Annotated in this window: 37 protein-coding genes (1 of these 37 running past the window's edge); 24 read left to right on the top strand and 13 right to left on the bottom strand. The window is 58.8% G+C overall.

Translation table 11 applies throughout. The annotated features are described in order from the left end of the window. Positions 1-395 precede the first annotated feature (395 nt). From HDE72_RS13660 to HDE72_RS13645, 4 genes are all read right to left on the bottom strand, one after another. The gene (locus tag HDE72_RS13660) at positions 396-1,784 is read right to left on the bottom strand and encodes a cytochrome-c peroxidase (protein WP_183741671.1); all 1,389 of its coding nucleotides are present in this window, start codon (positions 1,782-1,784) and stop codon (positions 396-398) included. A 119-nt stretch (positions 1,785-1,903) separates the two neighbouring features. Next, entirely contained in the window at positions 1,904-3,643 is a 1,740-nt protein-coding gene (locus HDE72_RS13655; protein ID WP_183741668.1) for a phospholipase C, read from the bottom strand. A 483-nt stretch (positions 3,644-4,126) separates the two neighbouring features. Beyond that, a complete protein-coding gene (dacB, locus tag HDE72_RS13650) occupies positions 4,127-5,638 on the bottom strand; it encodes a D-alanyl-D-alanine carboxypeptidase/D-alanyl-D-alanine endopeptidase (protein ID WP_183741666.1) in 1,512 nt (503 codons plus the stop codon). Between the two features lie 8 nt (positions 5,639-5,646). Continuing rightward, positions 5,647-6,885, bottom strand: coding sequence for a nucleoside recognition domain-containing protein (locus HDE72_RS13645; RefSeq protein ID WP_183741664.1), 1,239 nt, complete (start codon positions 6,883-6,885; stop codon positions 5,647-5,649). Between the two features lie 202 nt (positions 6,886-7,087). On the opposite strand from HDE72_RS13645, the gene HDE72_RS13640 reads away from it, so the two are divergent. The 4 genes from HDE72_RS13640 (at position 7,088) to HDE72_RS13625 (ending at position 13,956) form a co-directional block, all read left to right on the top strand. Then, positions 7,088-8,911 (top strand): ABC transporter substrate-binding protein, encoded by a 1,824-nt coding sequence (locus HDE72_RS13640; protein WP_409254966.1) that lies wholly within the window; start codon positions 7,088-7,090, stop codon positions 8,909-8,911. A 243-nt stretch (positions 8,912-9,154) separates the two neighbouring features. Further along, a complete protein-coding gene (locus tag HDE72_RS13635) occupies positions 9,155-11,908 on the top strand; it encodes a TonB-dependent receptor (protein ID WP_183741660.1) in 2,754 nt (917 codons plus the stop codon). A 23-nt stretch (positions 11,909-11,931) separates the two neighbouring features. Beyond that, the gene (locus HDE72_RS13630; protein WP_183741658.1) at positions 11,932-13,008 is read left to right on the top strand and encodes a S66 peptidase family protein; all 1,077 of its coding nucleotides are present in this window, start codon (positions 11,932-11,934) and stop codon (positions 13,006-13,008) included. Between the two features lie 48 nt (positions 13,009-13,056). Further along, positions 13,057-13,956, top strand: a complete 900-nt coding sequence (locus HDE72_RS13625) for a YihY/virulence factor BrkB family protein (protein ID WP_183741655.1) — start codon at positions 13,057-13,059, stop codon at positions 13,954-13,956. 476 nt (positions 13,957-14,432) lie between these two features. Here the strand turns inward: HDE72_RS13625 and HDE72_RS13620 are convergent, their stop codons facing one another. The 5 genes from HDE72_RS13620 to HDE72_RS13600 all read right to left on the bottom strand — a co-directional run bounded on the left by HDE72_RS13620 (position 14,433) and on the right by HDE72_RS13600 (position 19,314). Beyond that, on the bottom strand, positions 14,433-15,560 hold the full coding sequence (locus tag HDE72_RS13620) for an acyl-CoA dehydrogenase family protein (RefSeq protein WP_183741653.1): 1,128 nt from the start codon (positions 15,558-15,560) through the stop codon (positions 14,433-14,435). Between the two features lie 54 nt (positions 15,561-15,614). Further along, on the bottom strand, positions 15,615-16,283 hold the full coding sequence (locus HDE72_RS13615; RefSeq protein ID WP_183741651.1) for an SDR family oxidoreductase: 669 nt from the start codon (positions 16,281-16,283) through the stop codon (positions 15,615-15,617). 82 nt (positions 16,284-16,365) lie between these two features. After that, positions 16,366-17,562, bottom strand: a complete 1,197-nt coding sequence (locus HDE72_RS13610) for an acetyl-CoA C-acyltransferase (protein ID WP_183741649.1) — start codon at positions 17,560-17,562, stop codon at positions 16,366-16,368. A 25-nt stretch (positions 17,563-17,587) separates the two neighbouring features. Next, a complete protein-coding gene (locus HDE72_RS13605) occupies positions 17,588-18,772 on the bottom strand; it encodes an isovaleryl-CoA dehydrogenase (protein ID WP_183741647.1) in 1,185 nt (394 codons plus the stop codon). Positions 18,773-18,909: 137 nt separating this feature from the next. Further along, positions 18,910-19,314, bottom strand: coding sequence for a MerR family transcriptional regulator (locus HDE72_RS13600; RefSeq protein WP_183741714.1), 405 nt, complete (start codon positions 19,312-19,314; stop codon positions 18,910-18,912). Between the two features lie 690 nt (positions 19,315-20,004). Here HDE72_RS13600 and HDE72_RS13595 point away from each other — a divergent pair. Continuing rightward, complete coding sequence (locus HDE72_RS13595; RefSeq protein ID WP_183741645.1) at positions 20,005-20,412, top strand: hypothetical protein; 408 nt, start codon at positions 20,005-20,007, stop codon at positions 20,410-20,412. 247 nt (positions 20,413-20,659) lie between these two features. Continuing rightward, positions 20,660-20,830, top strand: a complete 171-nt coding sequence (locus tag HDE72_RS13590) for a hypothetical protein (protein WP_183741643.1) — start codon at positions 20,660-20,662, stop codon at positions 20,828-20,830. A 10-nt stretch (positions 20,831-20,840) separates the two neighbouring features. Here HDE72_RS13590 and HDE72_RS13585 read toward each other — a convergent pair whose 3' ends face one another. The 4 genes from HDE72_RS13585 to HDE72_RS13570 all read right to left on the bottom strand — a co-directional run bounded on the left by HDE72_RS13585 (position 20,841) and on the right by HDE72_RS13570 (position 24,697). Next, the gene (locus tag HDE72_RS13585; protein ID WP_183741641.1) at positions 20,841-21,455 is read right to left on the bottom strand and encodes a UbiX family flavin prenyltransferase; all 615 of its coding nucleotides are present in this window, start codon (positions 21,453-21,455) and stop codon (positions 20,841-20,843) included. Then, a complete protein-coding gene (grxD, locus tag HDE72_RS13580) occupies positions 21,448-21,759 on the bottom strand; it encodes a Grx4 family monothiol glutaredoxin (protein ID WP_183682494.1) in 312 nt (103 codons plus the stop codon). The genes HDE72_RS13585 and grxD overlap by 8 nt, the downstream gene beginning before the upstream one ends. A gap of 108 nt (positions 21,760-21,867) precedes the next feature. After that, a complete protein-coding gene (locus HDE72_RS13575) occupies positions 21,868-22,344 on the bottom strand; it encodes a GNAT family N-acetyltransferase (protein WP_183741639.1) in 477 nt (158 codons plus the stop codon). 4 nt (positions 22,345-22,348) lie between these two features. Then, positions 22,349-24,697 carry a Tex family protein gene (locus HDE72_RS13570; RefSeq protein WP_183741637.1) on the bottom strand — a complete coding sequence of 783 codons (2,349 nt, stop codon included), beginning with the start codon at positions 24,695-24,697 and terminating at the stop codon, positions 22,349-22,351. A gap of 382 nt (positions 24,698-25,079) precedes the next feature. On the opposite strand from HDE72_RS13570, the gene HDE72_RS13565 reads away from it, so the two are divergent. The 18 genes from HDE72_RS13565 to hisD all read left to right on the top strand — a co-directional run. After that, positions 25,080-28,181, top strand: a complete 3,102-nt coding sequence (locus tag HDE72_RS13565; protein ID WP_183741635.1) for a DEAD/DEAH box helicase — start codon at positions 25,080-25,082, stop codon at positions 28,179-28,181. A gap of 51 nt (positions 28,182-28,232) precedes the next feature. Then, the gene (locus tag HDE72_RS13560; RefSeq protein ID WP_183741633.1) at positions 28,233-29,423 is read left to right on the top strand and encodes a PAS domain-containing sensor histidine kinase; all 1,191 of its coding nucleotides are present in this window, start codon (positions 28,233-28,235) and stop codon (positions 29,421-29,423) included. 84 nt (positions 29,424-29,507) lie between these two features. Continuing rightward, positions 29,508-30,188, top strand: coding sequence for a response regulator transcription factor (locus HDE72_RS13555; RefSeq protein WP_183741631.1), 681 nt, complete (start codon positions 29,508-29,510; stop codon positions 30,186-30,188). A 144-nt stretch (positions 30,189-30,332) separates the two neighbouring features. Beyond that, positions 30,333-31,040, top strand: coding sequence for a transposase (locus tag HDE72_RS13550; RefSeq protein WP_183741629.1), 708 nt, complete (start codon positions 30,333-30,335; stop codon positions 31,038-31,040). Positions 31,041-31,223: 183 nt separating this feature from the next. Then, positions 31,224-35,924 (top strand): glutamate synthase-related protein, encoded by a 4,701-nt coding sequence (locus HDE72_RS13545; protein WP_183741627.1) that lies wholly within the window; start codon positions 31,224-31,226, stop codon positions 35,922-35,924. Positions 35,925-35,991: 67 nt separating this feature from the next. After that, positions 35,992-37,455, top strand: coding sequence for a glutamate synthase subunit beta (locus tag HDE72_RS13540; protein ID WP_183741625.1), 1,464 nt, complete (start codon positions 35,992-35,994; stop codon positions 37,453-37,455). Between the two features lie 242 nt (positions 37,456-37,697). Beyond that, positions 37,698-38,507, top strand: coding sequence for an ABC transporter ATP-binding protein (locus HDE72_RS13535; RefSeq protein WP_183741623.1), 810 nt, complete (start codon positions 37,698-37,700; stop codon positions 38,505-38,507). Continuing rightward, positions 38,504-39,286 (top strand): lipid asymmetry maintenance ABC transporter permease subunit MlaE, encoded by a 783-nt coding sequence (gene mlaE / locus HDE72_RS13530; protein WP_183741621.1) that lies wholly within the window; start codon positions 38,504-38,506, stop codon positions 39,284-39,286. Before HDE72_RS13535 ends, mlaE begins: the two co-directional genes overlap by 4 nt. A gap of 80 nt (positions 39,287-39,366) precedes the next feature. Continuing rightward, entirely contained in the window at positions 39,367-39,837 is a 471-nt protein-coding gene (gene mlaD / locus HDE72_RS13525) for an outer membrane lipid asymmetry maintenance protein MlaD (protein ID WP_183682528.1), read from the top strand. Then, complete coding sequence (locus HDE72_RS13520; protein WP_183741619.1) at positions 39,834-40,724, top strand: MlaA family lipoprotein; 891 nt, start codon at positions 39,834-39,836, stop codon at positions 40,722-40,724. The genes mlaD and HDE72_RS13520 overlap by 4 nt, the downstream gene beginning before the upstream one ends. A gap of 74 nt (positions 40,725-40,798) precedes the next feature. Continuing rightward, the gene (locus tag HDE72_RS13515; RefSeq protein ID WP_183741617.1) at positions 40,799-41,443 is read left to right on the top strand and encodes an MlaC/ttg2D family ABC transporter substrate-binding protein; all 645 of its coding nucleotides are present in this window, start codon (positions 40,799-40,801) and stop codon (positions 41,441-41,443) included. Positions 41,444-41,490: 47 nt separating this feature from the next. After that, entirely contained in the window at positions 41,491-41,838 is a 348-nt protein-coding gene (locus HDE72_RS13510; RefSeq protein ID WP_183741615.1) for an STAS domain-containing protein, read from the top strand. Between the two features lie 191 nt (positions 41,839-42,029). Further along, on the top strand, positions 42,030-42,947 hold the full coding sequence (locus HDE72_RS13505) for an ABC transporter ATP-binding protein (RefSeq protein ID WP_183682540.1): 918 nt from the start codon (positions 42,030-42,032) through the stop codon (positions 42,945-42,947). Next, positions 42,944-43,705, top strand: a complete 762-nt coding sequence (locus tag HDE72_RS13500) for an ABC transporter permease (protein ID WP_183741613.1) — start codon at positions 42,944-42,946, stop codon at positions 43,703-43,705. Before HDE72_RS13505 ends, HDE72_RS13500 begins: the two co-directional genes overlap by 4 nt. A gap of 46 nt (positions 43,706-43,751) precedes the next feature. Next, positions 43,752-43,988: a BolA family protein gene (locus HDE72_RS13495; protein ID WP_183741611.1), complete on the top strand. Its 237-nt coding sequence runs from the start codon at positions 43,752-43,754 to the stop codon at positions 43,986-43,988. Between the two features lie 3 nt (positions 43,989-43,991). Next, positions 43,992-45,242, top strand: a complete 1,251-nt coding sequence (gene murA, locus HDE72_RS13490; protein ID WP_183741608.1) for a UDP-N-acetylglucosamine 1-carboxyvinyltransferase — start codon at positions 43,992-43,994, stop codon at positions 45,240-45,242. 15 nt (positions 45,243-45,257) lie between these two features. Continuing rightward, positions 45,258-45,929, top strand: coding sequence for an ATP phosphoribosyltransferase (gene hisG, locus HDE72_RS13485; RefSeq protein ID WP_183741606.1), 672 nt, complete (start codon positions 45,258-45,260; stop codon positions 45,927-45,929). A 15-nt stretch (positions 45,930-45,944) separates the two neighbouring features. Continuing rightward, a protein-coding gene (gene hisD, locus HDE72_RS13480) for a histidinol dehydrogenase (protein WP_183741710.1) crosses the window boundary here: on the top strand, positions 45,945-46,780 show its 5' portion. The gene runs 490 nt beyond the window's last position; the window shows 836 of its 1,326 coding nt (coding positions 1-836); it begins with the start codon at positions 45,945-45,947; its stop codon lies off the right edge, out of view.

The raw sequence follows: 46,780 nt of genomic DNA, 5'->3' as shown, positions 1-46,780 counted from the left end.
CCCATCCCGAACAGGACCGTGAAACAACTTTGCGCCGATGATAGTGCTGCAACCAGTGTGAAAGTAGGTTATTGTCAGGCTTGTTATTCGTAGTAGAGAAAAACCCGTCAAGAAATTGGCGGGTTTTTTTTCGTCTGGTGGTGCCCATTTCACGCTCTGCAGATGAAAAAATGCCGGCGTTTAACGATTCTCTATGAATTGAAGTCGTTCAACTGAAACCGTCCGAGCTCCTCATTCGTACCCTCGATAATCAGCCGGCCCCATATATCGGACCGGCCCCAGATGGCAGTATCACACCCAAACAGCAGCTGCGCCTGGCCGCTTAAGCTCTGCTTTTAGCGCTTTAAAATAGAGGGATTACTTCCACTTCGGATATCTCTCTGCTCGATGAGTCATCATGGTTTATATCCATCGTTAAGTATCTTCAAGAAAGCGATAAGGTCAGCGATCTCTGCGTCGTTCAACGGCGGCTTATCGCCAGCTTTTTTGTCGAACGGTGCATCGAAGACGTCGATATTGGCGTGATCGCTTGCAGGTAGGTCATCGTATTGTTGAACATGTCCATTTTTATCGTGCGGATAAATTTTTTCGGGTTGCGTTGCCCGCAAATTATAAAAATCCAGGACTTGCTTCAGGTCGTGATAGACACCGTTATGGAAGAAGACTTTTCGCATTGCCGCATTGCGCAGGGTCGGGGTCAGGAACATGCCGCAGTACTGCGATTGTGTCGCCATATCTCGACGGAGAGGGCCGCAGATGCCCATGTCGTAGAACATTGCAGCACGATTTGCCGGTAAATCCCGGTTACGGGGAACTCCCAGCGCTTCGTATTGCGTATCGGTAAACAGCGGTGGCTGACCATCCTGGGACGGTTGACTCAAATGGCACGCGGCGCAATTTCCCTTGTTTTTATCGTTGAAAAGCACCATGCCACGTTGTTCCGACGACGTTAATCGTGCATGCCCTTCCAGCCAATAGTCGTACTTGCTGGAGAACGCATGAAACGAAGCATCTTCGAATTGGTAACGGCCGATTGCGAACATGGCCTCGGAAACGAACAAGTTCGGGTCCTTCGTCACCGCTGTACCGAAAATTTTAGCCAATTCGGCGCCATAACCAGCTTTCGCCAACTTACGCGCGACCTCGGCATTGTCCACGTTGGCCATCTCGGCCGGATTGGTCAAAGGACCGATTGCCTGGTCCTGAAGGGTGCTCGCACGGCCGTCCCAGAAGAACCCGCCCTGCGGCACCATTGCTGGTGCCGCCAGCTTGACGTCTGCGGCCTTTTGCTGGCGAGGCGTATTGAGGGCGGAGGAGGCGAGTTGATCGAGATTCGGCGGCGTGTCGGTCTCTCCGGCTTCAGGACCGATACCGAATACAGACTGGCGATACAGGTAGGCCAACGAGGGCACGGCCCGCAAGCCGGCTGTCGCCAGGTGCAGGCCGCCAAGTTGCACCGATTGTCCATTGGGCGGCCCATATCCGTTTTGCGCGTTATGGCAGGACGCACAAGATTGCCTGCCTGATGCCGAGAGCGTCGGGTCGTTAAATATGCGCTGGCCAATCAGGGCGACGGCGCTAAGCTGCATAACTGGAGGACGCACAAGCTTGACCGGGTGAGGGTTGATGCCGAACAGATTTCCGGCGAGCTGCGCTATCGGTTCCGGCAGAGCTTGGGGACGGTAATATTGCGCGATGGTCGCGGCGATACAGATCACCGCGGCGCTGAGGATTGCTATCGACCAGCCTCGGCGAACGAAGCGGCGAAAAGATGTCGTGGGCATGGTGGTATCGTTTAAACCCCAAAAAATTCGATATGCTGGATTTTTTGGGGTTGGCTGGAGAATTAGCAGCAGTGTCTGCTGTTAAGCCGTCTTCCGCTGGTGCGCAAGGCGGCCGATTATCAGCTCAGATTGGTGTTAACAACAGGAGGTGTTGAAACCTTCAGGCCGCTTGTCGTGTCGATATAGACTGGTGGCGCAGGGTTGGCGGGTTTGAAATTGAACAGGCTCATGATGCTGCCCGTTGTTGCATCGTGTGAACCGTTACCGAGACGCTTACCCCCCAGCCAGTTATCCTCGATGAACTGGACGATCGACGCCTGAGTGACTTGGGTATGGTCGATATAGTTGACCTTCGCATAAGGCGAAATGACCAATAACGGAACGCGGGTGCCAGGGCCGCAACGGCCGTTGACTGCACTGCCGGTGACGCCAACGCCTTGTTTTGCAGCGCTTGAAGTGCAGGAACCCACACCGTTCAACTGGTCATGCACGGGGTCGAATGAGGAGGTGGTCGGTGCCGTATAGGCATGGTCGTACCAGCCATCCGAGTCGTCGTATGTCACGACCACGGCGGTATTCTTCCAGTCTGGCTGCTGTTGCAGGAAGTTCACCACGTTGGCGATAAATGCCTGTTCATCGAGTGGATCGGAATTGCCAGGATGCGCATCGCCGACGGCGGGCGCCTTGATGTAGCTTACCGAGGGGAAGTTACCTGCAGACACAGCAGCGAAGAAGTCATTCACGTCATATTGATGATGCACTGGAGTCGCTGTGCTGTCGAGCGGATCGGTGGCGCCGATCACAGCAGTCGAGCTTGGACGGGTATGCGCTGGATTTTGCGTAGTCGGATAATACTGGAACCAGGCATGGTGAGGCACATAGTCCGTCGAGTTGGCGGCCAGTACACTCGAATACGTACTGCGCTTGCAGCCATTTGTTCCGTTGGCGTTGACGGTGGCGAGATTGAAGCCGCCCATGAAACCACCCCAGGTGATGTTTTGGGCATTCAACAGGTCGCCGATGTTCTTGTTGTTCGAACTCATTTGCACGAGGCTGCTGGCGGAGGTCGAAGAGCAAGCGTCACCGACCGGATCGGAGTCGCCGTTCATCGTGAAACCACCAGCCCCGTCGGCAATCACATTGTCACCTTGCGCCGCACCGTTTGCCGGGATGGCGCCATTGGTCTGACCAGACACCACTTCGAGTGCGCCCGGCGTCGAAGGGCCGTACGTATCAGTGTACATATTGTCGCTCATGGCGAAATTCTGGGCGTAGTTCCAGAGTGCCGTGACCGTATTGCCATCGTAGTAGCCCATGACGAGACCGGGTGTACCGAACTTGGTGCCGCTTCCGCCACCGTTGTTACCGGTTTTTGCAGGGAACAGGTCGGCCGCGCCATTGTTGTAGGCCAATTGCTCGTTCGCGTAGTCGTGCGATTGGCCATTGGTATTCGCCTGGCTGCGATCCAGACGGAATGGATTGATACCGCTACCGGGAGCAGTGGCATTATTTTGCGGATTGCGGAAATTCGGGTTATTCGTCAGCAGTGTGCCTTGCGTCAGGTTGTTCGGCACGGCAGTGCCGGGAGCCGCATTGAAGGCCGGCTCGTTGAGCGGGTTCGCTGCGTTGGGATAGGTGCCAAAATAATGATCAAACGAGCGGTTTTCACTGAAGATCACGACCAGGTGCTTGATCGGCGTTGTGGTTGTCAACGCGTCCTGTGCCGAAACAGGCGGCGTGGGAGATCCATTTCCGCTACTCGCCACAGGCGAGCTATCGCCTGAACTACAAGCGACGACGGTGAGCGCTAACGCAACACTTCCGCATAAAATCTTAAGAGAATTATTATTAATTAACATATCGACAGGCTCCTGGAATACATGTGATGCTGCCGTCAAGGCAACGCCACGATCATTCGAAATGAATATAGGTAATGCATAATTGACAACGTTTTGCGTTGCAACCATAAGTATGAGACGGATTTATGACCGTATTGTGACGTCGTGACTAAAGATGGCAAGTTTGCAAGCGCCGCCGATATGCATTCCTGATAATTATCGACAAACTATTACATTGATCTATGCAGGAGATGCAAGGTGTTACACGAGAAGCGATAGCAAATGTGGGAAAAACAGGGGACGCTGCGCCAGCAATTGGCAAGTCCGGCGCTGGAGCGTTATGCCGCCTCGGGCACGCTGCCGATACACAACAATCTGGTCGAGAAAGTCATCCGGTCTATGGCCATCGGCAAGTTCAAGCTGAATACCTTGCTTAGGTGGCGCGGCTTGCCGCTGACAAAAAAAGCACCGCTACGCGCTGCTTTTTGCTTTTATGGCTGTTCTTTATTGACCGGCTATCACTGGCATGGCGCTGCTTTTGGCGACCCAGTCTATCAGCGCATCGGTAATGGCGCGGCCATTGCCGTTGCCTGCCAGCTTGCTGTTGATCATGGCGACCACGATGCACAGTTGGTTGTCGGCGTCGGGAACGTAGCCGGCGATGGCCACCACATTATTCAAGCTACCGGTTTTGATGCGTGCCCGCGCTGCTGCCGGGCTGTTCAGCAGGCGTTTGCGCATGGTGCCGTCGAGGGCGGCGATGGGCAGGCTGGACTGGAACTCGGGCGCCCACACGCTTTGCTGCATCGCCTGCAGCACGCCCGCTATCAGGCGCGGTGAAACACGTTCCGTGCGCGACAGGCCAGAGCCGTTGTCAATCTGCAAGCTCTGGTCATCGATATTATGCTGAACCATCCATTCATGGATGACTTGCCGCGCGCGTGTTGCCGTGTCTTCTGGCGCTGCCATGGCGACGGGGCGGCTGCCCAGCCAGCCATCGCTTTGCAAGCTGCCCAGGCTGAAAAACAGGGTGCGGGCCAGGGTATTGTCCGAATTCTTGTTAGTGTCACGCAATACTTCCGGGAGGGCGCGCGCCACGTGATCGGCCAGCATACGTGTGCCGACCGGGTCGGCTGTGGGGGCAACTCCTGACGGTGCTGCTTCGCGCACGCTGCCCATCAGCGTGCCGCCCAGGCGTTTCCAGGTGGCACGGAACAAGCGGTCTGCATAATCCGTGCGGTCCAGCACATTGATGCTGGTGGCCTTCTTGCAGTTTTGCGGGAAGGTGCCGTGCAATATCACTTGCAGCTGGCCGTTCGGGCCACGCACATATTCGGGCGGGCGCCAGCCATCTTCCCACCTGGCGCAATTGCCTTTAATCAGCTTCATGTCGCTGCCGATGCTGACATTGTCCAGCGGCGGCATCATCAGCAGTTTCAATTTCCCTTCGGTCGAATTCAGTTCGATATCGAGCAGATTCGTGTTCAGCAGCAAGGCGTCAGGGATGACGTTGTAGCGGAACTCGCTTGACTCATCGAAGGGCGGCGCACCGATATCGGGCCGGGCTGGCTGGAACAGCTGGCGATCGAGTATCAGATCGCCCTTGATGGTGGTGATGCCCTGGTTGCGCAGGGTTTGCAGCATGTGTTCGAGCACATCGGCATTGAAATCCGTATCGGCGCCACCGCGCAGTATCAAATCACCTTTCAGCACGCCATTGATGACGTCGGCGCTGGTGCGCAATTCCGTGCGGCCCCGGAAGATCGGGCCCAATTGCTCCAGGCTGACGGCGGTGGTGACGATTTTCATGGTGGACGCCGGTTCCATGCTGCGCTCGGCGCCATGCGACAGCACGGTGGTATTGCCGCGCAAGACAATCGCGCCGATGGCGTCTTCCGGAATATTCGCGCTACGCAATAGCAGGCTGACGGCTTCAGGTAATTGCGCGTGAGCACTACCTATGCCGGCGAGCAAGGCGGCAAGCAAGAGTGGACGTAGTAAGACTGGACGTAACATGGCTCTCCTTAATGGAAAAAGACGTAGGCGACAAAGATGGCGGCGATCACGCCGGCCAGATCGGCGATCAGTCCGGCCGTGATGGCATAACGCGTCTTGCGGATGCCCACCGAGCCGAAGTACAAGGCCACGATATAGAAGGTGGTGTCGGCCGAGCCCTGGAACACGCAAGCGAGGCGGCCGACGAAGGAGTCGACGCCGTAGGTATTCATGGCGTCGATCATCATGGCTTTCGAGCCGGAACCGCTGAGCGGCTTCATCATGGCGGTCGGCAGGGCCGGCACGAAGTCGGTATTGATGCCCAGATTGGCAAACACCCAGTTCAAGCCCTGCATCACAAAATTGAACACGCCCGCATTGCGGATCACGCTGATGGCCACCAGCATGCCGACCAGATAGGGAATTACGGTGATCGAGGTCTGGATGCCGCCTTTCGCGCCCTCGATAAAAGCGTCGTACACGTTCACACGCTTGCGCAGGGCGCCGATGATGAAGATGGCGATCACGCTGATCAATACCAGATTGCTGACCACCTTCGATACCAGCTCGATTTCCTGTTTTGTCAGGTAGTGCGTGAAATACCAGATCAGCGCGACGATGGCGCTGGTCATGCCGCCTAGCCAGCCCAGCACGACTCGGTTGATCAGATTGATGCGCTGCTTGATGGAAACGGTAATGATGCCGACCACGGTGGCCACATAAGTGGCGATCATGCAGGGAATAAAGATGTCGGAAGGATCGGCCGCGCCCAAAATCGAGCGCTGCGCCATGATGGCCAGCGGTATCAGGGTCAGGCCCGAGGTATGCAGCACCAGGAACATGATTTGCGCATTGGTCGCCTCGTCCTTGTTCGGATTCAGGGTTTGCAGGCTTTCCATGGCTTTCAAGCCAAACGGCGTGGCGGCATTGTCCAGGCCTAAGAGGTTGGCCGAGAAATTCATCACCATGTGGCCGGTGGCCGGATGATCCTTGGGAATTTCAGGGAAGATCCGTGAAAAGAAGGGCGCGATCACTTTCGCCAGCCAGCCCACGATGCCAGCCTTCTCGCCGATATTCATGATCCCCAGCCATAAAGTCATCACGCCGGCCAAGGGCAGGGCGATATCCATCACGCCCATGCGCGCCGTTTCAAACGTGCCATCGATGATGCGCTTGAAGATATCCGTGTCACCGAGAAACAACCACTGCAAGACGGCAGCGAGGAAACCAACGAGGAAAAAGCCGGACCAGATGTAATTAAGTGCCATATCAGTTCTTTGCAGTGCGGTGTTGCGGGACGGGGGAATGTAGCTGCAAGCAAAGTATAGAGGCAGCCCGATACGAGTTGATGAAAGAATGCAGCAATCACATGCCAAAAAGTTATAAGCTGGCAGTCTGTTTTCATTGGCGCCCCATGGCTTGCCCGCGTAGTCTCGGTGACGCCTTTCCCTCTGTACTGGAATACTGATGATGTCTGTCCATAAAACCGCCTGCGCTGCCGGCCTGGCCATCGCGCTTCTTTTCACCAGCGGCAGCCATGCCGCGACCGAGGCGGCTGATGCTGATGCTGACGCCCGCGCCGGCAAGACCTTGCACTTGTTCCTGAGCACCAGCGAGACGGGCCTGGACCCGGCCGTGGCGTCAGACATCGCCAGCCTGAACCTGATGGAAAACGTGTTTGACCCGCTGCTGCGCTATGACTACCTGGCGCGCCCCGTCAAATTGCAGGGCAATACGGCGCGCGGCTTGCCCAAGGTCGAGGATGGCGGCCGTAGTTATACCTTTCAGCTACAGCCTGGCATTTTCTTTACGCCCGACCCGGCTTTCAAGGGCAAGCCGCGTGAAGTGACGGCGCAAGATTATGTGTACAGCCTGACGCGGCTGTATGACCCCAATCTGAAATCGCCGTGGCTGTTTTTGCTGGAAGACAAACTGGTGGGCGATGCAGCGCTGAAAGCCAGGTTCAGCTATGACACGCCGATCGCCGGCTTGCAGGCGCTGGACAAATACACCTTGCGCATACGCTTGAATGGCGTCGACCCGAACTTCCTGTTTTACCTGGCCATGCCGGCCACCGGCGTGGTGGCGCGCGAAGTGGCTGAAGCGTATCCGGCGGCCGGCCAGTTCGGCAATCACCCGGTCGGCACGGGGCCGTTCATGATCAAGGAATGGAAGCGCAGCGACAAGATCGTGCTGCAGGCCAACCCGACTTTCCGAAAAAGTCTGTTTCATACGGAACCGGCAGCGCTGGCTACCTTGCCGCCCGCAGACCAGGCGATTGCCACTGCGCTGGAAGGTAGGCAATTGCCGCTGGTTCAGCGCATCGAGGTGCGCATCGTTGAGGAATATCAATCGCGCATGCTGGGTTTCTTGAAAGGCGAATTCGATTATCTGGAGCAAGTGCCGGAATCGCTGACGGACATGGTGCTGGTGCACGGCAAGTTGAAGCCGGAACTGGCGACCAAGGGCATCACCCTGGACCGCTTTCCCGTGCTGCAGACGTATTACATGTGGATGAATATGGAAGACCCGGTGCTGGGCGGCTATACCAGGGACAAGCTGGCCCTGCGGCGCGCCATCGCCCTCAGCTACAACAGCCGCGAAGATATCGCCTTGCTGAAGAAGGGCCTGGCCTTGCCCGCGCAATCGCCGTTGCCGCCCAATGTGCTCGGTTATGACAAGGATTACCGCAGCCCCGTCGGCTACGATCCGGCGCTGGCGCGCGCCCTGCTGGACCGCTATGGCTACAAGCTGGGGGCGGATGGTTTCCGGCACCAGCCGGACGGCACGCCCTTGATCCTCTCCATGCATACGGAAGCGAATATGGTGGGGCGTTTGCGTGATGAATTGTGGCGCCGCAACTTGAACGCCATCGGCTTGCGCGTGGAATTCAAGAGCGACAAGAAGACCGAGATCATCAAGGCTTCGCGCCTGGGCAAGGTACAGATGTTCGAGACCAACTGGGTGGCGGACTTTCCTGACGGTGATAACTTTATGCAATTGTTGTACGGTGGCAACGTTGGCCGCGCCAACTATGCCCGATTTAATTTACCCGATTACAATAAACGCTATGAGGAGGCGCGCCTGCTGTCCGATACGCCGCGCCGCCGCAGTCTGTACTTCGACATGTCACAGCTGATCCATGCATACACGCCGTGGGTACTGCTGACACATCCTATCTCAGCCGACTTGCAGCAGCCGTGGCTAAAAAACTACAGGCGTCATCCCGTTGAATTCACGTCCTGGCGCTATCTGGACGTCGATATGACACGGGGTCGCCCGGCTGGCAAGTGACCATGGTCTGAGAAAAAGGCATTCATTCCAAAAAGTTATAGTTAGGAAAGCATTTTTCATTAGCGGGTGTTTGAGGCAAGGCGTTACTCTGAAATTGAAAACAAATAAAGTCATGCGTAGAAGTCATTAGAAGCAGTAATACCAAAATGACGGCGAAAGTGCCGTGAGACAGACGCTACGACATGAAAAAACGACCTGACTTGAGAAATTCAAGTTTCGCTTGCCCAAACGAAGGAGAGACCCGTGAAATTGAAAAAACTGGCGCAGTTGATGGCATTGATAGGGGTGGTGAGCCCGGCATTGGCACAGGAAGCCGCGCCGCAATCGTTGCAGCGGGTGGAAGTGACGGGCAGTAGCATCAAGCGCGTGGCCAATGAAGGCGCCTTGCCGGTGCAAATCATCAGCTACGACCAAATCGAAAAACAAGGCATTACCAGTGCCGAGCAATTGCTGTCCATCATCTCTTCAAATGGCACGGGCGCCGATAACATGACTTCGGGCAATAACGTGTTTGGCGCCGACGCCGACCGCGTCAGTGGCGGCGCCTCGTTTGCCTCCTTGCGCGGCTTGGGCCCGAACAGCACCCTGGTCTTGCTCAATGGCCGGCGCATCGCTACCCACGGCGCCAGCGGCAAGGCGGTCGACCTGAACTCGATCCCGATGGGCGCGATTGCCCGCGTTGAAATTCTCAAGGATGGCGCCTCGGCCATCTACGGCACGGACGCCATCGGCGGCGTGATCAACTTCATCCTGAAAACCAATTACAACGGCCTTGAAGTATCGGGCACGACCAATTCCACGCAAGCGGGCGGCGGCATGAACCGCCGCGCCTCCTTGCTGGCCGGCCATGGCAACCTGGAAGAAGACCGCTACAACATCATGGTCAGCTTGACGGCGGACAATGACGACAAGCTCAGCTCGAACCAGCGCAAATTTGCCAATGGCTTCCAGCCCGGCCGTGGCTTGTCGCCTGACACGACCGGTACACCCTATGCCAACCAGCTGACCGGCGCCGGTACGGCGCTCGGTACCTCGTTTACGGTGCCGGGAAGCACGAACCAGTATCTGCAAGCGAACCCGCTGAGTTTCCAGGGCAAGTGCGATACGGTGGCCGGCATGTCGCAATACCAGACCGCACTATGGTCGAAAGTGACCTCGCCGCTACGCAGCACCTATTCCTGCGCCTACGATTATGGCGGCGATTATGTGATTTCCTTCCCGGTCGAGCGCGTCAACTTGCTCAGCCGTGGCACCTTCAAGCTGGCCGCCGATCATACGATGTTTGTCGAGTTGCTCGGTTCGCGCACCAAGGCCACGGCGGAGTTGACGCCGATGCAGATCCAGGCCACGGCCGCCAATGGCGGCCTGTATCCGGTGGGTGGCGCGTATTACCAAGACCTGTCTCCCTACATTTCGACTTTCGACAAGACCAAGCCGATTTCCTATAAATGGCGGGCCAGCGATTTTGGTAACCGCACCCAGGAAAACACCACCGACAATCTGCGGCTGCTGGTCGGCTTCGAAGGCACGGTGGGCCGCTGGGATTACAAGGCTGGCGTGTCGCATGCGGAAAGCAAGACCAATACCAAGCTGACGGACGGTTATGCTTACACGGCTGCGCTGTTCCCGGCCTTGGCCAGCGGCATCATCAATCCGTGGGTGGGTGCTGGCCAGAGCCAGACCGACGCCGCCAAGGCCTTGATCGAATCGACCAAGTTCCGTGGCGACTTTCAGCATGGCAAGACGACCCTGACGGGTATCGACGGTTCGCTCTCAGGCGAAGTAATGCAATTGCCGGCCGGCCCCTTGTCCGCTGCCGTGGGTTTTGATCTGCGCCGCGAGAGTTATTCCTTTGGCCAGGATATCGATGCGACTACCGTGTATCTGTCGCCGGGCAATGCGGCGCTGGACAAGGCCAGCCGCAACGTCAAGGCCGTGTATGCGGAATTGCTGGTGCCTATCGTCAAGGATCTGGAAATGCAGCTGGCGCTGCGCCGCGATGATTACAGCCTGGTGGGCGCGACCACGAACCCCAAGGTTTCGTTCCGTTACCAGCCAGCTTCATGGTTGCTGTTCCGTGGTTCGGCCAACAAGGGTTTCCTCGCGCCCAGCTTCACTCAGCTGTATTCGGGGCAGTTGTACCAGGAATTGTCCAGCGGCGTGATCGATACGGTTGGTTGCGGCCGCCATCCGGGCGACCCGGCGTTCTGCGCACCATCGCGCCTGAACTATTTCTCGGGCGGCAATCCTAACTTGAAACCGGAAACCTCGAAGCAAGGCAGCTTAGGCATGGTGATCGAGCCATTCAAGGGTTATTCGGCTTCGCTCGATTACTGGGCCATCAATTCCAAGGATCGCATCCTGAACCGCTCGGCCACCATCGTGTTGCAGAACGCCGCCTTGCTGCCGCAATACATCATCCGCAATCCCGATGACACGATCAACTATGTGCAGGGTGGCTGGATCAATGCCGCCGGTTCGCGCACGCGCGGCGCCGACCTGAGCTTGCGTGGCGAAGGCAAGGTCAACGGTTTCAAATGGAATGCCGCGCTCGATGGCACGTGGACGCAAAGCTTCAAGTTCGCGGAAATCGCTGGCCAGGAATACAAGGAGTATGTGGGCAACTTCTACACGCGCGACCTGTATTTGCGCTGGAAACACAATGCCTCGTTCAGCCTGTCGCGTGGCGACTGGAGTGGCTTGCTGGCGCAAAGGTATAGCTCCGGTTACAAGGATCAGGTGCCGAACGGCGGCGCGCTGCCTTATCCGGTGGGCTTCAATCCCGATGTGTCCAGCTACACCACCTACAGCTTGTCGGGCACCTACACGGGCTTCAAGAACACCACCATTACTGTGGGCATACAGAACCTGTTTGACCGTGATCCACCATTTACGGCCCACAACGTCGATGATGTGGTCGGTGCGGGCTGGGACCCACGGGTAGCTGATCCGCGCGGGCGTGCGCTGTCGTTCCAGGTAAAGTACAAGTTCCTGTAAAGGCAATTGCCAGAAAGGGCCGCATGTCCAGTCCCACCCATTTTGGCCGACGCCGCTTCGGCGGCTTGCTGGCTGCCTTAAGTATGGCTGGTACGGCTGGGATACCGGCACTGGCGGCGGCGCAGTCAAAACGCATGCTGACATCTCTGCCCCTGATCAAGCCGGCGCGGCTGCGCCAGGGCGACCTGGTCGCCATCATCGCCCCGGCTGGCTTTACCGATGACGAAGCAATCGCCAAGGCGGTACAGAATATCGAATCGCTGGGTTTGCGGGCCACCTTGGGCGCGAACATCCGCGCCGTGCACGGCAATTATGCGGGCACGGTGCAGCAGCGGCTGGATGATCTGCACGCTGCTTTTCGCGATCCGCAAGTCAAGGCTGTGTGGGCCATACGCGGCGGCTCGGGCTGCATCTCGCTGCTGGCGCTGATCGACTATGCCTTGATACGCAGCAACCCGAAGATATTGATCGGCTATTCCGACATTACTGCGCTGCACCTGGCCATCGCCAGCCAGACGGGCCTGGTGACGTTCCACGGTCCGGTGGCTTCCTCGACCTTTTCCGATTACACGGTGATCCAGCTGCAAAACGTGCTGATGACGCCGCAGCCGCGCTACACCATCACGATGTCGGCGGAAAATCAATTACGCGGTGAAACGGAAGCCAATTTCGCCATCCGCACCGTGCATGGCGGGCAAGCGACAGGCCGTTTGATCGGCGGCAACCTGGCCATGGTCAGTGCGCTGGCCGGCACGCCGTATGCGGCCGATTTCCGCGAGCATATCTTGTTCCTGGAAGACGTCAACGAAGCGCCCTATCGCATCGACAGGATGTTGTGCCAACTGGACCTCTCAACCGGTTTTCGGTCTGCTGCGGCCTTGATGCTCGGCATTTTCGAGCATTGCGAGGCCGATGAAGGCGATACCTCCCTGACCCTGAACGCCACCGTCGACCAGCATTTGCTGCCTTTATCCGTGCCTGCCGTGGCCGGCTATTCCTTCGGCCATATCCGCCATCAATTCACCTTGCCTATGCAGATACTGGCGACTCTCGATGCGGAGCGGCAAACCTTGACCTTGCTGGAAGCGGCCGTCACTTAGCCGACAGTGCGCGCGGCGTGGCAAACGTATTGCCGGTATGCTTGGCACATGGACATTTTTAACCGCCGCGCCAGTGCTTACATCCTCAGCCATCCGCTGGCGTTCACGCTGCAGGTGCTGAAAGCCTTCCGTGCCAACCAGGGCTTGCTGCTGGCCGGCGCCGTGGCGTATTACTCGCTGCTATCGATCGTGCCCCTGCTGATGCTGGTGGTGGTCGCCTTGTCGCATGTGATCGCGCAAGATGAATTGCTGCAAACCATAGGCCATTACCTGGAATGGCTGGTGCCGGGGCAATCGAAGGCCATCGTGGCCGAGGTCGCGCATTTTCTCGATAACCGGGGCGTGATCGGCTGGCTGCTGCTGCTGACCATGCTGTTTTTCAGTTCGCTGGCGTTTACCGTGCTGGAAAACGCCATGAGCGTGATTTTCGTGCACAGGGTGGCCATACGCCGCCGGCGTTTCCTGATTTCCGCTATCTTGCCCTACTGCTACATCCTCTGCCTGGGCCTGGGCATCTTGCTGATCACCCTGGTGGCGGGCGGCTTGCAAGTGATGGGTGAGGAAAGCGTGCACTTTTTGCGCCACGACTGGGGCCTGGGGAGGGTGTCCGGCGTGCTGCTGTATCTGCTGGGGCTGGTCGGCGAAATCCTCGTGCTCAGCTCGATCTACCTGGTGATGCCGGTGGGCCGGCTGTCGATCTCGCATGCGCTGATCGGCGGCGTGACGGCGGCCCTTCTATGGGAAATCGCGCGCCACGTGCTGGTCTGGTATTTCTCGACTTTATCGCAGGTCAATGTGGTGTACGGTTCGATGACGACGGCCATCGTCGTGATGTTCAGCCTGGAAATCGGCGCCACCTTGCTGTTGCTGGGCGCACAAGTGATATCGGAATACGAAAGAGTGGCCCGCGGTGACAGGGCCAAGCCTTCAGGTGTGCTAAATACTTGATTTTAAATAGTTGTTGCATCGCACAAAAGGCTGTGCTATAATTCTTGCAGTGATTGAGATTTGCTTGCAAATAGTCTCACTATCCAGCCCTCACACGGCGACCGACACAGGTGTAATGTCGATGGCGTGACAGTGTGAATCATGGATTTTTTGTAATTCCGGATACGATGGTCGCTACACCTTGGAGTCACTATGCAGATAGCATGGGAGTCCGAAAATCAGGAGGCACTTTGCAGATAGCACTGGCGTCCATGACTCGATTAAAGCATTGGTAATACATTGGAACAAAGCCCGCGACCGCGGGCTTTTTTTTCGTCTGGATGGCGCGCTTGAGCAACCTACTGCGCAGCCCGCTCTCGAATCGGCGTTACTCGCCGTACCGAATGTACGGCTGCGTTACTCAATCCGATAACGGGCTTGCTCGCTACGGTTGCTCAAGGCGCTGAGACTTTACTGCCTTCCCTTTTTCCTCTTGATTACAATGCTCTGGCGATCAATATCTTCTGGATATCGCTGGTGCCTTCATAAATCTGGCACACGCGCACGTCGCGGTAGATGCGCTCGACGGGGAAATCAGACACGTAGCCATAGCCGCCGTGCACCTGGATCGCGTCGGAGCAGACTTTTTCGGCCATTTCAGACGCAAACAGTTTCGCCATCGCTGCTTCTTTCAGGCAGGGCAAGCCGGCGTCTTTCATCGATGCTGCGTGGCGTATCAATTGCCGCGCTGCTTCGATTTGCGTGGCCATGTCGGCCAGGCGGAATTGCACGGCCTGGTGTTCATAGATGGGTTTGCCGAAACTTTCGCGCTCGCGCGCATAGGACAGGGCCGCTTCGTACGCGGCGCGCGCCATGCCGACTGCTTGCGAGGCGATGCCGATGCGTCCGCCTTCCAGGCCAGACAAGGCGATCTTGTAGCCTTGCCCTTCTTCACCGATCAGGTTTTCTGCTGGAATGCGGCAATTTTCAAACAGGATTTGCGCCGTGTCCGACGAATGCTGGCCCATTTTCTGTTCCAGTCCTGCGACGATATAGCCCGGCGTATTGGTTGGCACCCAGAACGCGCTGATGCCACGCTTGCCAGCTGCCTTGTCGGTCACGGCCATGACGATGGCGACGTCCGCATATTTGCCGCTGGTAATGAATTGTTTCGTGCCATTGATGACGTAATCATTGCCCTCGCGTGTGGCCGTGGTGCGCAGGGCCGAGGCGTCGCTGCCTGTATGCGGTTCCGTCAGGCAAAATGCCCCCAGCATGCTGCCTTGTGCCAGCGGGCGCAGCCATTGTTCTTTCTGCGCATCATTAGCGTACATCATGGCGATGCTGCACACGGGGCAATTGTTGACGGAAATGATGGTCGACGTGCCGCCATCGCCGGCGGCGATTTCTTCCAGCACCAGGGCCAGCGACACGTAATCGAGCCCGGCGCCGCCCAGCGCTTCCGGCACGGCCACGCCGAAGGCGCCCAGCGCGGCCAGCTCTTTCAGTTCTTCTTTGGGGAAATGATGTTCCTTGTCCCAGCGAGCGGCGTTGGGCGCCAGGCGCTCGCGCGAAAAGTTGCGCAAGGCATCCTGGACCATCGCTTGTTCTTCATTCAGTATCATCGGTGCTTGTCTCTTTCTTTTTTATATTTTGCGCCGGCTCAGCTGTTTCTATGCTTACCAGCCGATAGGCTTGCCATCGTAATTGCGGAACACGGCCTCTTGCGTAGGCGCAAGGCTGGCCAGGGTGGCGCGGATGCCGGCAGCACTTTCTTCAGGCGAAATATCGGCGCCGTCGCCACCCATCTCCGTGCGTACCCAGCCCGGATGGAAAGCCACGCAGCTGACGCCTTGCGGGCCATGCAACAGGGCTGTGTCGATCAGCACGGAATTCAAGGCCGCCTTGCTGGCGCGGTAGAGCGAACCGCGTGGACTATTGCGTTCGGAAAGCGAACCCATGTGCGATGACAGCACGGCCAGCTTGCCTTGCGCATGGGCGACCAGCGGCGCCAGGATGGGTAATAAACGCATGGCGGCCAGCACATTGGTGTGCATCACCGTGTCGAAATCTTGTTGCGAGGGAAAACCATCGTGGCGGGGGCCGAAGACGCCCGCGTTGAGGATGGCCACGTCCAGCTTTTCATCGTCGAGTTTCCAGCCTATGCCGGCGCAGCCTTCGACGTCCGTCACGTCCAGCAGATGCGCTTCGGCGCCCAGCTGTTTGAGCGTTTCGCAATCGTCCGGTTTGCGGGCGGTGGCGATCACGCGCCAGCCGTCGTGGCGGTACTGGCGGACGATTTCGTGGCCGATGCCGCGTGAGGCGCCGATGATCAATGCTGTAGGCATGTGTTTCTCCCTGGAATGAAATAAAAAAGGCGCGCCATCTGCAGCCAAGTGCCGACGGTGCGCCTGTCGTCAAACAAGGAGCTTATACCAGTTCGATCGCCATTGCAGTGGCTTCACCGCCGCCTATGCACAGGGCCGCCACGCCGCGCTTGCCGCCGGTTTTTTTCAGTGCGCCCAGCAGGGTGACGATGATGCGCGCGCCCGAAGCGCCGATCGGGTGGCCCAGGGCGCAGGCGCCGCCATGGATGTTGATCTTGCTGTGAGGAATGTCGAGATCATGCATGGCCGCCATCGGCACGGCGGCAAACGCTTCATTGATTTCGAACAAGTCCACATTGCTGCTGCTCCAGCCTGTCTTGGCGTACAGCTTTTTCACTGCGCCGATGGGGGCGGTGGTGAATTCGTTGGGCGCTTGCGCATGCGTGGCGTGGCCATGGATTTTGGCGATCACGGTGCAGCCGAGTTTTTTGGCTGTCGATTCACGCATCAGCACCAGCGCGGCCGCGCCGTCGTTGATCGACGACGACGAGGCGGCCGTGATGGTGCCGTCTTTCTTGAAGGCAGGTTTGAGCGACGGGATCTTTTCCAGGCGCGCCTTTTGCGGACCTTCATCGAGGCTGATCACGGTGTCGCCACCTCGGCCCGGCACGGTGACGGGTGCGATTTCCCATTCAAAACTGCCATCCTTGCTGGCCGCCTGGGCACGCTGCACCGATGCGATGGCGAACGCATCCTGTGCTTCGCGGGTAAATGCATACTGGCTGGCGCATTCTTCGGCAAACGTGCCCATCGAGCGGGCATTGCCTTTTTCATCGCGGCTATAAGCGTCTTCCAGGCCATCCATCATCATGTGGTCGTAAATCATGCCGTGGCCGATGCGGTAACCGCCGCGCGCTTTTGGAATCAGATAGGGCGCATTGGTCATCGATTCCATGCCGCCTGCCACCACTACGTCGGCGCTGCCAGCCAGCAAGGTATCGTGGGCAAACATGGTTGTTTGCATGGCCGAGCCACACATTTTCGACAGGGTCACGGCGCCGGTGGAATCTGGCAAGCCCGCCTTGCGCAAGGCCTGGCGCGCAGGCGCCTGGCCCTGACCGGCCATCAGGCAATTGCCGAAATACACGTGCTCAACGGCATCCGGCGCCACGCCAGCGCGCTCGACGGCGGCGCGGATGGCAACGGCGCCCAGGTCGCTGGCCGTGATGTTGGAAAAGTCGCCCTGGAAGGCGCCCATGGGGGTGCGCGCGGCACCGACGATGACTACTGGATCATGCATGATGTATCTCCGTTATCTAGGTGACTTACTTGGTTTCAGCAAACAATTCACGGCCAATCAGCATGCGGCGGATTTCGCTGGTGCCGGCGCCGATTTCATACAGCTTGGCGTCGCGCCACAGGCGGCCGGCCGGGTACTCGTTGATATAGCCATTGCCGCCCAGCGCCTGGATCGCTTCGCCCGCCATCCAGGTGGCTTTTTCGGCGCTGTACAGAATCGCGCCGGCCGCATCCTTGCGCAACTGGCGCACGGCTTCGGGCGTGGTGGCGCGGTCGCATGCCTGGCCGACGGCGTAGACATAGGCCTTGCACGCCATCATGGTCGAATACATATCGGCCAGTTTGCCCTGCATCAATTGGAATTCACCGATGGCCTGGCCAAATTGCTTGCGGTCATGCACATACGGCACGACCAGGTCCATGCAAGCCTGCATGATGCCCAGCGGTCCGCCAGACAAGACGGTGCGCTCGAAGTCCAGGCCCGACATCAGTACGTTGACCCCCTTGCCCAGGCCGCCCAGCACGTTTTCGGCCGGTACTTCGCAATCCTGGAACACCAGTTCGCCCGTGTGCGAGCCGCGCATGCCCAGCTTGTCGAGTTTTTGTGCGATCGAGAAACCCTTGAAATTCTTTTCGATCAGGAAAGCCGTCATGCCGCGCGGACCCGCTTCCAGGTCATTCTTTGCGTACACCACCAGCACGTCCGCATCGGGGCCGTTGGTGATCCACATCTTGGTGCCGTTCAAGACCCACCGGTCGCCTTTGAAATCGGCGCGCAGCTTCATGCTGACGACGTCCGAGCCGGCGTTCGGTTCCGACATGGCCAGGGCGCCGATGTGTTCGCCCGTGATCAGTTTTGGCAGGTATTTGGCTTTTTGTTCGGCCGTGCCATTGCGCTTGATCTGGTTCACGCACAGGTTCGAATGGGCGCCGTAAGACAGGCCGACCGAGGCCGAGGCGCGCGAAATTTCTTCCATGGCGATGATGTGGGCCAGGTAACCCATGCCCGCGCCGCCGTATTCTTCGCCGACGGTGATGCCGAGTAAACCCATGTCGCCCATCTTGCGCCACAAATCCATCGGGAATTGGTCGGTATGGTCGATTTCAGCGGCGCGCGGCGCGATTTCGGCGGCGGCAAAATGTTGGATCGCCTCACGCAGCGAGGCGATGTCTTCGCCGTGATCAAAGGTCAAACCTGGGAGATGGAGCATGTCGTCCTCGTCTTCGTTATAAGTATGGCAATCAGCGCTGCCGTGTCAGAAGCTAATGATACCGAGTCATGACGTTAACGTAAACGTCAAGTAAGCGTCAAATATACACCCGATCGTGACGCCAGGTGCTGCGGATCTTATTTTGCCGCGACGGCGCCGTTGTCCAGGCCGGCCAGCATCTGCGCGCACGCTTCTTCGTGCGAGCTGATTTCTGCCAGCGCCATTTCGATGTCGATGCGTTGCTGCTCCAGCGTTTGCCGGTGCTGGGCCAGCACGCCGAGGAAACGGTCCATCTGCGCGCGCGTGTCCTTCGGCGTTTCATACATGTCGACCAGGCTTTTGATCTCCGACAAGGCCAGGCCCAGGCGCTTGCCGCGCAGGGTCAGCTTGAGGCGGGTACGGTCGCGCGGCGTGTAGACACGGTTGCGTCCGCCTGCGCCTTCACGCTTGGGGCTGAGCAAGCCCTGGTCTTCATAAAAGCGGATGGCGCGCGCCGTGATGTCGAATTCTCGGGCCAGTTCGGTGATGGTGTAGGTCGTCATCTGTACGGGCGGTGTGGTTTGCATGGCTGGGCGGGGTGTGCGGTGAAAGTGTTGTTGACTGTCATTGACGTTAACGTCAACCACATTGTAGCGCGCTTGCAGCGTGCTGTAGCAGGAAAACCGCGTGGCGGTGATTCGTTGCTCCTGGCGAAGAGTTGCAACAAATAAATGAATTCTATGCGCGAAAAGACGGCACAGATCGAGAGTTGGTGGCCAATATGACACCAAAAGGAACTTTCTTTGTGTCAACTGCGCATATTTTCGTTATGATAGGAGTGAATTGCAAACCAGGCAATCATGGCGCGATAACATGTTCCTAAGCAACATTTCGTAAATGAAACACCGTTTTACTTGCATTCTAAAATACAAATAAAATGGTTTTTATAGAAAGTTTGTTATTAGGAAAGTGTATGACATGCGTCTTGCACTAAACGGGGTAGGAGCGCATGATCCGATACCGTACGTTGTAGCGCCATACCGAAGCTTTGAATCGTGTTGCAGTGCGAAAATCAAAGCTGGCCGCGAATTTGACCCGAAGCCACACAGGATAACAATAGAAAATTCGGCTCAGGTTTTTATCTGAAACCCCCGTCGGATTGTTAATTGTTAATTACTTTATTTTCAAATGTAACAATCCGTATGGTCATTCAAGAAACTGACTTTCATGTTACAACATGAAATAGTGCACCTATGAATTCTTCTAACGAACGCGAAAGCTTTAGCCAACGACTTCAGTTGGCTCTCAAAAACGCCCATTACTCCCCAGACAGCCCGACCAGATTGGCACGGGAATTCAATATCCGTTTCGATGGGCGCCCGATTACCGTGCATGCTGCTAGGAAATGGTTGGTAGGTGAAGCAATTCCTACGCAAGAAAAATTGCGCATGATCGCCCAATGGCTGGGCGTGCCTGCGGAATGGTTGCGTTTCGGCGGCCCTGAAAGTGCCACGCCGAATGGCGAATCGACCAGCGCCTTGTCGCGATTTGAGTCGGCCGATGTGAAATTGATTGCTGATTTGCAAAGATTGGATGAACATCATCGGCAAATCGCACGTGAATTTATTCGCATGCTGGTACGCGTCAACTACCAAAAGTAATCATTCTGGCGTCCACACGCCGTTGCCGTCCGGCTACATGCCGGCGGCATACCCCTTGTACTTTTTTTGCGCCGGGTCATACTGGAGACATGATTTTGCCGCACAATAAGACCTCGTATGTTGCGCTGCAACCCAATTTTTTGATGATAATCCTGTAACAGTCAGCGCAGTGGCGAATACTAGCTCATAATCACATCAGAAACAGCCAGTTGTCATCCACCACGGAGCCGAGCATTTGAGCCGTCTTATGAAAAGTAACTACAGCAACACCGCGCAGCTGAAAGACTTGATGACCGTGCCGCCCATGACCGCCGCGCAACATGCGGAAGTGATGCGCAAACGGATAGCCCACCGCAGGATGGTTGAAGAAGCCAGGGATTTGAAGCAGGCAAGCGCGGTTCAGTTCGAAAAGCGTTGAACCGCTAGCGTTACATAGCAGTACCGCTGTCGCTGGCGCTGGCCTTCAGGCCATTCCAGCGCGGTGCCAAACCATGTTCGATGCCGAACAGGTCAATGACACGCGCTACAGTATGGTCGACCATTTCAGCAATGCTCTGCGGATGGTGATAAAAACTGGGTAGCGGCGGGAAGATGATGCCGCCCATTTCGGTGACCATCGTCATATTGCGCAAGTGCGCCAGATTGAACGGCGTTTCGCGCACCATCAACACCAGGCGGCGACGCTCCTTGAGCACCACGTCGGCTGCCCGCGTGATCAGATTATCCGACAAGCCATGGGCCACGGCCGCCAGGGTTTTCATCGAGCACGGCGCGATCACCATGCCGTCCGACTGGAACGAACCGCTGGCAATCGCCGCGCCGATGTCGCGCAGCTTGTGCACCACGTGCGCCAGCGCTTCGACTTCTTTGCGGGCCATGCCCGTTTCCTGATGCAGGGTCAATACAGCCGCGTCCGACAAGACCAGATGTGTCTCGACGCCGGGGATGGCGCCGAGCAATTGCAGCAGCCGCAAGCCATACACGGCGCCAGTGGCGCCCGTGATGGCAATGACGATACGGCGCGGCTGTTGGCTATCAGGCATTCAACAGCGATTTCAGTTCGCCCGATTCAAACATTTCATTCATGATGTCGGAGCCGCCGATGAACTCGCCTTTGACATACAGTTGTGGAATGGTTGGCCAGTTCGAGTAATCCTTGATGCCTTGGCGAACTTCAGGATCGTCCAGCACGTTGACTGTAGCGATGTTTTCCACGCCGCATGCTTTCAGGATCTGGATGGCGCGGCCGGAAAAGCCGCACTGCGGAAATTGGGCCGTGCCCTTCATGAACAGCACGACGGGCGTGTTCGTCACGGTTTCTTTGATCCAGGTTTGTACGTCGCTCATAGCTGCCTCTGATGGGGAAATAAATAAGATGGCGTCATTTTATAAGAAAACGACGCCATGAGTATGGGCCGGGGCCACAAATGGGGAAAGCGCACCACGCTGGTCGCGTTATAAAACCTTACCCAGGCAGATCGATTGCACTGCGCCCACGTATTTGCCATACGCGGGCACGGCAAGGTAGCCATGCTTGCGGTAAAACGCCACCGCCCGGCCATTGGCCACGCGGGTCGCCAGATAAATGTGGGCATAGCCATGCTGGCGTGCCATGGTTTCCACATGGTCCAGCAGGGCCGCGCCTACGCCAGCCTGGCCGGGGCGCGCATACATACGCTTGAGTTCGCCTGTTGAGCTGCCGCCATCGCCGCCCAAGGGCCGCAAGGCAGCGCAGCCCAGCAGTTCGCCATCGCTGTTGCTGGCGATAAAGAAACCACCGCGTCCGCCCCGTGTCTCTTCTGCGTCGAACGAAGAGCGGCCACTGTCGCCATTGATGCTCAGCAAGGCGTCCGACAAGGCGTCCAGCAACTGCTGCGCCTCGCCGCCGCCGGCGTCCACCGCCGTGATGATGATTGCCTGGGCGGTGGTCATGGACTTAACCGCGCAGCTTGGCGAACGCGGCGGCCATGCTGCCGGCCGGCTCGGGCGCGTTGCGCGATTGCGACTGGTGCTGGGCCATGCTGCGGCGGTCGTTGCGGTCGCCACGCTGTTCCGGTTTGCTGCCCGCTTGCGGCGCGCTATCGGTCAGGCGCATGGTCAGCGCGATGCGTTTGCGCTTTTCATCGACTTCCAGCACTTTGACGCGCACCACCTGGCCCGCTTTGACTACCGTGTGCGGATCTTTCACGAAGGTGCTCGACAGGGCCGAAATATGCACCAGGCCATCCTGATGCACGCCGATATCGACGAAGGCGCCAAACGCGGCCACGTTGGTGACCACGCCTTCCAGGATCATGTCGGGACGCAAGTCGCGGATCTCTTCCACGCCTTCCTTGAAGGTGGCGGTGGTAAATTCCGGACGCGGATCGCGGCCCGGTTTTTCCAGCTCTTTTAAAATGTCGGAAATGGTCGGTACGCCGAATTTCTCGTCAGCATACTTTGCCGGGCTCAGGGTTTTCAGCAGCGCCGTTTCACCGATGACGGCCTTGATATCCTTCTTGATGTCAGCCAGGATCTTTTCCACCAGCGGGTACGATTCCGGGTGGACGGCCGAGGCGTCCAGCGGGTTTTCACCGCCCATTACGCGCAGGAAGCCAGCCGCCTGTTCAAACGTCTTGTCGCCCAGGCGCGGCACGGCTTTCAAGGCCGCGCGCGAAGTGAAGGCGCCCTTCATGTCGCGGTAGGTGACGATGCTTTGCGCCACGCTGGCCGACAGGCCCGACACGCGCGCCAGCAGCGGCGCCGAGGCCGTGTTGACGTCCACGCCCACGGCGTTCACGCAATCTTCCACCACGGCATCGAGCGAGCGCGCCAGCTGGCTTTGACTGACGTCATGCTGATACTGGCCCACGCCGATCGATTTCGGATCGATTTTCACCAGTTCGGCCAGCGGATCTTGCAGGCGGCGTGCGATCGAGACGGCGCCGCGCAAGGACACATCCATGTCCGGCAATTCTTTCGAGGCGAACTCGGACGCCGAATACACCGACGCGCCTGCTTCCGAGACGACGATTTTCGTCATCTTCGCTTCCGGGTGCTGCTTGATCAAATCCTGCGCCAGCTTGTCGGTTTCGCGCGAAGCGGTGCCGTTGCCGATGGAAATCAAGGACACATTGTGCTTGGCGGCCAGGCGGCCCAGGGTATGCAGCGAACCATCCCAGTCATTCTTTGGCTGGTGCGGGTAAATTACGGCCGTGTCGACCACTTTACCGGTGGCATCGACCACGGCCACTTTCACGCCCGTGCGCAGGCCTGGGTCCAGGCCCATGGTGGCGCGCTGGCCGGCTGGCGCTGCCAGCAGCAGTGCTTTCAAATTGGTGGCGAAGACATTGATGGCGTCCAGTTCCGAGCGTTCGCGCAGCGCGCCCATCAGTTCCGTTTCCAGATGCATGAAGCTCTTCACGCGCCAGGTCCAGCGGGCCGTGTCGGCCAGCCATTTGTCGGCCGGGCGGCTTTGCTGCTTGATGCCGAAACGGGCGGCGATGCGGCCTTCGCACGGATTATGCGGCGCATCCCACTTCGGTTTTTCTGCTTCCGTATCGAGGCGCAGGGTCACGTCGAGGATGCCTTCGCGGCGGCCGCGCAGCAGCGCCAGGGCGCGGTGCGATGGCACGGTGGAAATGGTTTCGGAGTAGTCGAAATAATCGGCGAATTTTTCGCCTTCGTCCTGCTTGCCTTCCACCACTTTCGATTCGACCACGCCGTGTTCCTGCACGTACTCGCGCAAGGTTTGCAGCAGGGTCGCGTCTTCGGCGAAACGCTCCATCAAAATCTGGCGCGCGCCATCCAGGGCGGCTTTGGTGTCGGCCACGCCAGGGTTGTTGCCCTCGGCACTGGTAAACGCGTCGCGCAGGAACTTGCCCGCTTCCATTTCCGGCGTCAGTTCCGGGTTCTCCAGCAAGCCATCGGCCAGCGGCATCAAGCCTGCTTCAATGGCGATCTGCGCCTTGGTGCGGCGTTTTTGCTTGTACGGCAAGTACAAATCTTCCAGGCGCGTCTTGTCTTCGGCGTGCATGACGGCATCTAAGAGCTCGGGCGTCATCTTGTTCTGTTCGGTGATCGAGGCCACGATGGCGGCGCGCCGCTCTTCCAGTTCGCGCAGGTAGCGCAGGCGCTCTTCGAGCAGGCGCAACTGGATATCGTCGAGGCCGCCGGTCGCTTCCTTGCGGTAACGGGCGATAAAAGGCACGGTCGCGCCTTCATCGAGCAGTTCGATGGCGGCGGCAACCTGCACCGGTTTGGCGGCAAGTTCAAGGGCAAGGCGTTGTTCGATAGTGGGCAGCATGGTTGTTTCCAAAGCGATCAAGCCTGGAATGATACGCAATCGGCGCGATTGCGCAATCTTGACAGTGCAAATGGACTGTGCGTTACCACCGGGGCCAGCAGCCGCCTAAAAAATTGCCAAATAGCTTGATTTATTTCCTAAATGCATTATTTATATGGCAGTGGCCAGGCAGGATACGGCGCATGGCGCATACCGATGCCGCCATTTGTATGCCAATTTCGGTCCTTGCACGGCGGAAGTGTGGCATTAAATACTTATTTTTTAAGCATCGCGCAGGAAAACTACCTAAACAGTGTGTGCGAATCAAGCCAGCAGCGCGTGTATGGCGGATAATATCGCCTGTTGCCGATTTGGATACGACCTTTACATACTCATGCGCCCCATGGATTTTACCCGCGACGAAACCAGTGAAACCCCAGTTGCCCCGGCCGCGCCGGGAGCGCCTTTGCCGTACGCCATCGCCACATGGTTGCAACGGGTGGAGGCAGCCGCGCATCCGAAAGCCGTGCTCAATGTTGTCGAGCCCGACGCCAAACTGAATCAGCATCGCCTCATTTACGTGCTGGCGCCCACCAGCGGTGGCCGCCATGTGGCGCTGTGCCTGTACAAGGCGCGGCTGCGGCCGAATGGCGACGTGGCGGCGGCCAGTCCCATCAGCGAAATTTTTTCCCTGCTGTCGGCGCCGCCCACCTTTTTGACGCCGGCCGATGAAGATCTGGTGCGTTTCTTCGTGGCCATGCGCAGCGGGCAAAATTCGCAGACGGGCAGCGCTACTGAACCCAAGGGCAAGGTCGGTGCAGCCCTGCTGAAAATGCTGGCTGAGCAAGACAAGCTGTTGTGGGCCAATTCCTGGGCCGATGTGGGCAATGGCCTGGTATATCCGCTGAAGGAAGGTCCGATACGTCCGGCGCGTCTGTTCTGGCGCGACGAGGGCAAGACCATGCGCCTGGGCTGGCAAGTCGATCCGCCGGAAGGCGTGCAACACCATGGCGCCGACCAGATCGATTACATGCTGCCCACCGATCCGCCGTGGTATATCGATAATCTGTCGTGCGGCGTGCTGGAACTGAACCAGGGCGGCTCCGAAATTTCGCTGGCCGACCTGCAGGCGCTGGTGGCGCAGGCGCCGCCGTTGAACGCGAATGACAAGGTGCGCGTGTCGCAACTGCTGCTGGCGCAAGGCTTGCAACATTTGATGCCGCTGCCGCAACCGTTGCCGCAGCGCTTGCGCAAGGATGTGCCCGCACAACCTGTGCTGCTGCTCGATAGCGCCATGCTGGCCGATGGCAGCTTGCAGCGCTGGCATGATTTCGCCGTGCTGTCCTATGACTACGATGGCGAGCGCGTCTCGTTCGACCCGGCCCAGCGCGTGGTGCGCCAGGTGGGCGATGTGACGGAAATTATCCACCGCAATACGGCCGACGAGGCGCGCGCGCTGGCGACGCTTGCTGGCCTGCAATTCAAGAAACCCGGTTCGGCCCCGCTGAGCGGCTTGAAGGGCGCTTTGCTGCTGCCCAGCCAGGCGGAATGGCTGCGCTTTGCCGAGGTCGGTATTGAACAGTTGCAAGCGCAGGGCTGGATCGTGGAAAAGACGGCCAAGTACCGCTACGACGTGAGCGAGGTCGATGACTGGTATGCCGAGATCGATGACCAGGACCCGGATAGCGGCAATGCCTGGTTCGAGCTGGAGCTGGGCATCGTCGTCAACCACGAGCGCGTGCCGCTGCTGCCGGTGCTGGTGCAACTGATACGCAATGCGCCCAATGATTTCAATCCGAAAACCATCGAAGCGCATGGCGCGGAAGATCACATGCTGGCCACCTTGCCCGATGGCACGCGCGTGGCCCTGCCATGGGGCCGCGTACGGCCGATTCTGAACACCCTGGGCGAGCTGTATTTCAGCGACAAGATCAAGCATGCCGTGCGCATGTCGACCCTGGATGCGGCGCGCCTGGAAGAGCTGGCGCGCGGGCTGGAGCTGCGCTGGACGGGCGGCGAGCAATTGCGCGCCATGGGCCGCAAGCTGAGCCAGTTCGGAGCGGTGCAAAAAGTGGCGGCACCTGCAGGTTTGCAGGCGACCTTGCGCGATTACCAGGCTGATGGCCTGGCGTGGATGCAATTCTTGCGCGACCATGATCTGGCGGGGATTTTGGCCGATGACATGGGTCTCGGCAAGACCGTGCAAACGCTGGCGCATATATTGGTCGAGAAAGAAGCGGGCCGACTGACGCATCCGGCGCTGGTGATTGCACCAACGAGTTTGATGGGCAACTGGCAGGATGAAGCGGCCAAGTTTGCCCCTGCTCTGAAGGTATTGCTGCTGCAAGGCAAGGACCGCGCCCAGCAGTTTGACCAGATCGACTCCTGCGATCTGGTGCTGACCACCTATGCCTTGTTGCCGCGCGACGAGGAAATCCTGCGCGAACACGATTTCCACCTGGTCATTCTGGATGAGTCGCATTACATCAAGAATACGCGCAGCAAGGCGGCGCAAAGCGCGGGCCTGCTGCGCGCGCGCCACCGTTTGTGCCTGTCCGGCACGCCGTTGGAAAATCATCTGGGTGAATTGTGGTCGCAATTCCACTTCCTGCTGCCGGGCTTGCTGGGTGACGAGAAGACGTTCAATACGCAATTCCGCCACCCGATCGAGCGCCAGGACGATCCGCTGCGCCGCATGCTGTTGAACCGCCGCATCAAGCCTTTCCTGTTGCGCCGCACCAAGGACAATGTGGCCAAGGAATTGCCGCCGAAGACAGAAATGGTGCGCAAGGTGGAATTGACGGGGCCGCAGCGCGACTTGTACGAAACCGTGCGCTTGGCGATGGACCAGAAAGTGCGCGAAGAAATCGACAAGAAGGGCGTGGCGCGCAGCCAGATCGTGATCCTGGAAGCGTTGCTGAAATTGCGCCAGGTCTGCTGCGATCCGCGTCTGGTGAAATCCTTGCCGGCGAAGAAGCAGTCGGCTGGTTCGGCCAAGCTGATCGACCTGATGCAGATGGTGGAAGACTTGCTCGATGAAGGCCGCAAGATTCTGGTGTTCTCGCAATTTACCAGCATGCTGGAATTGATCGAGGAAGAACTGGAATCGCGCGACATCCCATATGCCTTGCTGACGGGCGAAACCAAAGACCGCAGCGCGCAAGTGGCGGCTTTCCAGCAGGGGGCCGTGCCGATCTTTTTGATCAGCCTCAAGGCTGGTGGCGTGGGCTTGAACCTGACGGCGGCCGACACGGTCATCCATTATGACCCGTGGTGGAATCCGGCAGCAGAAAACCAGGCCACCGACCGCGCCTGGCGTATCGGCCAGGACAAGCCGGTGTTTGTCTACAAGCTGATCGCCAAGGGCACCCTGGAAGAAAAAATCCAGCTGCTGCAGCAAAAGAAAGCGGAATTGGCGCAATCGATCCTGGTCGAAGGCGAATCGCAGAAAATGGCCCTGACGCAGGAAGACTTGCAGCAAATTTTCGCGCCGCTGGAAGAGTAAACGGCGTGTAGCGCTCTATACTTGGCGTTTCAATCTTGCCAGGTGTAAAGCATGCTGTTTTTTCTAATTTTGCTGTTCGCCGGCGTCATCCTGATGGCGCTGCGTTTCGTGCAATTGCGCCGCGCCCTGTTGCGCGCGCGGGCTGGCGAGGCGCAGTTTCGCCAGCTGGCGGAACACAGCCTCGATGCGCTCTGGCTGCTGGACTGCGCCACCCTGGAACTGCGTTATGTGAGCCCGGCCGGACAGCGCCTGAGTGGTCATGATTTACCTGCCCTGCAGCAACACGCGGCGCGCCTGGCCGCTGATCTACCCGCCCGCTTGCAGCGCTGGCGCGATGGCGATACCAGCCGCTTGAGCTTGCTGCGTGAAGTGGAATTGCCGCACCGCGATGGCCAGATGCTGGCGCTGGAAGTGAGCTCGACATTCGTGCTCGATGCGGCGGGCCAGCCTGTCTCGCTGGTGGGCGTGGCGCGTGACGTCACGCAGGTCCAGGCGCAAGAGGCAGAGCGCGAAAAGGAACAACAGCGTTTTGCATCGATGCTGTCGCACGAATTCCGTACGCCGCTGGCGACCATCGATGGCGCCATCCAGCGTTTGGTGGCGACGGCCGCTGCGGCTGGGGCCGACGAAGGCACGCGCAAGCGTTACGTGAAAATCCAGACGGCCGTGGACCGTTTGCTGGCCATGATCAACGATTATCTGTCGCCCGAGCGCATGGCTGCCATCGGCCGCGAAAAAACGGCAAACGGCATCGCGCCGCTGGCCTTGCTGCAACAGGCGGCGGCCACCGTGCCAGCCAGCCATCCGGTGCAGCTGCAACTCGATGAAGACTTGCCGCCGCATTTGCGCTGCGATGTGCCGGGCATGAGCTTGTGCCTGAAAATCCTGCTGGACAACGCTGTCAAGTTCAGTCCCGCCGGCAGCCCGATTGTGCTGGCAGCCCGGCTGGCGCCCGAAGGCGGCGTGGCCTTGTGCGTCAGCGACCAGGGGCCTGGCGTGCCGGACGACGAGATGGGCCGCGTGTTTGAAAAAGGCTTCCGCGGTATTCATGCGGGCGACCATGCGGGCGCGGGCCTGGGTTTGTACATGGCGCGCGCCGTGGTCGAGGTGCATGGCGGCAGTTTACAGCTGCAGAATCGGCCCGAAGGCGGCGCGGTTTTCCGGATTTGGCTGCCGATACCCGTCGAGACGGGGAAAAGCCTTGCTTCCACTGTAGTCAACCATGATAATTCCTTGACGTAAACCTATTAGGCCGTACATCATGGATACAGGAGTGTTTGGCAGCTTTGCCCACGGATTGTCCACTAACGGAAGAATGGCGTAGCAATGACGAAAATATTGATCGTCGAAGACAACCTGGACTACGCAGAAGATATGGCGGAGTTTCTGGTGGAACTCGAACACGAAGTCCATATCACCAGCTCCGCTGGCGGTATGTGGACGGCTTTGAGTCATGGAAATGTTGACGTGGTCGTGCTCGACCTGGGCTTGCCCGATGAAGACGGTTTCAATGTCATCCCCCGCATGCGCCAGCTGTATCCGCAGATCGGTGTGCTGGTACTGACGGGCCGCGTGGCGTTTGACAGCCGCATCCTGGGCTTGCGCCTGGGCGCCGACCATTATCTGACCAAGCCGATCAAATTCCCTGAACTTGCCGCCCACATCGAGGCGCTGGACCGCCGCGTCGGTCCGCAAGACCCCATGCCTGAGCCTAACAGGTGGACCTTGAAAGTGAGCGCTCGCCAACTTGAGCTGATGGGTTCGGTGATCGCCCTGACGGAAAAGGAATTCAACTTCCTGCACCTGCTGACGATCAATACCCGTCCCGTGCCACGCGACGTGATCGTGGCAGGCATGGGTGGCGAAGACCCCGATGCCGGCCGCCGCGTCGACATGCTGGTGTATCGCCTGCGCAAGAAAGCCAAGACGGGCCTGGGCCAGGATTTGCCACTGCGCAGCGCGTATGGCGAAGGCTATAGCTTGTCGGCCAGCTTTAATTTGTCTTGAACGACTGGCCCGCAGCAATGAAACGGTAAAAAGGGACAGAGTCAGGTTGATTTTTTGGCTTGAAAAATAAATTGGGGCCAGAGTCATGTGCTCTGCGGTATTGTGTGTAAAATCAAGGCATTAGCTTTTTTTGCACACACTGCCATGGCCCGTTTGCCCCGTCTCATCATCCCCAATCTCCCCCATTACGTGATACAGCGCGGCGCCAATCGCCAGCCTGTGTTCCAGGATGCCGACGATTACGCGCAATTTTTGTCCTGGCTGAAAAGCGGCGCAAAAATGTTCAAGGTGGCCATCCACGCTTACGTTTTATTGCCCGATCAGCTGCATTTACTGGCCACGCCCAGCGATGCCACGGGGCTGGGGCAGTTGATGCAATGGCTGGGGCGCTATTACGTGCCGTATTTCAACCAAAAATACGCTCGTGAAGGCAGCTTGTGGCAGGGGCGCTACAAAACGTCTGTCATCGATGGCGATAATTTTTTCCTCTTGTGTTGCCGCTACCTGGAATTTGTGCCGGTGCAAGCGGGGCTGGCTGTCCAGCCGCTGGACTACAGCTGGTCCAGCTATGCCCACCACGCGGGTTTCCGTCCCGATGCCGTGATTACCGATCACGCGCTGTACTGGGCGCTGGGCAACACGCCCTTCGACCGTGAAGCAGCTTACTTACGTCTGTTTGAGCAAGGCCTGGGCAGCAGCCAGGTCAAGACGGTTGAGCAGGCTGTGCTGAAGGGCTGGCCGCTGGGTTCCGAGGCGTTCAAGCAGGCGCTGGAACTCAAGATGAAGCGGCAAGTACTGCCCGCCAAGCGGGGCCGGCCGCGCAAAATCGCCAGCGATATCGCAGATCAATAATATTTAAATAAAAAATCAGCTTGTTTTCCAGGTTTGAAGTCCTTGCTTTTACTATGTCCCCATTTAATTTTATGGGCGGCAAAAATAAATTTAATCCGACTCCGACCCTAATTGTTTCGGTTGAGTTTTCTATTGCATTGCACTACTCTAGCTTTTCGATAGTCATATGCAGCGGAGAAGCCCATGAAAGCGCAAGGCCTGTACGACCCAGCCAATGAACACGATGCCTGCGGCGTCGGTTTCGTCGCCCATATCAAGGGCAACAAGACCCATTCCATCGTCGAACAGGGTTTGCTGATCCTGAAAAACCTCGATCACCGGGGCGCCGTGGGCGCCGATGCGCTGATGGGCGATGGCGCCGGCATCTTGATTCAGATTCCTGACCAGTACTACCGCGAAGAAATGGCCAAGCAGGGCGTGGAATTGCCGCCGCCTGGCGAATACGGCGTGGGCATGGTCTTTTTGCCGAAAGAAAACGCTTCGCGCATCGCCTGCGAACAGGAAATCGAGCGCGCCGTGCGCATCGAAGGCCAGGTCGTGCTGGGCTGGCGCAACGTGCCTATCGATACCGAAATGCCGATGTCGCCCACCGTGCGCGCCAAGGAACCGGTGATACGCCAGATTTTCATCGGCCGCGGCCCCGACATCATGGTGACCGACGCGCTCGAGCGCAAACTGTATGTGATCCGCAAATCGTCGGGCCACGCCATCCAGGCGCTCAAACTGCTGCATGGCAAGGAATTCTTCGTGCCGTCGATGTCGGCGCGCACCATCGTCTACAAAGGCTTGCTGCTGGCTGACCAGGTGGGCGTGTATTACAAGGATTTGCAGGATGCGCGCTGCATCTCGGCGCTGGCCTTGGTGCACCAGCGTTTTTCGACCAATACCTTCCCGGAGTGGCCGCTGGCCCACCCTTACCGTTTGATCGCGCACAATGGCGAGATCAATACGGTGAAAGGCAATTTCAACTGGATGCGCGCGCGCGAAGGCGTGATGAAGTCGGCCGTGCTGGGCGACGACCTGCAAAAGCTGTTTCCGCTGATCTATGAAGGCCAGTCCGACACGGCGTGCTTCGACAATGCGCTGGAATTGCTGTTGATGGCAGGTTATCCAATCGCCCAGGCAATGATGATGATGATCCCGGAAGCGTGGGAAAACCATACCACCATGGATGACAACCGCCGCGCCTTCTATGAATACCACGCCGCCATGATGGAGCCGTGGGACGGCCCGGCCGCCATGGCGTTCACGGACGGCCGCCATATCGGCGGCACCCTGGACCGCAATGGCTTGCGCCCGGCGCGCTACATCGTTACCGACGATGACCTGGTGGTGATGGCCTCGGAATCGGGCGTGCTGCCGATTCCTGAATCGAAAATCATCCAGAAGTGGCGCTTGCAGCCTGGCAAAATGTTCCTGATCGACCTGGAAGCGGGCCGCATCATCGATGACCAGGAATTGAAGAATACCTACGCCAACGCCAAGCCCTATAAAGCGTGGATCAACTCGGTGCGCATCAAGCTCGACGCGATCAAGTTGCTCGATGGCCAGGTCAAGCATGAGCCTGCCCAAGGCGAAAAAGCCCAGCCATCCTTGCTGGACCGCCAGCAAGCGTTCGGCTACACCCAGGAAGACTTGAAATTCCTGATGGCGCCAATGGCCGTGGCCGGTGAAGAAGCCACCGGTTCGATGGGCAATGACTCGCCGCTGGCCGTCATGTCGAACAAGCTCAAGCCGCTGTATAACTACTTCAAGCAATTGTTCGCGCAAGTGACCAATCCGCCTATCGATCCGATCCGCGAAGCGATGGTGATGTCGCTGGTGTCGTTCATCGGCCCGAAACCGAACTTGCTCGATACAAATAACGTCAATCCGCCGATGCGCCTGGAAGTATCGCAGCCGGTGCTGGGTTTTGACGACATGACGCGTTTGCGCAATATCAGCGCGCATACAGGCGGCAAGTTCAAATCGTATGAACTTGATATTTGCTACCCATTGGCCTGGGGCAAGGAAGGCGTGGAAGCCTGCCTGGCCTCGCTGTGCGCCGAAGCGGTCGATGCCGTGAAATCCGGCCACAACATTTTGATCGTCTCGGATCGCGCTATCTGCGCCGATCAGGTGGCGATCCCCGCGCTACTGGCGACATCGACCGTGCATCAGCACCTGGTTAGCAAGGGCTTGCGCGCCTCCACCGGCCTGGTGGTGGAAACGGGCTCGGCGCGTGAAACGCATCACTTCGCCTTGCTGGCAGGCTATGGCGCGGAAGCCGTCCACCCCTACCTGGCGATGGAAACCCTGGTCGAACTGGCGCATGGCTTGCCGGGCGATCTGTCTGGCGACAAAGCCATCTATAACTACACCAAGGCGGTCGGCAAGGGCTTGATGAAGGTGATGTCGAAGATGGGCATCTCGACCTATATGTCGTATTGCGGCGCGCAAATCTTTGAAGCAATCGGCTTGAACAAGTCGCTGGTCGACAAATACTTCAAGGGCACGGCTTCGAACGTGGAAGGCATCGGCGTGTTTGAAGTGGCGGAAGAAGCGCTGCGTTTGCACCAGCTGGCCTTCGGCAACGATCCGTTGCTGGCCGACAAGCTCGACGCGGGTGGCGAATACGCCTTCCGCGTGCGCGGTGAAGACCATATGTGGACGCCGGACGCGATTGCCAAGTTGCAGCACTCCACGCGCAGCAATAATTTCTCCAGCTATAAAGAGTACGCGCAAATCATCAATGACCAGAGCCGCCGACATCTGACCCTGCGCGGCCTGTTCGAGTTCAAGCTCGATCCGACCAAGGCGATACCGCTCGATGAAGTGGAACCGGCCAAGGAAATCGTCAAGCGCTTTGCTACGGGCGCGATGTCGCTCGGTTCGATCAGCACTGAAGCGCACGCAACCCTGGCCGTGGCGATGAACCGCATCGGCGGCAAGTCGAACACGGGCGAGGGCGGCGAAGATCCGAACCGCTACATGCAGGAATTGAAGGGCATACCGATACGCCAGGACGACACCATGGCCTCGGTGGTGGGCGCCGAGCAGATCGTGGTCGATATTCCGCTGCAGGAAGGCGATTCCATGCGTTCACGCATCAAGCAGGTGGCGTCCGGGCGGTTCGGCGTCACGGCCGCCTACCTGAATTCGGCTGACCAGATCCAGATCAAGATGGCGCAGGGCGCAAAACCGGGCGAAGGCGGCCAGTTGCCTGGTCATAAGGTGTCGGAATACATTGCCAGCCTGCGCTTTTCCGTGCCGGGCGTGGGCTTGATTTCGCCACCGCCCCATCATGATATTTATTCCATCGAAGATCTGGCGCAGCTGATCCATGACTTGAAAAACGCCAATCCGCGCGCCTCGATTTCCGTCAAGCTGGTATCGGAAGTGGGTATCGGCACGGTCGCGGCCGGCGTCACCAAGGCCAAGGCCGACCACGTGGTGGTGGCTGGCCACGATGGCGGCACCGGTGCCTCGCCTCTGTCGTCGGTGAAACATGCGGGCACGCCGTGGGAACTGGGCCTGGCCGAAACGCAACAAACGCTGGTCTTGAACGGCTTGCGCAGCCGTATCCGCGTGCAAGCCGATGGCCAGATGAAAACCGGCCGCGACGTGGTGATCGCCGCCTTGCTGGGCGCCGATGAAATCGGTTTCGCCACGGCGCCGCTGGTGGTGGAAGGCTGCATCATGATGCGCAAATGCCATTTGAATACCTGCCCGGTCGGTGTCGCCACGCAAGACCCGGTGCTGCGCGCCAAGTTTTCGGGCAAGCCTGAATATGTCGTCAATTACTTCTTCTTCGTCGCTGAAGAAGCCCGTCAATTGATGGCGCAGCTGGGGATCCGCACGTATGACGAGCTGATCGGCCGAGTCGACCTGCTCGACAAATCAAAGGCGATTTCGCACTGGAAGGCGCAGGGCCTGGACTTCTCGGCCATTTTCTACAAGCCGGAAACGCAGGATGGCCAAGCCTGTCGCCACGTGGAAAACCAGGACCATGCGCTGGAAAAAGCGCTGGACCACAAGCTGATCGCGCAAGCGCGCGCGGCACTGGAGAAGGGCGAGCGCGTCTCGTTCATCTCGCCGGTGCGCAACCTGAACCGCACGGTGGGCACCATGCTGTCCGGCGAAGTGGCGAAGCGTTATGGCCATGCCGGCTTGCCGGACGACACCATCCACATCCAGCTGCAAGGCACGGCGGGCCAGTCTGCCTGCGCCTTCCTGGCGCACGGCATCACGATCGACCTGGTGGGCGAGGGCAACGATTACGTGGGCAAGGGCTTGTCGGGCGGGCGCATCATCGTACGGCCGAATACGGAATTCCGCGGCTGGGCGGTGGACAACATCATCATCGGCAATACCGTGCTGTACGGCGCGATTGCCGGTGAAGCGTTCTTCAATGGCGTGGCCGGTGAACGTTTCGCCGTGCGCAACTCGGGCGCCACCACGGTGGTCGAGGGCCTGGGCGACCATGGCTGCGAATACATGACGGGCGGCACGGTGGTAGTGCTGGGAGCCACGGGACGCAACTTTGCGGCCGGCATGTCGGGCGGCATTGCCTATGTGTATGACCCAGCCGGCGAATTTGCCAGCAAGTGCAACACGGCCATGGTCAGCCTGGACAAGGTGCTGAGCGCCTCCGAACAACAGGTCGACCGCGACGCCTGGCATACCCAGCACCGCGATGGCTTGCCGGAAGCCGACGAAGTGATACTGAAACGCCTGATCGAGCGCCACTTCAAGCACACGGGCAGCACCCGCGCCCGTTTCCTGCTCGATGACTGGGCCACGGCACGCGCCAAATTCGTCAAGGTCTTCCCGAACGAATACAAGCGCGCACTGATTGAAATGGCGGCCGACGCCGCCATGGCAGTCGAAGCCGTCGCTGCCTGAGCCAGCCTAACACTATGACCGGGAGCGGCCAGGCCGCTCCCCGCTAGCCAAATACAAAGGAATTATCGTGGGTAAAATTACCGGCTTCATGGAATTCAAGCGGCAGGACGAGCAATATCTGGAGCCTGCCGCCCGTTTGAAGAACTACAAGGAATTCGTGCTGCACCTGACGGATGCGCAAGCGACCGTGCAGGGCGCGCGCTGCATGGATTGCGGCATCCCTTTCTGCAACACGGGTTGCCCAGTCAACAACATCATTCCCGACTGGAATGACCTGGTCTACCGTGGCGCCTACCGCGAAGCGCTCGATATCTTGCATTCGACCAATAACTTCCCGGAATTCACGGGCCGCGTCTGCCCGGCGCCGTGCGAATCGGCCTGCACCCTGGGCATCCATGAAGATCCGGTCGGCATCAAGTCGATCGAACATAAAATCATCGACATGGGCTGGGAACATGGCTGGGTGGTGCCGCAGCCTGCTGGTTTCAGCACGGGCAAGAAGGTGGCCATCGTCGGTTCCGGCCCTGCAGGCCTGGCGGCGGCGCAGCAACTGGCGCGCGCCGGCCATGCCGTGACCGTGTTTGAAAAAAGCGACCGGGTCGGTGGTTTGCTGCGTTATGGCATTCCCGACTTCAAGATGGAAAAGTCGCACATCGATCTGCGCGTCAAACAGATGGAAGCCGAAGGCGTGGTGTTCCGCACCAGCGTGCTGGTTGGCAAGGATTTCCCTGCCAGCGTAAATAACTGGGCCAAGGAAACGATTTTCCCGGAAGACCTGGAAAAAGAATTCGATGCCGTGATCCTTACCGGCGGCGCCGAAACTCCGCGCGACTTGCCGGTGCCGGGCCGCGACTTGAAGGGCGTGCATTACGCCATGGACTTCTTGCCACTGCAAAACAAGGTCAATGCGGGCGACAAGCTGAAAGACCAGATCAAGGCCACCGGTAAACACGTGGTGGTGATCGGCGGCGGCGATACGGGTTCGGACTGCGTGGGCACCTCGAACCGCCACGGCGCCGCCTCGGTGGCCCAGTTCGAACTGATGCCGCAACCACCCGAAAAGGAAAACAAGCCGCTGGTCTGGCCCTACTGGCCGACCAAGCTGCGCACCTCGTCGTCGCACGAGGAAGGCTGCGAACGCGACTGGGCGGTGGCCACCAAGCGTTTCGAAGGCAAGGGCGGCAAGGTAGAAAAGCTGATTGCCTGCCGGGTGGAATGGAAAGACGGCAAGATGAGCGAAGTGCCGGACTCGGAATTCGAAATGAAAGCCGACCTGGTCTTGCTGGCGATGGGTTTTGTTTCTCCTGTACAACAGGTGCTCGACGCCTTTGGCGTGGATAAAGATGCGCGCGGCAACGCCCGCGCCAGCACCGAGGGCGATGACTGCTACCAGACTTCGGTGCCCAAAGTGTTTGCCGCCGGCGACATGCGCCGTGGCCAGTCGCTGGTGGTCTGGGCCATCCGGGAGGGCCGCCAATGTGCGCGCGCCGTCGATACCTTCCTGATGGGCGGCTCGCTGCTGCCACGCTGATCAGCATCCCTTGTTTGCTTCCGGGGCCACGGCGCGCACTGCGTCGTGGCCTTTGCTATTTTGTTGGTGCCAGGTCCGCTGGGCGGCGATCGCAAGCAGAGCCTGGCTTTTTACAATAAACTATCTGACTTTCGATTCATTAGTGTTGTATTCTTCCCCCTTACCGGGATGCCCAAGGTGGCCCCTCAGCAGAGTTTGGCGTTTCTGCACTACAATACGCCATTAAAATAGTGAGTTACGTCGTGCCAAATCTTGTTGAAATCCGTGATTTACACTTTGCCTATGGTGAACGTTCGATCTTGTCGGGCCTTCAGATGGATTTCCCACGTGGAAAAGTTGTGGCGGTCATGGGTGGTTCCGGCAGCGGCAAGACGACCGTATTGCGCCTGATCGGCGGCCAGTTGCGCCCTAGCGCCGGCACCGTCAATGTCGATGACCAGATCGTCCATACGCTCGATACCAGGCAGTTGTACCAGATGCGCCGCAAGATGGGCATGCTGTTCCAGCACGGCGCCTTGTTTACCGATTTGACGGCGTTTGAGAACGTGGCGTTTCCGCTGCGCGAACATACGGACCTCAATGAAGAGCTGATCCGCACCCTGGTGCTGATGAAGCTGCAGGCGGTGGGCTTGCGCAATGCGGCGCAATTGAAGCCGGCCGAGATTTCGGGCGGCATGGGCCGGCGCGTGGCGCTGGCGCGGGCGATTGCGCTCGATCCCGAATTGATCATGTATGACGAACCGTTTGCCGGCCTGGACCCTATTTCCATGGGTGTGACGGCCAATTTGATCCGCAATCTGAACGATGCGCTTGGTTCCACATCGATTCTGGTATCGCACGATGTGAAGGAGTGTTTCGCGATCGCTGATTACGTGTATTTCCTGTCATCGGGAAAAATTGTGGCGCATGGCACGCCGGCTGAAATGGCCGTCTCCACGCATCCGTATGTCAAACAATTCGTCAATGCGGAAGCCGATGGCCCCGTACCGTTCCATTATCCGGGCAAATCGCTGGCCGATGACCTGGGTCTGCATGCGGGAGTTGGCCGATGATCGCGCGTTTCCTGGGAGCGATCGGAGCCTGGCTGCGTCGTTCGGTACAAGACCTCGGCTTTGCCGTGCGTTCGTTTTTTATCATCATCGCCTCGTCGGGCGGCCTGTGGCGCCGTCCGCGCCTGGTGATTGAGCAACTGTTTTTTATTGGTAATCGCTCGCTGGTGATTACGGCCGTGTCTGGCCTGTTTGTCGGCATGGTGCTCGGTTTGCAAGGTTATTACACCTTGACCACCTATGGCGCGGAACAATCGCTGGGTCTGCTGGTGGCGCTGTCGCTGACGCGCGAACTGGGCCCGGTCGTCACAGCCCTGCTGTTTGCCGGCCGCGCAGGCACTTCGCTGACGGCCGAAATCGGCTTGATGAAGGCTGGCGAGCAATTATCTGCCATGGAAATGATGGCCGTAAACCCGGTCGAGCGCGTACTGGCGCCCCGTTTCTGGGCCGGCGTGATCGCCATGCCGATTCTGGGCGCGATCTTCACGGCAGTGGGCATTATCGGCAGTTATCTGGTCGGCGTGGTGCTGATCGGCGTCGACGAAGGCTCGTTCTGGTCGCAGATGCAAAGCGGTGTGGATGTCTGGAAAGAAGTCGGTAACGGTACCCTGAAGAGCCTGGTGTTCGGTATCGCGGTGACATTTATCGCCCTGTTCCAGGGTTATCAGGCACAGCCGACGCCAGAAGATGTTTCCGGCGCCACCACGCGTACGGTTGTCATATCGTCGCTGATGGTGTGGTGGCTGGATTTCATGATGACAGCGTTGATGTTTAGCAAGTAATTCGGTCACTGGCGTCAAAATTAGCGGCTTGCGCAGTTTCTGCGCAGGGTGCAGCAAGTAAAAATTATTTAGGATTGTTTATGCAACGTAAATCTTTGGATGTCTGGGTAGGCTTGTTCGTCTTGCTGGGTGTAGCAGCATTGATGTTTCTGGCGCTCAAGGCTGGCAATATGAGCTCGCTGTCTTTCAGCAAGACATATACCATTAGTGCCAAGTTCGACAACATTGGCGGCCTCAAGCCGCAGGCGCCCGTCAAGGGTGCCGGCGTGGTGGTCGGCCGCGTGGCCGAGATCACGTTCGATGACAAGAGCTATCAGGCGCTGGTCAAGCTGGACATCGAAGACGGTTATAAATTCCCGAAAGACAGCTCGGCCAAGATTTTGACGGCTGGTCTGCTGGGTGAGCAATACATTGGCCTGGAAGCAGGCGGTGATTTGGCGAACCTGGCAGAGGGCGACAAGATTGCCCGTACTCAATCGGCCACAGTGCTGGAAGACCTGATCAATCAGTTCATCTACAGCAAGGCAGCGGATGGAAAGGATAGCAAATGAGCGAGTCGAATACACATATCAAAACAGGTAGTCTCTCCCGTATCGGCCTGGCCCTGGCCATCGCCGCGACCCTGAGCGCTTGCGCCAGCACCACCGCCAACAACCCGGCCGATCCATTCGAAGGCTACAACCGCGCCATGTTCAAGTTCAACGATACGGTCGATACGTATGCCTTGAAACCGGCCGCCACTGCCTACAAGACGGTCTTGCCGTCGTTCGTGCAAACGGGCGTGGGCAACTTCTTTGGCAACTTGTCCGATGTCTGGAGCGCCGTGAACAACTTGCTGCAAGGTAAGGGCGAGAAGGGCTTGCAAGATGTGGCGCGCGTTGGCCTGAATTCGACCTTTGGTATCTTCGGCCTGATCGACTTCGCGTCGCCAGCGGGCATCCCGAAACACAATGAAGACTTTGGCCAGACCCTGGGCTGGTACGGCGTGCAGTCGGGTCCGTACCTGATGCTGCCGCTGCTGGGCCCATCGACCGTGCGTGACACGGTGGCCTTGCCGGCCGATATCGTCGGCGATCCATGGCGCTACAAGGAGCCTGTGTCGGTGCGCAATATCGGCACGGCCACACGCGTAGTCGACAAGCGTGCTTCGCTGCTCGATGCGACCAACCTGATGGAAGCGGCCGCACTGGACCGCTACGAATTCATCCGCGACGGTTTCCTGCAAGCGCGTGAAAGCAAAGTCTTCGATGGCGACTTGAGCCGCAGTAAAAAGAACAAGAACGATTCCAGCTCGCTGGATTCGGATCATGATGACTTGAAACAAGCGCCGATGACCGCAGATGTTGCGCCTGAAGCCACCACCGTCACCCCTGCCCCTGTCGAACTCGTAACATCTGGTAGCAATACCGTTGCGGCGCAGGCCAAGCCGCAGGAGTAGACTAAGGCATACAGAACACACGGCTGCATAGCATGCCAGCCGGTGCCGAGCAACACCACCATAAGGGTAAAACCATGAAATTGATGAAACAATTGCTCGCGATGGCCACCATCGCCTTTGCCACCGCCGCCCAGGCTGCGCCTGCCGTCCCTGCGAATGAAGCACCGGATGCGCTGGTCAAACGTATCAGCCAGGATGTGCTCGATACAGCCAAGAACGACAAGTCCATCCAGGCTGGCGACATCAAGCGCGTCACCGAACTGGTCGAAACCAAGATCCTGCCGTACGTGGACTTCCAGCGCATGACTTCCCTGGCAGCTGGCCGCTACTGGCGCGACGCCACGCCGGATCAGCAACAGCAGTTGTCGGCAGAATTCCGCACCCTGCTGATCTACACGTATTCGGGCGCCCTGTCGCAAGTGAAAAACGAAACCGTGGAATTCAAGCCGCTGCGCGCCGACCCTGGCGACACCGACGTGGAAGTGCGCTCGCAAGTGAACATGCCGCGCGGCGAACCAGTACCGCTGAACTATCGTGTTTCCAAAACGGCAACGGGCTGGAAAATCTACGATATCAATGTGCTGGGCGCTTGGCTGGTGGAAACCTACAAGAGCAGCTTTGCCAGCGAAATCAGCAAAGGCGGCATCGATGGCCTGATCAAGACCTTGCAAGCGAAAAACAAGGCTTTGGCAAACCGTCCGGCGCCCAAAGCCAAATAATCGGCTATCATATAGCTCCACACGCTAAACCAGCGCAACCCGACGCCATGCCAGACTCTCTCGACACTTTGCAGTCCCTGACTTCACTGACCGTGCACAACGCCACTTCGGCGCTGGAGCAGGGTCTGGAGGCGATCAAGTCTGGCCAGACGCGCTTTGACCTGCGCAACGTGCAGGCTGTCGATTCGGCGGCCGTGTCGGTGATGCTGAGCTGGCAGCGCGCAGCGCAAGACGCCGGCGGCGTGCTGGAGCTGAAAAACCTGCCGACCAATCTGAAAAACCTGACCAAGCTGTATGGCGTCTGCTCGCTCGTCTCGAGCACCACCAGCGACGAAAACTGCGGTACTGCCGGCGACACCGCCGAACGCAGCCCGTCTGACCTGCATCATCATTGATCCTGTCCCACTCCCCGCATCAGCAGTAGCTTTCAAGCCGGCATGCCAGCAGCGCCGCCGGATTGATCTCCAAGTGTTCCACGAATTTTCAAACTATAATTGACTGTTGCGCTACTTCTCCGGAAGGCGGCGCCTAGTACCGGCCTGTGGCCTGCCTCGTGGCTGACACACGCATCACATCTGATAAGCACATGACCGCAATTCAAATAACGAATGTAGAAAAGAGCTATAAATCGCTCAAGGCGCTGGGCGGCGTGTCGCTGGCGATCGAGGAAGGCGAGTTTTTCGGCCTGCTCGGTCCCAACGGCGCCGGCAAGACCACCCTCATTTCCATCATCGCCGGCCTGATACGGCCCGACGCGGGCACCGTCAAGATCCATGGCCACGACGTGGTCAAGGATTTCCGCAATGCCCGCCGCAACCTGGGCGTGGTGCCGCAGGAACTGGTGTTCGACCCGTTCTTCACGGTGCGCGAGACCTTGCGCCTGCAGTCCGGCTACTTCGGCCTGCCGAACAATGACAAGTGGATCGACGAGGTGATGGAAAACCTCGACCTGACCGGCAAGGCCGACACGAATATGCGCGCTCTGTCCGGCGGCATGAAGCGCCGCGTGCTGGTGGCCCAGGCGCTGGTGCACAAGCCGCCCGTGATCGTGCTCGATGAGCCGACCGCCGGCGTCGACGTGGAACTGCGCCAGACCCTGTGGAAGTTCATTTCGCGCCTGAACCGCGAAGGCGGCCACACCGTCGTGCTGACCACCCACTACCTGGAAGAGGCGCAAGCCATGTGCCAGCGCGTGGCCATGCTCAAGTCGGGCAAGGTGGTGGCGCTCGACACCATGTCGGCCCTGATACGCCGCATCGCCGGCTCGCAGCTGCAAGTGCACCTGAAGCACGGCGCCTTGCCGGCCGACCTGCAGCACCTGGTGCTGCATCCGGAAGAGCGGCAGGCGCCCAACAAGTTCAGCCTGCGCGTCAATGAATACAGCGAAGTCGAACAAATCCTGGCACGCCTGCGTGAAGCGGGCGCCGAGATCGACGAAATGCAATTGCAACAAGCCGACCTGGAAGATATCTTCTTGCAGATCATGGATAAAGGTACCGTATGATTTCGACTGGATTTCGCACCCTCGTCTACAAAGAGACTTTGCGTTTCTGGAAAGTGGCGACGCAAACCGTGGCCGCGCCCGTGCTCACCTCGATGCTGTATCTGCTGGTGTTCGGCCATGTGCTCGATGGCCGCGTGCAGCCCAGCCCCGGCATCAGCTACACGGCTTTCCTGATCCCTGGCCTGGTGATGATGAGCGTGCTGCAAAACGCCTTCGCCAATTCCTCGTCTTCGCTGATCCAGTCCAAGATCACCGGCAACCTGGTATTCGTGCTGCTGACGCCTTTGTCGCACTGGGAAATCTTTTCGGCGTATGTACTCGCTTCGGTCGTGCGCGGCCTGGCGGTGGGCTTTGGCGTATTCGCCATCACTTACTGGTTCGTCGACCTGTCGTTTGTCGCGCCGCTGTGGATCGTCATCTTTGCCTTTCTGGGCGCCGCCATGCTGGGCACCATGGGCTTGATCGCCGGTATCTGGGCCGAGAAATTCGACCAGCTGGCAGCCTTCCAGAACTTCCTGATCATGCCGGCGACTTTTTTGTCGGGCGTGTTCTATTCGATCCATTCGCTGCCCGCATTCTGGCAGTCGGTGTCGCACCTGAACCCTTTCTTTTACATGATAGACGGCTTCCGCTACGGTTTCTTCGGCACCTCCGACGTCAGCCCGTGGCTGAGCCTGTCCGTCGTCGGCGGCTTCCTGGTGATCCTGGCGCTGGCATCGATCCGCCTGCTGAAAAGCGGCTATCGTTTGCGTCACTAATTGCGGCATATCAATCACTACCCTATTCAAATATCAAGGACTTATCGTGACTACCACCCCAGAACTGATCCATGGCTACCTGTCGGCAGGCCTCGACTGCACCCACCTTGAAGTGGAGGGCGATGGCCAGCACTTCCAGGCCGTGATCGTGTCGCCGCAATTTACCGGCAAGCGTTTGATCGCCCGCCACCAGATCGTCTACGCGGCGCTGGGCGACCGCATGCGCGAAGAAATCCACGCGCTGTCGATGAAAACCCTGACACCTGAAGAATTCCAAGGATAAGCAATGGACAAGCTCCTCATCAATGGCGGCAACCGCCTGAACGGCGACATCGCCATCTCCGGCGCGAAAAACGCCGCCCTGCCCATCCTGTGCGCCGGCCTCCTGACTTCGGGCGACCTGGAACTGACGAATGTGCCGAACCTGCACGATGTTTCGACCATGCTGAAATTGCTGGGCCAGACGGGCTTGAGAGTGCAGCACGAAGGCGACCGCGTGGTCTTGAACGGCAGCGCCATCACGACCCTGGAAGCGCCGTATGAACTGGTGAAAACCATGCGCGCCTCGATTCTGGTGCTGGGCCCAATGCTGGCGCGTTTCGGTGAAGCCAAGGTCTCGCTGCCGGGTGGCTGCGCCATCGGTTCGCGCCCGGTTGACCAGCATATCAAGGGCCTGGAAGCACTGGGCGCCGAGATCCGCATCGAAGCCGGCTATATCTACGCCAAGTGCGCCAAGCTGAAAGGCGCGCGCATCGTCACCGACATGATCACCGTCACCGGCACCGAAAACCTGCTGATGGCCGCGACCCTGGCCGAAGGCGAGACCATCCTGGAAAACGCCGCCTGCGAACCGGAAGTGACCGACCTGGCCCACCTGCTGGTGGCCATGGGCGCGAAGATCGACGGCATCGGCACCAGCCGCCTGGTGATCCAGGGCGTGCCGCAATTGCACGGCGCCGCCCACGCGGTGATCGCCGACCGCATCGAAACGGGCACCTTCCTGTGCGCCGTGGCCGCCACCGGTGGCGACATCACCCTGCGCAATGTGCGTACCGACATTCTGGATGCGGCGCTCGACAAGCTGCGCGCCATGGGCTTGACGATGACTTTCGGCGCCGACTGGATCCGCGCCGAGATGTCGGCCCGTCCGACCCCGGTCAGCTTCCGCACCACCGAATACCCAGGTTTTCCGACCGATATGCAGGCGCAGTTCATGGCGGTGAACACCATCGCCAATGGCGCCAGCCGCGTCACCGAGACGATCTTTGAAAACCGTTTCATGCACGTACAGGAAATGAACCGCCTGGGCGCCGACATCAGCATCGATGGCAAGACCGCCATCATCACCGGCGTCAAGCAGCTGCGCGGCGCGCCCGTGATGGCAACCGATTTGCGCGCTTCGGCATCCTTGGTGATCGCAGCCCTGGCGGCCGATGGTGAAACCCTGATCGACCGCATCTATCACCTCGACCGCGGCTATGACCGCATGGAAGTCAAATTGTCGGCGGTCGGCGCGAACATCGTGCGTGTCAAATAAATAAGAGGACTGAGCATGAACGGATCGAACAGTGGCGCCAATGGGCAGCTGATACTGGCGCTCTCAAAAGGCCGCATTTTTGAAGACACCATGCCGCTGCTGGAAGCGGCCGGCATCAAGGTGCTGGAAAACCCGGAGACTTCGCGCAAGCTGATTTTGGCCACCAACGATCCGAACGTGCGCGTTATCATCGTGCGCGCCAGCGACGTGCCCACTTATGTGCAGTACGGCGCGGCCGACTTTGGCGTGGCTGGCAAGGATGTCTTGCTGGAGCACGGCGGCGAAGGCTTGTACCAGCCGATCGACCTCAATATCGCCTCTTGCCGCATGTCGGTGGCGGTGCAGGCCGGCTTCGATTACGAAAAAGCCGTGCACCAGGGCGCGCGCCTGCGCGTGGCCACCAAGTTCGTGCACACGGCGCGTGAACACTTCGCCGCCAAGGGCGTGCACGTCGATTTGATCAAGCTGTATGGCTCGATGGAGCTGGCGCCGCTGGTAGGTTTGTCCGACGCTATCGTCGACCTGGTCAGCACCGGCAGCACCCTGCGCGCCAATAACCTGGTCGAAGTCGAACACATCATGGAAATTTCGTCGCGCCTGGTGGTAAACCAGGCCGCCTTAAAGCTCAAGCGCGAACGCTTGCAGCCGATTATCGAGGCCTTTGAACGCGCCTCGCAGACCCGATAACAGCAGGAGGCTATGATGCCGCTACAGATACGCAAGCTCGATTCAAGCCAGGACGATTTTCAACAATCGCTCGATACCTTGCTGGCGTTTGAAGCCGGCACCGATGATGCGATTGAAACGGCGGTCACGAAAATCCTGGCCGACGTAAAAGCGCGCGGCGACGCCGCCGTGCTCGATTACACCAACCGCTTTGACCGCATTCCCCACGGCGGTGCGGCCGAAATGTCGGCTTTTGACATTTCGCAAGCCGAACTGCAAGCTGCCCTGAATGGCTTGCCATCGGCCCAGCGCGAAGCCCTGCAAGTGGCTGCCCAGCGCATCCGCGCCTTCCATGAACGCCAGCGCGAGGAATTGCGCAGCTTTAGCTATACCGAGGCTGACGGCACCGTGCTGGGACAAAAAATCACCCCGCTGGACCGGGTCGGCATCTACGTCCCGGGCGGCAAGGCAGCCTATCCTTCGTCGGTGCTGATGAATGCGATTCCTGCGCACGTGGCGGGCGTCAAAGAAATCATCATGGTGGTGCCTACCCCCGATGGCGTGAAAAACCAGATGGTGCTGGCCGCCGCGGCGATTGCCGGCGTCACGCGCGTGATCACCATCGGCGGCGCGCAAGCGGTCGGCGCGCTGGCTTACGGCACGCAGACCATAGGCGCGGTCGACAAGATCGTCGGCCCCGGCAACGCCTATGTGGCCGCCGCCAAGCGACGCGTGTTCGGCATCGTCGGCATCGACATGATCGCCGGCCCGTCGGAAATCCTGGTCATCTGCGATGGCACGACGGACCCGGACTGGGTGGCGATGGACCTGTTTTCGCAGGCCGAGCACGACGAGCTGGCGCAAGCCATTTT

It is taken from the genome of Janthinobacterium saanense, from assembly GCF_014200675.1.
Classification (GTDB): domain Bacteria; phylum Pseudomonadota; class Gammaproteobacteria; order Burkholderiales; family Burkholderiaceae_D; genus Janthinobacterium.
Note: the sequence above shows the minus strand (reverse complement) of the source record. Positions and strands in the feature narration are given on the sequence as shown.

Excerpts from the sequence above, each read along its gene's own strand:
- HDE72_RS13615 (WP_183741651.1), bottom strand. The coding sequence starts at position 16,283 with ATGCCTACAGCATTGATCATCGGCGCCTCACGCGGCATCGGCCACGAA.
- hisG (WP_183741606.1), top strand. The coding sequence starts at position 45,258 with ATGAACGGATCGAACAGTGGCGCCAATGGGCAGCTGATACTGGCGCTC.
- HDE72_RS13610 (WP_183741649.1), bottom strand. The coding sequence starts at position 17,562 with ATGCATGATCCAGTAGTCATCGTCGGTGCCGCGCGCACCCCCATGGGC.
- HDE72_RS13570 (WP_183741637.1), bottom strand. The coding sequence starts at position 24,697 with ATGCTGCCCACTATCGAACAACGCCTTGCCCTTGAACTTGCCGCCAAA.
- HDE72_RS13550 (WP_183741629.1), top strand. The coding sequence starts at position 30,333 with ATGGCCCGTTTGCCCCGTCTCATCATCCCCAATCTCCCCCATTACGTG.
- HDE72_RS13505 (WP_183682540.1), top strand. The coding sequence starts at position 42,030 with ATGACCGCAATTCAAATAACGAATGTAGAAAAGAGCTATAAATCGCTC.
- HDE72_RS13565 (WP_183741635.1), top strand. The coding sequence starts at position 25,080 with ATGGATTTTACCCGCGACGAAACCAGTGAAACCCCAGTTGCCCCGGCC.
- HDE72_RS13590 (WP_183741643.1), top strand. The coding sequence starts at position 20,660 with ATGAAAAGTAACTACAGCAACACCGCGCAGCTGAAAGACTTGATGACC.
- HDE72_RS13545 (WP_183741627.1), top strand. The coding sequence starts at position 31,224 with ATGAAAGCGCAAGGCCTGTACGACCCAGCCAATGAACACGATGCCTGC.
- HDE72_RS13560 (WP_183741633.1), top strand. The coding sequence starts at position 28,233 with ATGCTGTTTTTTCTAATTTTGCTGTTCGCCGGCGTCATCCTGATGGCG.
- HDE72_RS13515 (WP_183741617.1), top strand. The coding sequence starts at position 40,799 with ATGAAATTGATGAAACAATTGCTCGCGATGGCCACCATCGCCTTTGCC.
- HDE72_RS13520 (WP_183741619.1), top strand. The coding sequence starts at position 39,834 with ATGAGCGAGTCGAATACACATATCAAAACAGGTAGTCTCTCCCGTATC.
- HDE72_RS13600 (WP_183741714.1), bottom strand. The coding sequence starts at position 19,314 with ATGACGACCTACACCATCACCGAACTGGCCCGAGAATTCGACATCACG.
- HDE72_RS13595 (WP_183741645.1), top strand. The coding sequence starts at position 20,005 with ATGAATTCTTCTAACGAACGCGAAAGCTTTAGCCAACGACTTCAGTTG.
- mlaD (WP_183682528.1), top strand. The coding sequence starts at position 39,367 with ATGCAACGTAAATCTTTGGATGTCTGGGTAGGCTTGTTCGTCTTGCTG.
- HDE72_RS13660 (WP_183741671.1), bottom strand. The coding sequence starts at position 1,784 with ATGCCCACGACATCTTTTCGCCGCTTCGTTCGCCGAGGCTGGTCGATA.
- HDE72_RS13585 (WP_183741641.1), bottom strand. The coding sequence starts at position 21,455 with ATGCCTGATAGCCAACAGCCGCGCCGTATCGTCATTGCCATCACGGGC.
- mlaE (WP_183741621.1), top strand. The coding sequence starts at position 38,504 with ATGATCGCGCGTTTCCTGGGAGCGATCGGAGCCTGGCTGCGTCGTTCG.
- HDE72_RS13575 (WP_183741639.1), bottom strand. The coding sequence starts at position 22,344 with ATGACCACCGCCCAGGCAATCATCATCACGGCGGTGGACGCCGGCGGC.
- grxD (WP_183682494.1), bottom strand. The coding sequence starts at position 21,759 with ATGAGCGACGTACAAACCTGGATCAAAGAAACCGTGACGAACACGCCC.
- HDE72_RS13605 (WP_183741647.1), bottom strand. The coding sequence starts at position 18,772 with ATGCTCCATCTCCCAGGTTTGACCTTTGATCACGGCGAAGACATCGCC.
- murA (WP_183741608.1), top strand. The coding sequence starts at position 43,992 with ATGGACAAGCTCCTCATCAATGGCGGCAACCGCCTGAACGGCGACATC.
- HDE72_RS13625 (WP_183741655.1), top strand. The coding sequence starts at position 13,057 with ATGGACATTTTTAACCGCCGCGCCAGTGCTTACATCCTCAGCCATCCG.
- HDE72_RS13655 (WP_183741668.1), bottom strand. The coding sequence starts at position 3,643 with ATGTTAATTAATAATAATTCTCTTAAGATTTTATGCGGAAGTGTTGCG.
- HDE72_RS13640 (WP_409254966.1), top strand. The coding sequence starts at position 7,088 with ATGTCTGTCCATAAAACCGCCTGCGCTGCCGGCCTGGCCATCGCGCTT.
- HDE72_RS13510 (WP_183741615.1), top strand. The coding sequence starts at position 41,491 with ATGCCAGACTCTCTCGACACTTTGCAGTCCCTGACTTCACTGACCGTG.
- HDE72_RS13645 (WP_183741664.1), bottom strand. The coding sequence starts at position 6,885 with ATGGCACTTAATTACATCTGGTCCGGCTTTTTCCTCGTTGGTTTCCTC.
- dacB (WP_183741666.1), bottom strand. The coding sequence starts at position 5,638 with ATGTTACGTCCAGTCTTACTACGTCCACTCTTGCTTGCCGCCTTGCTC.
- HDE72_RS13555 (WP_183741631.1), top strand. The coding sequence starts at position 29,508 with ATGACGAAAATATTGATCGTCGAAGACAACCTGGACTACGCAGAAGAT.
- HDE72_RS13630 (WP_183741658.1), top strand. The coding sequence starts at position 11,932 with ATGTCCAGTCCCACCCATTTTGGCCGACGCCGCTTCGGCGGCTTGCTG.
- HDE72_RS13500 (WP_183741613.1), top strand. The coding sequence starts at position 42,944 with ATGATTTCGACTGGATTTCGCACCCTCGTCTACAAAGAGACTTTGCGT.
- HDE72_RS13620 (WP_183741653.1), bottom strand. The coding sequence starts at position 15,560 with ATGATACTGAATGAAGAACAAGCGATGGTCCAGGATGCCTTGCGCAAC.